The organism is Microbulbifer sp. TYP-18, assembly GCF_040932045.1.
In the GTDB taxonomy this organism is placed as follows: domain Bacteria; phylum Pseudomonadota; class Gammaproteobacteria; order Pseudomonadales; family Cellvibrionaceae; genus Microbulbifer.
Map to the genome: position 1 here is coordinate 1 of NZ_JBFRBC010000027.1, position 42,847 is coordinate 42,847.

At 52.3% G+C, this 42,847-nt stretch carries 30 protein-coding genes, 1 tRNA gene and 3 pseudogenes; 28 read left to right on the forward strand and 6 right to left on the reverse strand.

Annotated elements, in window-relative coordinates; genetic code table 11:
* The 7 genes from ABVT36_RS16610 to ABVT36_RS16640 all read left to right on the forward strand — a co-directional run.
* Positions 1-3,063, forward strand: a 3,063-nt coding sequence (locus ABVT36_RS16610) for a right-handed parallel beta-helix repeat-containing protein (protein ID WP_368457546.1), incomplete at its 5' end; no start/stop codon positions are given.
* Between the two features lie 110 nt (positions 3,064-3,173).
* Complete coding sequence (locus tag ABVT36_RS16615) at positions 3,174-9,542, forward strand: FlgD immunoglobulin-like domain containing protein (protein ID WP_368457547.1); 6,369 nt, start codon at positions 3,174-3,176, stop codon at positions 9,540-9,542.
* A 31-nt stretch (positions 9,543-9,573) separates the two neighbouring features.
* Complete coding sequence (locus ABVT36_RS16620) at positions 9,574-10,458, forward strand: TolB family protein (protein WP_368457548.1); 885 nt, start codon at positions 9,574-9,576, stop codon at positions 10,456-10,458.
* On the forward strand, positions 10,455-11,546 hold the full coding sequence (locus ABVT36_RS16625) for a hypothetical protein (RefSeq protein WP_368457549.1): 1,092 nt from the start codon (positions 10,455-10,457) through the stop codon (positions 11,544-11,546). The genes ABVT36_RS16620 and ABVT36_RS16625 overlap by 4 nt, the downstream gene beginning before the upstream one ends.
* A 250-nt stretch (positions 11,547-11,796) precedes the next feature.
* On the forward strand, positions 11,797-12,231 hold the full coding sequence (locus tag ABVT36_RS16630; RefSeq protein WP_368457550.1) for a tetratricopeptide repeat protein: 435 nt from the start codon (positions 11,797-11,799) through the stop codon (positions 12,229-12,231).
* Between the two features lie 87 nt (positions 12,232-12,318).
* A complete protein-coding gene (locus tag ABVT36_RS16635) occupies positions 12,319-16,626 on the forward strand; it encodes an RHS repeat-associated core domain-containing protein (RefSeq protein ID WP_368457551.1) in 4,308 nt (1,435 codons plus the stop codon).
* A gap of 19 nt (positions 16,627-16,645) precedes the next feature.
* A complete protein-coding gene (locus tag ABVT36_RS16640) occupies positions 16,646-16,999 on the forward strand; it encodes a hypothetical protein (RefSeq protein WP_368457552.1) in 354 nt (117 codons plus the stop codon).
* A 94-nt stretch (positions 17,000-17,093) separates the two neighbouring features.
* Here the strand turns inward: ABVT36_RS16640 and ABVT36_RS16645 are convergent.
* Positions 17,094-17,482, reverse strand: a pseudogene (locus ABVT36_RS16645) (transposase); the annotation flags it as partial.
* Between the two features lie 136 nt (positions 17,483-17,618).
* On the opposite strand from ABVT36_RS16645, the gene ABVT36_RS16650 reads away from it, so the two are divergent.
* Complete coding sequence (locus ABVT36_RS16650; protein WP_368457553.1) at positions 17,619-18,095, forward strand: hypothetical protein; 477 nt, start codon at positions 17,619-17,621, stop codon at positions 18,093-18,095.
* A 43-nt stretch (positions 18,096-18,138) separates the two neighbouring features.
* On the opposite strand, the pseudogene ABVT36_RS16655 reads toward ABVT36_RS16650, so the two are convergent.
* Positions 18,139-18,314, reverse strand: a pseudogene (locus ABVT36_RS16655) (IS256 family transposase); the annotation flags it as partial.
* Positions 18,315-18,376: 62 nt separating this feature from the next.
* Between ABVT36_RS16655 and ABVT36_RS16660 the strand changes: the two are divergent.
* The 7 genes from ABVT36_RS16660 to ABVT36_RS16690 all read left to right on the forward strand — a co-directional run bounded on the left by ABVT36_RS16660 (position 18,377) and on the right by ABVT36_RS16690 (position 24,359).
* Complete coding sequence (locus ABVT36_RS16660; RefSeq protein WP_368457554.1) at positions 18,377-18,676, forward strand: hypothetical protein; 300 nt, start codon at positions 18,377-18,379, stop codon at positions 18,674-18,676.
* Positions 18,673-19,281 carry a hypothetical protein gene (locus tag ABVT36_RS16665; RefSeq protein ID WP_368457555.1) on the forward strand — a complete coding sequence of 203 codons (609 nt, stop codon included), beginning with the start codon at positions 18,673-18,675 and terminating at the stop codon, positions 19,279-19,281. Before ABVT36_RS16660 ends, ABVT36_RS16665 begins: the two co-directional genes overlap by 4 nt.
* Before the next feature lie 416 nt (positions 19,282-19,697).
* A complete protein-coding gene (locus tag ABVT36_RS16670; RefSeq protein ID WP_368457556.1) occupies positions 19,698-20,150 on the forward strand; it encodes a hypothetical protein in 453 nt (150 codons plus the stop codon).
* Between the two features lie 12 nt (positions 20,151-20,162).
* Positions 20,163-20,420 carry a hypothetical protein gene (locus ABVT36_RS16675; protein ID WP_368457557.1) on the forward strand — a complete coding sequence of 86 codons (258 nt, stop codon included), beginning with the start codon at positions 20,163-20,165 and terminating at the stop codon, positions 20,418-20,420.
* 296 nt (positions 20,421-20,716) lie between these two features.
* A complete protein-coding gene (locus ABVT36_RS16680; protein ID WP_368457558.1) occupies positions 20,717-21,043 on the forward strand; it encodes a hypothetical protein in 327 nt (108 codons plus the stop codon).
* A gap of 139 nt (positions 21,044-21,182) precedes the next feature.
* A complete protein-coding gene (locus tag ABVT36_RS16685; protein ID WP_368457559.1) occupies positions 21,183-23,834 on the forward strand; it encodes a polymorphic toxin type 43 domain-containing protein in 2,652 nt (883 codons plus the stop codon).
* Between the two features lie 12 nt (positions 23,835-23,846).
* Complete coding sequence (locus ABVT36_RS16690; protein ID WP_368457560.1) at positions 23,847-24,359, forward strand: hypothetical protein; 513 nt, start codon at positions 23,847-23,849, stop codon at positions 24,357-24,359.
* Between the two features lie 96 nt (positions 24,360-24,455).
* On the opposite strand, the gene ABVT36_RS16695 is transcribed toward ABVT36_RS16690, so the two are convergent.
* The 3 genes from ABVT36_RS16695 to rne all read right to left on the reverse strand — a co-directional run bounded on the left by ABVT36_RS16695 (position 24,456) and on the right by rne (position 28,212).
* On the reverse strand, positions 24,456-24,632 hold the full coding sequence (locus tag ABVT36_RS16695) for a SymE family type I addiction module toxin (protein WP_368457561.1): 177 nt from the start codon (positions 24,630-24,632) through the stop codon (positions 24,456-24,458).
* A gap of 450 nt (positions 24,633-25,082) precedes the next feature.
* Positions 25,083-25,170 (reverse strand) — tRNA-Ser (locus ABVT36_RS16700).
* Between the two features lie 126 nt (positions 25,171-25,296).
* Positions 25,297-28,212: a ribonuclease E gene (gene rne, locus ABVT36_RS16705; protein WP_368457562.1), complete on the reverse strand. Its 2,916-nt coding sequence runs from the start codon at positions 28,210-28,212 to the stop codon at positions 25,297-25,299.
* Between the two features lie 846 nt (positions 28,213-29,058).
* On the opposite strand from rne, the gene rluC reads away from it, so the two are divergent.
* Both rluC and ABVT36_RS16715 read left to right on the forward strand, forming a co-directional pair.
* Positions 29,059-29,982 (forward strand): 23S rRNA pseudouridine(955/2504/2580) synthase RluC, encoded by a 924-nt coding sequence (gene rluC, locus ABVT36_RS16710; RefSeq protein WP_368457573.1) that lies wholly within the window; start codon positions 29,059-29,061, stop codon positions 29,980-29,982.
* Positions 29,983-30,111: 129 nt separating this feature from the next.
* A complete protein-coding gene (locus ABVT36_RS16715) occupies positions 30,112-30,756 on the forward strand; it encodes an HAD-IA family hydrolase (RefSeq protein ID WP_368457563.1) in 645 nt (214 codons plus the stop codon).
* On the opposite strand, the gene ABVT36_RS16720 is transcribed toward ABVT36_RS16715, so the two are convergent.
* The gene (locus ABVT36_RS16720) at positions 30,707-31,351 is read right to left on the reverse strand and encodes a nucleoside triphosphate pyrophosphatase (RefSeq protein ID WP_368457564.1); all 645 of its coding nucleotides are present in this window, start codon (positions 31,349-31,351) and stop codon (positions 30,707-30,709) included. The genes ABVT36_RS16715 and ABVT36_RS16720 overlap by 50 nt on opposite strands.
* A gap of 106 nt (positions 31,352-31,457) precedes the next feature.
* On the opposite strand from ABVT36_RS16720, the gene ABVT36_RS16725 reads away from it, so the two are divergent.
* The 11 genes and pseudogenes from ABVT36_RS16725 to ABVT36_RS16775 all read left to right on the forward strand — a co-directional run.
* Complete coding sequence (locus ABVT36_RS16725) at positions 31,458-32,003, forward strand: YceD family protein (protein ID WP_368457565.1); 546 nt, start codon at positions 31,458-31,460, stop codon at positions 32,001-32,003.
* 76 nt (positions 32,004-32,079) lie between these two features.
* Entirely contained in the window at positions 32,080-32,271 is a 192-nt protein-coding gene (gene rpmF / locus ABVT36_RS16730; protein WP_367151904.1) for a 50S ribosomal protein L32, read from the forward strand.
* 4 nt (positions 32,272-32,275) lie between these two features.
* Positions 32,276-33,292, forward strand: a complete 1,017-nt coding sequence (gene plsX / locus ABVT36_RS16735) for a phosphate acyltransferase PlsX (protein WP_368457566.1) — start codon at positions 32,276-32,278, stop codon at positions 33,290-33,292.
* A gap of 45 nt (positions 33,293-33,337) precedes the next feature.
* Positions 33,338-34,282 carry an ACP S-malonyltransferase gene (fabD, locus tag ABVT36_RS16740; protein WP_368457567.1) on the forward strand — a complete coding sequence of 315 codons (945 nt, stop codon included), beginning with the start codon at positions 33,338-33,340 and terminating at the stop codon, positions 34,280-34,282.
* A gap of 30 nt (positions 34,283-34,312) precedes the next feature.
* Positions 34,313-35,068, forward strand: coding sequence for a 3-oxoacyl-ACP reductase FabG (gene fabG / locus ABVT36_RS16745; protein WP_368457568.1), 756 nt, complete (start codon positions 34,313-34,315; stop codon positions 35,066-35,068).
* Between the two features lie 225 nt (positions 35,069-35,293).
* Positions 35,294-35,530 (forward strand): acyl carrier protein, encoded by a 237-nt coding sequence (acpP, locus tag ABVT36_RS16750; protein ID WP_367151900.1) that lies wholly within the window; start codon positions 35,294-35,296, stop codon positions 35,528-35,530.
* A gap of 188 nt (positions 35,531-35,718) precedes the next feature.
* Positions 35,719-36,960, forward strand: a complete 1,242-nt coding sequence (fabF, locus tag ABVT36_RS16755; RefSeq protein WP_368457569.1) for a beta-ketoacyl-ACP synthase II — start codon at positions 35,719-35,721, stop codon at positions 36,958-36,960.
* An 818-nt stretch (positions 36,961-37,778) separates the two neighbouring features.
* Positions 37,779-38,735, forward strand: a complete 957-nt coding sequence (locus tag ABVT36_RS16760; protein ID WP_368457570.1) for an NAD-dependent epimerase/dehydratase family protein — start codon at positions 37,779-37,781, stop codon at positions 38,733-38,735.
* Positions 38,736-38,850: 115 nt separating this feature from the next.
* Positions 38,851-39,876, forward strand: a complete 1,026-nt coding sequence (locus ABVT36_RS16765; RefSeq protein WP_368457571.1) for a glycosyltransferase family 4 protein — start codon at positions 38,851-38,853, stop codon at positions 39,874-39,876.
* 378 nt (positions 39,877-40,254) lie between these two features.
* Positions 40,255-42,258: a polysaccharide biosynthesis protein gene (locus ABVT36_RS16770; RefSeq protein ID WP_368457572.1), complete on the forward strand. Its 2,004-nt coding sequence runs from the start codon at positions 40,255-40,257 to the stop codon at positions 42,256-42,258.
* Between the two features lie 220 nt (positions 42,259-42,478).
* Positions 42,479-42,679 (forward strand): annotated as a pseudogene (locus ABVT36_RS16775) (IS5/IS1182 family transposase); the annotation flags it as partial.
* Positions 42,680-42,847: the final 168 nt, after the last annotated feature.

Below are 42,847 nucleotides of genomic sequence, written 5' to 3' on the forward strand. Positions count from 1 at the left end.
AACAGCATTTACGATTGGCACGATATAGGCTCTTCCTACTCAGCGCCAGTGGTCGATTACAATGGCTATTTGGACAGCGAGGGGGGAACACCGGTACACACCGGTGGGGCCCTGAATGGTCCGATTCAGGAGAACCTGACCCTGGGCGCCGGCGCGTACCAGATACAGGGCGATGTTACCGTGCAAACGGGCAGTACATTGTCTATAGGTGCGGGTGCCCAGTTCGATATTATCCCCGGTGCCAAGTTGTTGGTAGAGGGCAACTTGATCATAGTGGGTACAGCAGCGTCTCCCGTACTCCTGCATTCCGCAGGATCGGTTTGCCAGAATACCACTGGAAGTGCCTATGACTGGATGGGTATAGAAGTCGCGGCCGGTGCCACGGTTACAATTGAGCATGCCGATATCCGTTGTGCCGACAAGGGTATTCATTTTAATGGCGGAGAGGGCTCAGTAACCGACAGTACCTTACGCAATAATGTGTACGGTATTTATGTTAATAACCACGGCACGCCGCAGATTAACGGCAGCAGTCTCTACGATAACCGCCAATATAATTATTACGTAGATCGATCTGGCAATTCGAATACAATTCGCTTAGACGCGACCGGAAACTGGTGGGGGACCACAGATCGCAATGAAATTGCCAACAGCATTTACGATTGGCACGATATAGGCTCTTCCTACTCAGCGCCAGTGGTCGATTACAATGGCTATTTGGACAGCGAGGGGGGAACACCGGTACACACCGGTGGGGCCTTGAACGGTCCGATTCACGAGGACCTGACCCTGGGTGCAGGGGCACAGCAGATACAGGGCGATGTTACCGTGCAAACGGGCAGTACATTGTCTATAGGTGCGGGTGCCCAGTTCGATATTATCCCCGGTGCCAAATTGTTGGTAGAGGGCAACTTGATCATAGTGGGTACAGCAGCGTCTCCTGTACTCCTGCATTCCGCAGGATCGGTTTGCCAGAATACCACTGGAAGTGCCTATGACTGGATGGGTATAGAAGTTGCGGCCGGTGCCACGGTTACAATTGAGCATGCCGATATTCGTTGTGCCGACAAGGGTATCCATTTTAATGGCGGGGATGGTTTGGTAAGCAACAGTACCCTGCGCAATAATAAGTACGGTATTTATGTAAGTCGAAATGGTACGCCTCAAGTTACCGGCAGCAACCTCTATAACAATAGAAACTACAATTATTATACGGAGTACTTTTCGGATCCGGACACGATTATCTTGAGCGCTACCAACAACTGGTGGGGTACTGCGGATATAAGCGAGATTACTGCTTCTATTTACGACCGGAATGATAATCCGAACTCCTCACCCTTGGTCAATTATGGTAGCTATCTTGATGGGATAAACGGCCAACCCAGCTATGATGGTCTAACTTTGCTAGGCTCGATCACAGAGGATATCGTTTTGCCGGCCGGAACTCATCAGATGTTAAACGATGTAATAGTGGAGTCGGCAGTAACTCTGACTCTGGAGGCCGGCGCCATTTTACAATCAATAGGTGATTTTAAATTGAAGGTTGCGGGGGATGTTGTAGCGCAAGGTACTTCTGGTAGCAGAGTTGTATTTTCTTCATCTGCGGCAACCCCCCAGGCCGGAGACTGGACAGGTATTGAGGTGATCGTCGGGGGTAGCGTTGATCTGGATTATGCCCGGGTGGAAGGCGCAACCTACGGTCTGGATTTTAATGGTGGTCAGGGCACCGTGCGGAATTCCCTGTTCCGTTTTAATACCTATGGTATTTATATAAGAGCAGGCAGTAACCCGCTGATTACTGGTGGCAATGAGATTACCTTGAATGACTATGGCATCTATGTAGTTGGAGATGGTACTGCTGCCAATAATCCGGCGCCAGTGGTTACAGGTAACAGTCTCTATGGCAATAGCCAGTATGATTACTATGCGAAGGATTTTGGCGATCCCGCTAACACCAGTCTGGATATTACCGGCAACTGGTGGGGCACCGCAGATGCCGCCATTATTGCAACTCAAATCTATGCGGGTGCGGCCACTTCCCCCCAGGTGGACTTTAGTGGTTATCTGCCGGCGATTATAGGCCAGCCGGCGGTGTCAATAAGCAATGTCAGCTTACAAAATGCGAAATTAAACCCATTCGCGGGAGAGCAGTTGGGCGGCACTTTCGGTCTAAATCGGGGTGCCAGCGTTACTTTGGAAATTCGACGAGAGGAAGATAATGCTCTGGTGTACCAGACAACCCAGAGTTATGCACTGGCCGGCGACTATCCGATCCAGTGGGATGGCCGTGACAACCAGGGTACGGTTCAGGCTCAAGGCCTGTATCGTGCCGTGCTGCGTGCAGACGATGGCCTAGATGGTTTTACCTACGATGAAGCCCCGCCGAGTGGTGTAGGCGGCGTGTATGGTTCTGTACCTAACCGCTACGATATCTACGCTAACGAGTTCTATAAGATCCCGGTCAATATGAGTGTGCCTGCTCTGGTAACTATGCAGGTCACGCCAAGCGGTGAGTCTGCTTTCAATGCTTTTGAAGATGTCTACTATGAATCGGGACAGCACTGGTTTTACTGGGATGGGCGGGACCCCAACGGCGAAATTATCGATTCGACGGTTTCCATTTTTTACCCGGCGCCCAAGCTTCTGCGTGGTACCGGTATTGTAATAGATGGCACCGCACCGCGTATTAGCGGCGCCGGGGTGGCACCGGCGATCGAGGTCAAAGCAGACCCCTATAGAGTCAGCCACAGCTACGGACAGCAGACCCGGATGGCTTATCAGTTGAGTAATGATGCCATAGTGACCTTTAGCCTGCTGCCCCCCGGTATTGTCGATCCACAGCATCCCTCGGCCATTGTGCTGGTGGATCAGGAATTGGTCAGCGCGCAGGATGCCACCGGCAATGCACTGTTACATGAGGTGGAGTGGCGCGGTTATAGCGAGGCCGATCCCAACGCCATCGTTGTTGGGGACGAGGGGGTGTATACCTTTGCGATCCAAGCACAGTCGCCGGAAACCGGGGAGAGTAGTTTGTATCGGGGTGTAGTAAATCTTTATCGCTAAAGTAACAAGAGCGGAATGAGACTGCCGAACCCTATATAGCAAATAGATAGCCGGATTAATAATAGTGAACTGCTAGGAATCGGGTTTAAGGGAATAGGGGATAATAAATTATGACAAGCCGGAAATGGTATATAAATGCGTATGTACTATTTGTTTTCTCTTTATCCCTCATAGGGCTTTCAGCCAATGTTGTGGCGGAAGTGCTACTGTATCCGCTGGCGGACCGGGTTTATGATGCCAGTTTGTATGTTGCAGGACACTCTGACCAACCCAACGATACGGTAGATATCGAACTGAATGGTTCGACCATCGTACAAACCCAAAGCAATGCGACGGGAGAATTTGCGGTGGTGGTTGCCTTGCCGTTGGGCGACAACCAGATCCGGGTGCTGAATGTTGGCTTGGCCGAAGCTTCAAGCATACAGACAGTACGCTATATCGAAACAGCCGCCACGGGCCCGGCAGAAATGCAACTGCCGGTGAGCGCGTCCATTGCGGCTCCGCTGCTAGACCCATTGAGTGTCACCAGTAATGGCAATCCCGTAACCATAACCGGTACCGCCGAGCCGGGTTCCACGGTCAGCTTTTTTGTCAACGGCAGAGTAACCCGAAGTATCGCTATTGATGCCAGTGGTGTCTTTTCTACTTGGGTTCCCCTGGAGGATGGCGACAACGCCATTTATGCAGTGTCCGAAACAGCCGCCGGCCAAAGCTTGGTTTCCAACACCGTTTCCACCAGCTATACCAATACCTTGGCACGGACCTGGTCCGGTAGTGTGTCAAATACCCTTGTATGGACAAAAGGCGATGGCACACCCTATACCCTCAATGGTAATTTAACAATTCCCAGTGGGGTGACCCTATGGATCCAATCGGGAGTAGAAGTCATTGCTGATGGAAACTACAGAATGACTGTTTCCGGTCATTTGGAAGTGGCTGGGGCCGCTTTTGACCCGGTAGGTTTCAGGCCCTTAACCCCTGCCTGTGATGGCGTTAGCACAAAGAGACAAGACTGGCTGGGTATCGAAGTTCTTGCGGGAGCCACTGCGACCATTGACTATGCCGAAATGCAATGTGCCAGCAAGGGTGTCTACTTTAATGGTGGCGAGGGTTCAATAAATAATTCCATGCTGTTGAATAATTACTCCGGTATCTATACACAGGCCAGTTCGGCAGCGACAGATATCGCCCCACATATATTTGGTAACACAATTCAAGGCAGTGAAAAAGGGCTCTATGTAGATCGCAACAGTGCTCCGCTATTTAGTGGTGGCAATGTAGTCACTGGAAATAGCTATGGTATTTATGTCCATGGACACAACGGTGACGCAGACCAAAACCCAATTCCAGTAGTGACTGGCAATAGCGTTTACAGTAATGGTTACAATTATTATGCGCGGTATTTTGCTAGTGCAGCTTCGACCATTCTCGATGCCACTGGCAATTGGTGGGGAACTATCAATCCAGGTGAAATCACACAAACGATCTCTGACTGGACAGATTATCCAGATGATCGTCGTCCAATTGTTGACTATAGAAACTTTCTGGATGCCCCTAACGGTAATCCCGTCTACACTGGAGCGACCTTGTTTGGCCCTATCTCCGAGGATGTTACACTAGCCGGAGGCAGTTATTTAGTGCTTGGCCGAATAGAAGTTGCTACAGGAACAACCTTGAATATAGGGCCTGGGGTAGGATTAGTGTTTGCAGGTAGGCACCCACTCAGCGTCAAAGGCACGTTGATAGTGCAGGGTACAGATATCTCCCCCGCTGTTTTTAAGCCAACTACAGAGTCTTGTGAGAGCATACATTGGCTGGGTATTGAAGTTGTTATTGGGGCTATCGCAACTATTGAGTATGCCGAAGTGCACTGTGCCAATAGGGGCATTGACTTTGATGGTGGGGAGGGTTTGGTACGAAATTCAAAACTGTTGAACAATGCTACGGGTATTAGAACTTCTGCAGACTCTCCGGCAACAGCAAATGCACCGGAAATTTCTGGCAATAGAATTTATAATAACAATAATGGCATTGTAGTTTCCCACAACAGCGCCCCGCTGATTAGCGGTGGCAATGAGATTAAGTGGAATAATAAAGGGATTTATGTTAACGGAAACAGTTTTTATCCAGTGCAAAATCCGAATCCCGTAGTAATCGGAAATAGTATCTACGATAACGTTGATTATAATTATTATACTTCTTATTTTTCTGATTCGGCTTCAGTAACTCTTGATGCTACCGGCAATTGGTGGGGCACGGATGAACTTCCGTTAAGTTCTGGAATTTATGATTGGACAGATTACCCAAGTCGATTGCCAATTGTTGATTACAGTGGCTATTTGGATGGTCCAAATGGTCAGGCGGCCTATACTGGTAAAACAATTTTTGGTTATATTACGAATGATACTACATTGTCGGATGACAATTATCTGGCACTGGGTCGGATAGAGGTTGCACCAGGATCGACGTTGACTATAGAGGCGGGGACCAGGGTCAATCTTCCTTCACATTATCCGCTAGTGGTTAAAGGAAATTTGGTCGTGGAAGGGAACCAGGCTAATCCAGTTGTTTTAAAACCATTGACGACAGCCTGTGATGGGGTCAGTAGTAAGAGGAAAGACTGGCAAGGCATTGAGATTGCTGCAGGTGGATCAGCGAATATTGACTATGCAGAAATCCATTGTGCTGATAAAGGTGTCTATTTTAATGGTGGCGATGGCTCGTTAAGAAATTCTCAGATTTTGAATAACTACATCGGTATTGATATGGAGGGTGGTTCTGTAGCAGCGGTGATCGCACCACAACTATCCGGTAATACTATTCTCGGTAGCGCGCAAGGGATCTTTATCTATCGCAACAGCGATCCGCTGGTAAGTGGTGGCAATATAATCACTGGAAATGGAACCGCTATATACGTTCGTGGGTACAGGCAGGATGCAGCTCAAAACCCTCGGCCGGTCGTTACTGGAAACAGTATCTACGATAATAGCACTAATTACTATACTCAATATTATCCTAATGGGGCTTCGACGATTCTGGATGCCACCAATAATTGGTGGGGAACTGTCGATCCTGCTCAAATCACGCTGAAGATTTACGACTGGACGGATTCTCAGGGTCAGCATCCGGTAGTGGATTATCGCAACTTTTTGGATGGTCCAGGCGGTAATCCTGCGTACACCGGGAAGACATTGTTCGGCCCTATCTTGGAAGATTTAAATTTATCCGCTGGTAGCTATCTGGTGCTTGGTCGGGTTGAAGTTGCTATGGGAACAACTTTGAGCTTCGCACCCGGTTCAGAGTTTCAGTTTGCAGGTGACTTTCCGTTAAGTGTTAAAGGTACATTAGCTATACAGGGTACGGAAATATCACCCGTTGTATTCGAGCCAACTACAGATGCGTGTGATGGTGCCAGTACTGAACGAGCAGACTGGTCAGGTATTGAGGTTGTGGCCGGGGCCATGGCGACCATTGATTATGCTGAAATACATTGTGCCAATATCGGTATTCACTTTAACGGCGGTGATGGCGCGGTTAGTAATTCGCAGCTTCTGAATAACTATTATGGTATTTATATGCAAGCCAGCTCGACTGCTGAGACTATTGCACCACAGGTTTCAGGCAATACCATCCGTGGTGGAAAGCGTGGAGTTTCTATTGCTCATAACAGCACTCCGTTGATAAACGGTGGTAATGAGATAACTGGAAACGAGCGCGGAATTCATGTCTACGGCAATAGTAGTGATCCAGCGAAAAGCCCAGTTCCCGTAGTCACTGACAATAGTATCTACGATAATAGTGAGTATAACTATTATGCTTACAGCTTTGCCGATGCCAAATTTATGATTCTGAATGTCAGCAGAAACTGGTGGGGAACTACAGATCCCATGCAGATTGCAGAGAAGATCTACGATTGGACGGATGCCAACAGTACTTCTCCAGTAGTGGACTATCGAAATTTTCTGGATGGTCCCGAAGGTAATCAAGTGCATCCAGGGGAATCGCTTACTGGCTATATCAGTGAAGATGTCACCTTAACCGGTGGCAGTTATCTGGTGCTTGGACGGATAGAGGTTGCATCCGGCGTAACTCTGACGATAGATCCAGGGACCGAACTCAACTTTTCCGCTAATTATCCACTACAGGTCAAAGGTGACCTCGTTGTCACTGGTAGTCAAGTCTCTCCAGTTATTTTCAAGCCGACAGCGGAGGGTTGTGATGGTGTTAATACCGAACGTTCAGACTGGCCGGGTATTGAAGTTATTGAAGGTGCTACGGCGACCGTCAACTATGCCGAAGTTCATTGCGCCAATATAGGCGTCCACTTTAATGGCGGCGATGGTACGGTAAGCAATTCGCAGCTGCAGGATAATTATTATGGAATTTATATGCAGGCGAACTCGGCGCTTGAGGCTATTGCACCAGAGGTTTTTGGCAATACCATCCGTGGTAGTAAACGCGGAATCTCTATTGCGCATAACAGCGCCCCGTTGATTAGTGGTGGCAATACCATCACTGGAAATGAGCGCGGTATTCATGTCTACGGGAATAACAGTGACGCGGCGCAAAGCCCTAGTCCCATTGTGACTGGTAACCGTCTCTACGGCAATAGTGAGTATAACTATTATGCTTACAGCTTTATCAATGCGAGTTTGCTCACTCTAGATGCAACTGGCAACTGGTGGGGCGCTGTGGACGTTGGGGCGATCACCGCCTCTATTTATGATAATAATGATAATCCGAGTTCTTCGCCCTTGATCAATTTCGGTAGCTACCTCGAGGGGATAGAGGGTCAGCCCGGCTATAATGGTGTCACTTTGTCGGGCGCAATTTCGGAAGATATAGTCTTGCCTGCCGGTGAGCATTTAATTTTGCAAAACGTGACGGTAGAGCCTGGGGTTACCCTGACTCTGGAAGCTGGTGCCAGTCTGAAAGCCGTCCCCGATCAGAAATTACAAGTGGCCGGAACGCTGATTGCTCAAGGAACCCCAGCGGCCCGAGTGACCTTTACCCCGCCCTGGGCAGGGCTCACTTCAGGGCAATGGTATGGCATTGAAGTGATTTCGGGCGGCAGCGTTAATCTCGACTACGTCCGTGTGGAAGGCGCAACCTACGGGCTGGACTTTAACGGTGGTCAGGGCACCGTGCGGCATTCCCTTTTCCGTTTTAATACCTATGGTATTTATATAAGAGCAGGCAGCGACCCGCTGATTACCGATGGCAATGAGATTACCTTAAATGACTATGGTATCTATGTCATAAGTGATGGCACTGCTGCCAATAATCCGGCGCCAGTGATTACAGGTAACAGTCTTTATGGCAATAGCCAGTATGATTACTATGCGAAGGATTTTGGCGATTCCGCAAACACCATCCTGGATATTACCGGTAATTGGTGGGGCACCGCAGATGCCGCCACTATTGCAACTCAAATCTATACGGCTGCGGCTACTTCCCCCCAAGTTGACTTTAGTGGCTATCTGCCGGCGATTATAGGCCAGCCGGCGGTGTCGATCGGCGAAGTGAGCTTACAAAACGCGAAATTACATCCGTTGGCGGGCGAGCAGGTGGATGTCACTTTCGGCCTAAACCGGGGTGCCAGTGTCACTTTGGAAATCCGCCGTGAGGAAGATAATGCTCTGGTTTACCAGACAACCCAGAGTTATGCCCAGGCCGGCGACTATCCGATCCAGTGGGATGGCCGTGACAATCAGGGTGCGGTTCAGGCTCAAGGCCTGTATCGCGCCGTGCTGCGCGCAGACGATGGCCTAGATGGTTTTACCTTCGATGAAGCCCCACCGAGTGGTGTAGGCGGTGTGTATGGTTCTGTACCCAACCGCTACGATATCTACGCTAACGAGTTCTATAAGATCCCGGTCAATATGAGTGTGTCTGCCCTGGTGACTATGCAGGTCACGCCAAGCGGTGAATCTGCCTTCAATGCTTTTGAGGATGTCTACTATGAATCGGGACAACACTGGTTCTACTGGGATGGGCGGGACCCCAGCGGCGAAATTATCGATTCATCAGTTTCCATTTTTTACCCGGCACCCAAACTGGTGCGCTCCACGGCTATTTACATCACAGATACTGCACCGCGTATTAGCGGCGCCGGGGCCGCACCGGCGATCGAAGTCAAGGCGGACCCCTATAGAGTCAGCCACAGCTACGGACAGCAGACACGGATGGCTTATCAGGTGAGCAACGATGCCATAGTGACCTTTAGTCTGCTGCCCCCCGGCATTGTCGATCCACAGCATCCCTCTGCCATAGTGCTGGTGGATCAGGAACTGGTCAGCGCGCAGGATGCCACGGGCGAAGCTCTCTTGCATGAAGTGGAATGGCGTGGCTACAACGATACAGATTCCAACGCCATCGTGGTTGGGGATGAAGGGGTGTATACCTTTGCGATCCAGGCCCAGTCGCCGGAAACTGGGGAGAGCAGCCTGTATCGAGGTGTGGTGAACCTGTATCGCTAACGATTTTAAAAACAACGAGATAAAAGAAACAATGAAGTGGTATCAGTTTATAAAGTGGGCGACTGCGCTGTTCTTTAGTGGGGCGTCGTCCCTGGGCCTGGCGAATACGATTGCCTATCTGGGCGTGGCCGACGGCTACTGGGAAGTCTGGCGCACCGATACAAAAGGCACTACAACTGAGCAGTTGACCCGGCTGGGTGCGGATGTCTCGCGTATCTCCTGGTTTCCCGATGGCAAAACGCTGCTGGTGAATCTGCACGATGGCAGGCTTTTCCAGCTCGACGTGGGAACCGAGGAGTTAACCCAGATCCCGGCCCCCCTGCCCAATATTCTGGATGCGGTGGTCAGCCCCAAAGGGGACAGTTTTGCGTTTTCCTTAAGCACTTCCTCCAGCATCGACGATAACGATATCTATGTGTACCACTTGGCCAGTAAAAAACTGGACAAGCTGACGGCCATGCCGCGGTTGCAACACGAACCCAGCTGGTCGCCGGACGGTAAGTCCATCTATTTTCTCTCCGGGGATGGCGGTCAGCAGCATGATATCTGGAAGGTCGGTGTCACCACGCGCAGTACTGAACAGTTGACCGTCAGTGCGCTGTACCACTTTGATCTGGCGGTGCGCCACGACGGGGTGATCGCCTATTCGGGTAACCAGTCGGGGAATTATGAGCTGTGGCTGCGACAGCCCAATGGCCAGACCCAACAGTTAACACAAGATCCGGCACTGGATGCCCGGCCCAATTGGTCTCCGGGGGGCGATCAACTGGTTTTCCACTCCAGCCGCGATGGCAACCTGGACCTCTGGCTGTACGACTTGGCAACTGAGAAGACCCGGGCGTTAACCCAAACCGCCGAGGGGGCACGACAGGCCGTCTGGGCGCCGGCCGGAGAAAACAGAGGGCGTAACCGATGAGCAGGTCAATCTGGTTGCTTCTTTTTCTGCTTCCCAGTGCCTTCTCCCAGGCGCTGGAAATTACACAGGTGCGGGCGCAGCAGCAGGCCTTTGATCCAGCGCGGGGGGAAAGCGCCAGAATCCATTTTGTTATTGATGCCCCCGCCAGTGTCGCTCTGACCATCTACGATGGTCGCGATCGCCTGGTCAACGCAATAAAAACCAGCAAAAAGGGGAAAGACGTGCAGCTGTCCCCCGGTGAACATACCCTGCGCTGGGATGGCACAGACCTAAAGGGCCGGCCTGTGCCGGCGGAGGCCTACCGCTATGTGCTGAATGCCGTCGGCGATGGGGGCAGGGTTACCCATGATCTGAGTGATCTGAGCGGTGGCGAATTATTGGCGGTCAGCGATGTGCGCTGGGACAAGGCGACCGGTCTGATCCGCTATCACCTGGACCAGCCGGCCCGGGTCAGTATCCGGCTCGGCCTCAAGGAAGGCGGCCCCCTGCTGCGCACCTTAGTGGATTGGGTGCCGCGCAGTGGCGGCGCCCAGGCCGAACCCTGGGATGGGTGGGATGGCTCCCAGGCGCTCAATATAGCGGCCCATCCCAAGCTCAACCTGGCGGTAACCGCCTATGCGCTCAGTGCCAACACCCTGCTTGTGGGGGGCAGGGCGGAGCGGGTCGCCTTTGCCGATTTGAGCGAGCAGGGGGCCCGGGTGAAAACCCAGGTTCGCAAAGGGGGCAAGCGCATGTATCACCATGCGGACCAGCCGTTGGAAAGTCGCAGCGATTTTGCCACCACGCTGACGCTGGGTGTACCGGCAGAACAGGATGCCGAGGGGCGCTGGGTGGTGTCCGGTACCGTACCGATACGATTGGATGTTGCTCCAAAAGACAGAGCGCGGCTGTTGGCGCGACGGTTCGAGCCGGTGTTTTACGTGGACGGCACCTTTGCGTTTGAAAACGAAGTGGGCTTTTTGCCCATGACCTGGCAGTGGGACACCCGCAATGTCAATCCAGGTGAGCACTACGTCACCGTCAATATACGGGGTTACGAAGGTAACTTTGGTACGGCGACGTTAAAGCTTTGGGTAAAGGGTCAGTAACCGGGCAACTCAATAAGTTGCCCGGTTACTTGTGGTACAGGATGTGCCACTGCCGGGCGGGAGCCGGTGCAAGCCCTGCCAGCTGTTCAGGGGCGACAATCCAGCCGATGAGGGATCATCCATTGGGTTGCCGGATGCATAGCCACCCGAACAGTGATTGACGGGCAGCAGCAGGTGCGGCCGTCAGACCTGCGCCCAATGGGCGCGGCTAAAAAATAATGGAGACTCACGGGTTGAGGGGATTTTTTCAATGAAAACACTGGCAATAATTCTTGGGGTTCTGTGTTCTTTTTCTATCGTCCTTGACGCCACTGCTGCAGACAAAGGGCACCATGCCCGCCTAAAAGCGCTGGAACGGGTGCATTCCAGCGAGCGCACCGCCGCCCAACAACTGGAACTGGCACAGCACTACTATCGTGGTAGAAAGCTGGAGCAGTCCTACCAGCAGCTGGACCTGTTTCTGCAGCGCCAGCCCAGCCACACCGAGGGCTGGCTGCTGATGGGGGATATCTGGAAAGAGTGGGGGCAATGGCAGCAGGCACTGGAGGCCTATTCCCAGGCGGCCGCCCTGAGCCCGGACCGGGCGGATATCCACCTGCGCCGCGGACAGGCGTTTGAAAACCTGGGCAAACAGGAAGAGGCCGACCAGGCCTATGCCCAATATACCGCGCTGATGAAGCAGTAATCTTTCAGCGCCTGAACGAATTTACGATTGAATAAAAAGCCGCTGTCTCACCCTGTGCAGGCAGGATGCAAAAAGAAGGAAATCGACATGGCCAGTTGGGGAAAATTAAGCACCGCTATGGCGGGACTCTGTGCGAGCCTGTTGTGGATACACAGCGCCAGTGCCCATGATTTTGGTGGCAGCTCCGCCGGTGATCCCCCGCCGGGGCCACCGCCGGCCCCACACTGTGAGCGCAGTGCCGGCCAGTGCTGTAACAGCGGCGGCGGTAGCGGCAATGGCGACAGTGGTGCCGGCGGCAGTACCAATGGCTCTGTGGGCGATCCTATCCACGCCCTGGACGGCGGTTTGTACCTGACCGATACCGACCTGACGGTGGGTGCTAATTATCCCATCCGCCTGGTGCGCCGGTTTGACAGCCGCTCCGAATTCGATACCGCCATTGGCTACGGCTGGGCCTTCGATCACAACCGCCGCCTGTTTGAATACCCCGACGGTTCCGTCCTGCTGCGTTCCGGCTGCGGTCGCCGCCATACCTTTGTGTTTACCGGCGGCGCCTATGTCACCCCCCGCGACGCCCCCCAGGGGACACTCACAGAGCACGGCGACGGCAGTTACACCTTCACCTATGTGGACGGTAGCCGCGACGAGTTCGATACCGACGGCCGCCTGGTGGCCATGGTCAATAACCTGGGCCAGAGCCATCAGCTGAGCTACGATGCGCAGGGCCAATTGCCCCTGATCGGTACCTCCCCCAACAGTATCGACCCCGACAACCCCCTGGTGGTGGCATACCACCCGCGCCTGACCCGTATCGAGGAAAAAGGAGCCGATGGTACCCTCACCGGTGCCGCGGTGGATTTTTACTACGACGAAACCACCGGCCGCCTCACCCATGTAATCGCCAGCGACGGCCGCCGGATCGACTACACCCACGACCAATGGAACGGCGCCACCCGCGGCAACCTGGTGCAGGTGAGCGGCCTCGACAATTATCAGCAGAATTTCAAATACGAAGACGCTGCCGATGCCCACCGTATCACCGGCCTGCAGCGGGGTGCCAATGCCGCCTGGGTGACCAACACCTACGACAGCGACGGCCGCGTAACCCGACAGGTGCAGGGCCAGAATACGATCGATCTGGCCTATGTGGAAACCGGTACCACCCAGATCACCGAAACCGTCAAAAGTGCCAGCGGCGCAGTACTCGATACCCGCGCCAGCACCTTTGTGTTCGACGAAGCCGGCTACCTCACCAAACGCATCGATCCCCTGGGTAATGAATACCGCCAGGTGTACAACGCCAGCAAGGACCGTATCCGCACCGAGTACTGGGAAAAGGAGGGCGCGGACCTCACCCTGCTCACCGCCACCGACTACACCTACAACGGCCAGGCGCAGAGAACCAGCGCCAGCACCACCCTGGCCACCGGCGAAGTCATTACCAAAAGCTGGACCTACGACAATGGCTGGATGGCCAGCGAAGAGCAGGTCTCCAGCTTAAACCCCACCCAGGTATTCCGCACCGAATACACCTTTGTGCGCGACGCCCAGAACCGGCCTGTCAATATCGCCACCATCAAAAGACCCCAGGACAGCAACACCGATGCCATCACCACGTTTAGCTACTGCAACGGCGAAACGGATTGCCCGGACAGCGCCCTGGTCCGCCAGATCGATGGCCCCCGCACCGATGTGCAGGACATTACCATCTATGGCTATTACGCCACCACCGACCACAGTGGCTGTGCCAGTGGCGGCAATTGCTACCGCCGGGGGGAAGTGGAGCAGATCACCAATGCCCTGGGCCAGACGCTGGAATTTCTCGCCTACGACGCCGCCGGCCGGTTGGCCAAGACCCGCGACGCCAATGGCCTGGTCACAAGCTACAGCTACCACCCCCGCGGTTGGCTGCAGGAGCAGATACAATTTGGTGCCGACGACAACAGCAGTGACGACGATATTGTCACGGGCTACGAATACGACGACCGCGGCAATCTCACCAAGATCACCCAGTCCGACGGCAACAATCTGCTGTTTGGCTACGACGACCGCAACCGCCTGACGCAAATAGAAGATGCCGAAGGCAGCAAGATCCAATACACCCTTGATTCCCAGGGCAACATCCGCAAGGAAGAGGTCAAGGACGGCGCCGACAATCTAAAGCGTACCCTGAGCCGCACCTTCGATGCGCTCAACCGTCTGCAAGAGACCCTCGGCGCACAGTCCCAGAGCACCCAGTATGCCTATGATGGTATGGGGCGCCTGACCCAGACCACCGACGCCCTCAACCGCAACACCCGTTACCAGTACGACGGCCTCAGCCGCCTGGTCCAGAGTATCGAGGATGCCGACAGCCTCGCCGCCAGCACCCAATTGAGTTATGACGCTGCGGGCCGCGTCACCCAGGTGGTAGACCCCCGCGGTAACAGCACCCAGTACACCTACGACCTCACCGGCAATCTCACCGGGCTGGTAAGCCCGGACACCGGCACCAGCAGTGCGGTCTACGATACCGCCGGCAACCGCACCTCCAGCACCGACGCCCGCGGTATCACCGCCAACTACAGTTACGATGCCCTCAACAGACTCACCGGCATCAGCTATCCCGGCAGCCCCGGCGAAAACGCCACCTATACCTACGACAGCACCGGCGGTGGCAACAAAGGGGTAGGGCGCCTGACCGGCTACAGCAACGACGCCGGCAGCACCGCACTCAGCTACGACACCCTGGGCCGGATTACTCAGCAGGACGACACCATCACCGGCAGGAGTTTTAATACCCACTACAGCTACGACAGCGAAGGGCGGATCACCGGGATCACCTATCCCTCCGGTCGTATTATTAGCTACAGCCGCGATGCACTCGGGCGCATCAGCGCCATTACCAGCCAGGACAATGCCCAGGCCAGCGCCCAGACCCTGGTCAGCAATATCCAGTACAACGCCTTTATCGGGCTCTCTGCCATGGATTATGGCAACGGTATTACCCAGAGCTACAGCTACGACCAGGACGGCCGTGTGCAGGGGATCAGCGCCACTGCTATCGGCGCCATAGTGTCGCAAACCTACAGTTACGACCCCACCGACAATATCACCGGCATTACCGATAGCCTGGACAGCAGCAAAACCCGCACCTTTAGCTACGACAATCTCGATCGCCTTAGCGATGAAAGCTATGCGGCCGGGCAAAACAGCTTTCAGTACGACCTGGTGGGCAACCGCACCCAGAGGGACGCTACCAACACCGGTGGTACCCTGAGCACCACCAGCTACAGCCACGAGACCACCTCCAACCGCCTGACCCAAAGGGACAACCAAGCCTGGGTGACCGACGCCGCCGGCAACACCACCAGCGTTGACGGTGGGCTGCAGCAGTACAGCCACAATCACGCCAACCGGCTCAAAACCTACACCGAAAACGGCATACTTCAGGGCACCTATTATTACAACGCCGTCGGCCAGCGGGTGCGCACCGACAAGGCCGAAGATACACTGTTGCACTACGACCTGAGCGGCCAGTATCTCGGTGAAACCCATATCGCCGCCAATGGCACCGACATCCAGCGCCAGATTGACTATATCTACCTGGACAACATGCCGGTCGCGCAGATCGAGACCAGTTACAGCGGAGGCACGGTACAGAGCACAACCCTCACCTACCTGCACACGGATCATCTCAACACACCGCGCATTGGTACCAATGGTGGCGAAACGATAGTCTGGCGCTGGGACAGCGATGCCTTCGGGGAGTTGACACCGAACACCGACCCGGACAACGATACCAATCCGACCACGGTCAATCTGCGTTTTCCGGGGCAGATCAAGGGAGAGGAGGCGCCGCACTACTACAACTACTTCAGGGACTATGACCCCAGTACTGGGCGTTACCTCACTAGTGATCCTATCGGGTTAGCGGGGGGCATAAATACTTACGTTTATGTCGGCGGGAATCCATTAATTTATACCGATTCTTACGGACTATGGGCAAATATCGCTGTTGGTGTTGGCATTCGCGTTATTGGCGGACGTGCTGCTGGTGCTGCGGTATCGCGCGGGCTGCAAAGTACCGTTGGGCGCCGTACTGGCCGTGTTCTTTCGTGCATACTGATCGGTTATTGTTCTGAAGCTGCTGATGACGCTGGTGAAGGTTCCAGTGAAGAAGGTGGTCAGTGCCCAGCTGATGGCGAATCCAATCAGCGCGGAATCCCTTTCAATGGAGAGCCAGGGACTTGGGCAGAACATCCGCATGGTAAACAAGATCGGTTATATGGTAATGATGGAACGCCAGCAGTTGATATTGATTATGGACATGACCATGGACAAGGCTCTCCGCATTCACATAACTGGAATGAAAGTGGTCGCGGTCTCGGTGTTCCAGTATCAGTCATAAAATAGTGCTTATTAAGGACTGTACATGAAATTAACAGAGTTACATGACTGGGAAATAAGGCGTATTGAAGTTGAACACGAATCCAAGTCGGCAAAATTACTCTTGCACTATCCTGTTACAAACCAAAATGCGATTGTAAACATTGATGGTATAAAACGATTTTTTGCTTCAGGAATGATGTTGCAAAATGTCATTCTTGATGTATTAATATTTGAATCTTATTCTTCATCGGATTACCTTGAGCATTGCAAGAAGCTGTTGAACTTAAATACTGCTACGTTCGATAAGGGCACGGTTGTTTTTTACATCGAACCTTCTGTCGGTGTTGAAGTAGCTTGTTTATGCCACCATGTCGATCTAACAGAACTGTATAGCTAATTTGTCCACCTGCAGGTTAAGACGAAATATCGTTGATCAGAATGAGCGGGACTTAGGGGGAGGGTGTTCAAAATTCTGTGTCAGCCAAATAGCCTCATAGGCTGATGTATTTCTCCAGGCGATCCGGGAAGTGGATCGCCAGCTGAGACAGCGTCAGGTTCCAGTTCTGGATCGGATGCGTCCAGCGCTCGGAGGCCTTCAGTATACCGGCGTATAACAGCTTGAGTAAGCTGTTTTCGTTGGCAAGGCCACCCTTGGTTTTGGTCAGTTTGCGGAACTGCCGATGGGCGGTTTCGACAGCATTGGTGGTGTAAATCGTTTGCGCACGTATTCCGGATACTTGAAGTAGGTCGACAGGGCCGGCCACTTGCTGCGCCAGGCCTGGATCACCATCGGGTCCTTGTCGCCCCATTTGGTCTCCAACTCGTCCAGAGCGCTCTCGGCGGCATTGAGCGTTGCCGCCTTGAGATCGGCCATAGTCGAATCGGGAAGAGAGTCCAGACTCACTTAAAAACCACCCTTGGAACTTAAAATCCATACCGACTCGGGTGCATCAAAGTGTTCACAGGTATGGGCAATTCCTTACAATACTGTTGGTCGATGGTGGTGAATTGACGCAATGAGAGAGCAAGGTAAATATCTGAAATGGGTGAATACGTTTGCACTTTTGCTAATATTTGTACCTTTTATTCTTGTCATTGTGCGTAATAATGAGCGAGTATCGAGGCTGAAGAGTGAAATTATAAATACAGCTCCTCCAGAGCAAGTTGAATTGTGTCCTTATTCTGGATACTACATCAGCCCAAACTGTGTAGAGTTGACCGCTGGAAAAGGAAAATTTTATTACAACCTCCTTAAGGAGGCAAAGCCCTCTACTATTCCAAGTAAAGCTCAAAAGAGTTTTAACAAGATATTAAAATTCAAAAATTTTATAAATGGGGATGAGTTTGTAAGTTGTATTAATATTTTTCAATATAAAGATATTGAGCATGTATATTATTTTTCCCCCATTGTTACCAATAGTGAGTGCACCAAAATAAATAATAGGCTTGGTGGGCACTTAAGGAGTGAGTGTAGTGAACCGAATTGCCATTAGGTCAGGAAACCTTGGTCAGAGTGAAAGTTTGATATTCTTTTCCCTATAATCTGATGCACTTCTCGAGGCAGTTAGGGACGTGGATCATCAGTTGCGACAGTGTTCGATTGAGGCTCTGAGTTGGATGCATCCAACGTTCGAAGGCTTTCGGTCTGTTGACGTGGAGCAGCTTGAGTAAGCGTTCTCGTTAGCGATGCCACCTTCGCTCTCGTTAAGCTTGTGGACTGATAGTTGACGGATTTGGCACCGTTGGGCGGAGTATTGGACACGCCCTATCGTGCTTGCTGATCGGTTATTGTTCTGAGTCCACGGAAAAGTCTACTGAAGAGGGGGTGAGAGAGGAAAGTTCAGAAGGTTCCGGTCAATGTCCTTCCGAGCCTGAAGGGGCACTAAAAAAACCTACCGATAAATGGTTGAAGGTGAAGGTAGTGGACCCGCACGAGCTAAAAGACGGGATTGGAGATTCAAGACTAGAGACATATATTGACAAAATGGCAATATTTGGACTCTTCCAAAAGATGGAAGAGGAGTTCCACCTGAATGGCAAGGTCATCTCGACCAATTTAAGGGCTAAAAGATGAAAGAAATTATTTGGGAGAAAGGAATTTCAGGTGGCAAAGTATTTTTGAAAGAAAATAAACGGCGGGAACTAACTCCTGCCAAGCTAAAAATAATTGATGAGAAAAAAATGACTGATATTTCGGTTATTTCTGCAACATTCTCTGGAGAAACTATAACTTTTGAGACGCTGCTTTGGTGCTTAAGAGAATTTGATGATTTTATTACTTTTTTGGGATTCTATCGCCCATCTTTTTCTGGGGAGAGTGGTGTGTATGGTTTTCGCTTGGCAAATTGGTGTAAAAAAAAGAAGTGTTTTAGCCAAGGCGGTGTCCGAGTAGGTTTCATGTCTCTTATCATGTCTGACTCTATTCTTTCAAACATCCATCAATTGGTTTCATCGGTAGATAAAGGAGTAGTGCTGTCTGAGTGTGATAAATTTGGAAATAAGAGTGAAAAATCTATTAGATTTTTTATTCGTGGAAGTCTAACAGAGCTTGAGTTGGAATATCCTTCTGAAAAAATTGAAAATATTTTTTTGAAAATAAAATTAGTTCTATACAGAAAGAAATCGAAGAGTGTGAAATTGGTGGGGATAAGATTGTCGAGGAGAAGGATATATTTATAAGTTATAAGTATACTGCTGGCTCTGCATGAAGATTTTTATTGGAGGTTCTCATAGTTGGGAATTTGTAGGCAGAGTGAAAGCTTGATACGCTTTCCTGATAGTCGGATGTATTTCTCCCAGCATTGGGGGGATTGAATCCTCAGTATTGAGCGCGACTGGCTTAAACCCCCACTTGCACACCGATCATGTCAACACCCTGAACGTCGGCACCAATGGTAGCGAAACCATAGGCGCTGGGACAGCGATGCCTTCGGGGAGTTGACACCAAACACCGACCCGGACAACGATAGCAACCCTACCGTGGTCAACTTGCGTTTTCCAGGACAGATCAAAGGGGAAGAAGCTCCGCACTATTACAACTACTATCGAGATTATGATCCGCGACAGGGAGATACATTCAGAGTGATCCGATTGGATTGGAAGGTGGGCTAAATACCTACGGGTACGTTTTCCAGAGCCCGGTTATGAAAACTGACCCAACCGGGTTAGTCTGTGGAACAGGCGCATGCGTTGGCATTGCAATAGACATTGGACGTGGTGTTAAAATTGGTTATCGAGGATACCGTTCTTATCAAGCCGCAAGAGCGCTACAGGGAATTGTTAGTGGTCTAAATGACTGCACTGAAGAAGACGGAGTTACCTTTCCTTGGCCTCCTAAGATGCCTGGGAAGTATACATGCATATGTCGCGCACAGGATTTAAATGGGAAAGAGGGGTGCTTTCCAAAATTTGGTTGTGGGTTTGGTGTTGCTAATGACGCACGAACTGCAAGGAATATGGCAGAGAATATGGCTAGGGCCAAGGTTGGTGGTTCCGATCATCATCACACTCAATGCGAGTGCACGGGGCCAAAAGGCGATCATTTATAGCAAGGTATAAATATGTCCGTTGATGTTAATGGGAAAAAAATTTTAGTGGGTTCAAAGGTTAAAATTATTCATATAAACCCAAGAATCACAGAGTTCTTGCCTGTAGAAGAAGTTCGAGACATTAATTCTATGTTGCACGATATCTTGGAAGTGTATGAAGTAAGTGAAGAATATGTGCGTGTAGAAAAAATTTTTAATCGTGGTGAGGGAAGAACAGAAAGTCACAGGCTAACTCTTCTATCTGATGAATTCGAATTAATAGATAATTGATAGACAACTAAACAAACATAGGAAATACTCCAGCTACATCATTAAAAACGAATGGATCGTATGGAAATCCAATTACATACGGTACTTGGGCGAATAATCCAAATGGCCAAGGGAATGGGCTTCATTCTGAAATGGCTGGCAAGGGTATTTCTCCAGTAACTACGTATCATGAAGGGGACTTTGATACTATGCAGAAATCGGTTACTGATTTTGCGAATGACCCGAATCGCGGTGGTTACGGTGCCGGAAATAACTGTATTACGTTTGCTGGTCGAACGGCAATTGGGGGCTGATAAATGAAAGTTGTCATTGGGATACTGTTATTTGTCGCGATTCTTGCGGGAATATATCTTTTGCTGGTTAATGTGGCTTCTACTGAATACGAACTAAGTAGCATTGAAAGCATTGAAAGCATTGAATTACACAAGAAGGCGACAACATTGGTTGATAGCCTTGATTGTCCTGCTACTGGAATTACAGAAGAATTTATTACTCGCTTGCAATCAGAAAACCCTGATAAATTGATTGCGAGAAAAGGTAATGATCTTCTTGTTGATGGATTTTTATTTAGATGTGAAAAAGATGAAGCGGGTCTTTCCCGCTTTATTGAAATCAAAGGTTAGAAAGCTATAATATCGTGACGGGCGTCAACATACGTCAAAGGGTTACCAGACACGTATGCAAAGGTATTGACGCCCCCTTTCAGCCCTATGGGGTGAGGGTGTTCAAAGTTCTGTGTCAGCCAAATAGCCTCATAGGCTGATGTATTTCTCCAGGCGGCCCGGGAAGTGGATCGCCAGCTGTGACAGCGTCAATATCACCTACACCCACGAACAGGGTACGGGCTTTACCACCGATATACAGGTCAATGGCCGCACCATGAGCCGTACCTACAACGGCCTGCAACAGCTCACCGAAACCGTCGACGCCCTGGGTGGCAGTACCCGGTACGCCTACGACGGCGCCGGCAACCCCATAGTGCTGCAGGATGCCGACACCAACCGTATCACCGCCAAGTACAATGCCCTGGGCCAGAAAGACTGGGTGGACGACCCCAATATGGGGCTGAAATCCTTTACCTATACCGGCTTTGGGGAAGTGGAAACCGAAACCGACGGTAACCTGGATGTGACCAGCTTTGTCTACGACCGCTTGGGCCGGATCGACAGCCGCAGCGTCAACGGCGTGGAGGAGGCCAGCTGGAGCTATGACAGCGCCACCAACGGCATAGGCCTGCCCGCCAGTGAAAGCCGCAGTGACGCCAGCTATAGCCGCAGCTACCAGTACGACGCCCTCAGCCGGCCCTACCAGGTCACCACCGCCATCGACGGCGAGGACTTTGTGACTGTAAGCCACTTCGACAGCCAATACGGCCGTCTCAAAGGGCTCAGCTATCCCTCCGGTCTCACCCTGCGTTACGGCTACAACGACGCCGGCTATCAGTTCAGCACCAGCAATGCCGCCAGCGGCTATCGCTACCGCAAAATCACCCAGATGGATGCCTGGGGTAACTGGGACTTCGCCAATGTTGGCGACGGTAACTATCAGATCGGGCGCGGATTTCATGCTGAAACAGGCCAAATGTCCGGCACCGCCTTTGACAGTCTGGTGCATAACCACCAGGCCATCGCCTACAGCTACGACGCCTTTGGCAACCTCAGCGACAAAACTGTCGGCATCCCCAGCCAGAGTCCCGCCGTCAACAGCGAGACCTACCTGTACGACGCCCTTAACCGGCTCGACTACAGCAGTCGTACCGATGGCCCCGATATCGACTACGACTATGATGCCATCGGCAACCTGCTGAAAAAAGATGACTTTGCCAGCAGCTACAGCTATAGCGGCGGTACCAGTGGTGGTCCCAGCGCCGTCAAGAGCGTCAGCCTGGTGGGCGGTGGCAGTAAGACCTATGGCTATGATGGCAACGGCAACCGCACCCACGAAAACGGCGCCCAGCGTATCTGGTACAACGCCTTTAACAAACCCACCCGTATCCAGAAGGGCAGCACTGACCTCTATTTTTCCTATGGCGCCGACCAGATGCGCTACAAGCAGGTCAACCAGGGCAGTGGCAAAACCACCCTCTATATCGACAAGCTGTTCGAAAAGATCACCACCGGAAGCGAAACCCAATACCGGCACTTTATCGACGATATCGCCGTGGTCACCACCACCGAAACTAGTGCCGGCACCAGCCACCAGATCGGCTTTAGCCACAGGGACCGGCTGGGCTCCACCACAGCCGTGGGGGACCATCAGGGTAACCTGATGGAAACCCACAGTTTCGATCCGTTCGGTAAGCCGCGGCTGGGCAATGTCCTCGACAAAACCCCCGCCATCCTCGACAGCGCCTTCACCACCCGGGGCTTTACCGACCACGAGCACCTGGACGATGTAGAGCTGATCCATATGAATGGTCGCACCTACGACTATCATCTGGGCCGGTTCCTGTCGGTGGACCCGATTATCCAGGCGCCGGGCAACTCCCAGTCCTTGAATCCCTATAGCTATATCATGAATAATCCCCTGGCGGGGACCGACCCAAGTGGGTATTCGGCGCAGATGGAGAAAGTAACTGGCAGCCATATCAAGAAGGACGTATCTCAGGCGAAAAATGTCAATGGAGCAATCACCGTTGGTGGTTCAAAGCTTGTAACTTCGCTTGGGGTGAGCAGTAATGGCGCTTCAAATCCAGGTTCAGGCGCAGCTTCCCAGCAAGCTGCACCTCAAGATACAAATAACCAGGGTTCTCGCCAGCAGATTCAGAGTGGTGGAGATGCAGTTGATGATGGCCAGAGTAATGGAAGTTCCGATTATTCCTTTTTCGATTTTCTAGGTGATGCTTGGTCGATGCGAAATCAAATTGCATCGGATGCACTACGAAAAACTGGAGATTTTTTAGATCCACTTACTGGTGGTAATGGCGATGCGGTCGTTGGATTGACAGGCGCAGCGGGAGCAATAGAATCGGCAATATCTGCAAGTAACGGTGAATATGGTGAGGCAGCTGTTGGTCTAGCATTAAGTAGAATCCCTGGTGGGAACACGACTAGAGCAGTTAGGGGAAGTGGGCCTGCGAAAGGATTTTTGGAGGTAAGTTCAAATTTCAAATCCTCAAAAGCAGTTCAGAACCTTACCAACTCTAAACCGATCGATTTTATTTTCGATCCTAAAAGTCAGCGTTTCATAATGGGGAGAAACTCTCTCGGCCATGACGGGATTAGAATGGCGGGGAAAATTGGCCATAAGAATATTGTAGGTGGATCGATATGGAGGCAAAACGGTAAATTGATGACAGATCAATCAAGTGGTCACTATGGGACAAATTGGACCGCTAGTATTCGAGAGCAATTTACCAAATCTATGAGGCAAAATGGTGTTGATGTTAGCCATTCTGCAACTTACAGGAAATAGAGGGTTTAGTGTGTGAGTCAAAAATTATTGTCCAACGTATCTTCCTGGAAAGAAAGCCCTGTTGAGGGTGATGAAGGTAGGTCTATTAGATGGATTGAAGTGGTGGCTTTGGAGGCTCTCGGTCTATTCTTAGGATTGTCGTATAATGGTAACTGGATCAGAATAGGAAAAGAGTCTGTATATGAATTCTATGCAGGTCAATCCTACATGCCACTTTATCCTATTCTCGAAGCTGTTCTTCCAGATGTTAAAAAGGCTTTAAAAGATGGGCTTAAGTCTGCTCAACTCCCTGTTGAATTGTTAGAAAGCTTTCCCTTCCAGAAAGTGGCACTTTCTGGACTGAATTCGGGTTCAGAATATTGGTGTAATTTGTCTTTAAAGTACGTTGAGCAATTACGGTATGATGAGGAGCTTGTTGATGCCCTTAATGCATGTTCTAAGAGTGCTCCGACACAAAAACTGCGGCATCAAGCTAAAAAATTGAAATCAACCGTAGTCCGAGACTTAAAATTAGAGTCGGAGTAAAATATTGACACAGTACTCAGCTTCCCATTCTTACTTCGCACCATAAATTCAAACTCTCCCGACAGACCCCTCTGTCGGGCTTTGTTTTTAGCAGGGCTATTCAACAGTCAGCACCAGACACCCCGCCATCACCCTGACCTTGACCGGCGTATTGATCTCAAATCCCGCTTGGCGCAACCAGTGGCCTTTCATCTGAATCCACGGCACTGAGCGGCGGTTACCGGAGTAGGGGGACTGCGCCTTGAGGTGGTATTCATAGTAGGTCTCACTCACCTTGATGTGGCGCTCTTCGCAGGGTTTGCTTTTACGCAGGCGTACGTCTGTTTTACCATTGCAAACCCCGCCAGTCGTGGGCTGTAGCGATTTTCAGGATTTCACAAATTGAAGAAAAATGAAGAGATTTGAAAAGATTTTTCACAGCCAAAAATAGCCGAACGCCAGTAACCACGGGCTTTTCCAATCAGTGCCCAGTTTTGAATCAAAATTGAAAGGCGGGGTAGGGGGAGGTCAAATTTTAGTTGAAATAACCGCCAGCGAACGGGGCAGAGATGAGACTTTCCGATTGGATCAATAGCGCCGCTTTAGCTGCCAGTTTGGGGAGTTCTAATTTCGCGTTGAGACTTGGTTGAGACCTTGCGGAAATTAGTACAAAAAAAGCGCAATCGGGGAAAATCGATTGCGCTTTGTATACTGCATAAATCGTTGATTTTACAGCTTTTTTTATGGCGGTGGGGCAGGGATTCGAACCCTGGGACCTGTTACAGTCAACGGTTTTCAAGACCGCCGCTTTCGACCACTCAGCCACCCCACCGGTTTGTGGGGCGCATTATACCGGCAGTGACTGCCGGTACAAGCCCACCCACGTTTTTTTTAGCGGTTTCAAGGAGTTAGCCGTATTTTTGTGCAACTCTCGAACCGTAAAAACAAAGTGCCAGTATCAGCTCGCCTCCGCAGAACCATCGGCATCTACAGCTGCTGTGTAGTTGCTGTGGCGTTGGCCCCGAGGGTCGTTAGCCGGGCGTTGCAGGTCCCGCGGGCTGTGCTCGATTGCGGCTGGATTTGCGGTGTCGAGCGGATGCGCCAAGCCGATGTTCGGATGGGAAGTTACAATCGCCAACTGCTGTAACGGCTGGGGGTTGATCCGGGGATCATTGCCAGCGCGGCCACGGGCTTGGGGCTCGCCTGTCGCTTTCGGAGCCAGCGCGATCGCTTCCTCAACGTCTGTCTGCGTAGCGATTGCATTTGGCTGGGGTGCAGATTCAGCAGGTTCGGTTGGGGTAGCCGAAACACTGGCCTCCACCTGTGTTGTTTCATCCAGCTCAGTCTCTCGCAATTCCTGCGCCGCTGGCAGTTCAATAATTTCTTCGACGATTTCGTTGCTGACGACTGTGCTCTCGGCCGATTCCAGCTCCACAGGGGCGCTGTCCTCTTCTGTTTCCGGCGAGCTGGCCTGGAGAGTCCCAGTCTCGGGCAACGTTGGGCTAACCGTTTCCGGGACGGGTTCGGTTTGCGCCTCGACAGGTGTGTCCACAAGGTTGGTTGTCTCTTGTGGTGCCTCTGTGTTGGCAGGGGCCTTAGTTTTGGGCGCCACTTCAGTATCGGTTGCTAGGGGCTTTTGCGCAGATTTGGTCGCTTCACCCTCCGCTTCGTCGATTGCTTCGTTGACTTCCCGGTTCAGCTCTTCCTGATCCCTGGCGACGGTTGCCGCAGCCGGGTTGTCACCGCGGCGGCCGCGACGCCTGGGTTGTGGCCGGCCCCGTACATTGCTGGGGCGGCGCGCCGGACGCTCCTGGTCCGCGGGCGCTGCATCCTGCTCACTCGCCGCCGGTGCAGGTGTTTTGGCCGCGGGGGTTTCGGTTGCGGCGGTTTGGACCTTTTCCTGACGACGCTTGCCCTCGCCACCGCGACGTCGGCGACGGCGTTGGCCTTCGCCCCGAGATCGCTCACTGCCAGCCTCGATATTGTCCTCGCGCTTGGTTTCCTGTGATTCCCCTTTGGCGGTCCGCTCGCTGCGATTGGAGTGTTGCTCTTTATTTCGCTCTGTGCGACCGCCGCGGGTGCCCCGCTTGCCGCGATTGCGCTGGCTCTGGTAATTCTTGCCCCGACCTTTGGTTTTCTTGTGCTTTTGTTTGCTGTCGGCTTCATCCCCGAACAGCGCGGCAATGGCCTGGAGCAATCGGGCGATCAGGCCGGGCTTCTCGCCACCGCGTCGGGTGGCTTTGGCCCTGGTTTTGGGGCGCTCGGTGGGCGTTGGTGCGGGGGCAGTATGAGAGAGCTGTTGCACCGCGGGCTGGGCCACCGGGCGGACCGGTTCTTCGCCTCTGGTAGTTTCCTCTGCTGAGCCGGAAATTTTGTAAGAGGTCTCGAGGGTGGTGGCATCGTCATCACGCAGGCGCTGAACCTCGAAGTGCGGCGTTTCGAGGTCGGTATTGGGCACCACTACGACACGGGTGCTGTTGCGGGATTCGATTTGGCTGATGGCACTACGCTTTTCATTTAGGAGGTAGGTCGCGACATTCACTGGGGTAATGGCGCGAATTTCCGCGCTGCGCTCTTTTTTCGCCTCTTCTTCCACCAGGCGCAGAATCGACAAAGCGAGGGACTTGGTGCCGCGGATGGTCCCCTGACCGCTGCAGCGGGGGCAGACCCGGAAGGTGGTTTCACCGAGCGAAGGGCGCAGGCGCTGGCGGGACATTTCCAGCAGACCAAAGCGTGAAATACGCCCGACCTGCACGCGAGCGCGGTCCATGCCCAGGGCCTTCTCCATGCGCTTTTCCACTTCGCGCTGGTTCGACTTGCTCTGCATATCGATAAAGTCGATTACTATTAGGCCGCCCATATCCCTGAGTCGCAATTGACGGGCAATCTCATCTGCAGCTTCCAGATTGATCGAGCGGGCCGTTTCCTCGATATCTCCACCTTTGGTGGCGCGTGATGAGTTGATATCGATGGACACCAATGCCTCGGTCACATCGATCACTATGGAACCGCCGGAGGGGAGTTTTACCTCGCGCTCGAAAGCGGTCTCTATCTGGCTTTCGATCTGGTAGCGGCTGAACAGGGGAATGGCGTCCTGGTAGTTTTTCACCTTGCCGGCGTAGTGGGGCATGACCTGCCGCGCGAACTCGGCGGCCAACTCGTAGGCACCGGCATCGTCGACAATGACTTCACCAATTTCATCCCGCATATAGTCTCGAATGGCGCGGATGATTACGTTGCTCTCCTGGAAGAGGAAGTGCGGCGCCTTAGAGGTATCGGCCTCTTTTTTGACGGCGTCCCACAGTTGCAGCAAATAGTTGAGATCCCACTGCAGTTCCTCTCCACTGCGGCCAACCCCAGCTGTACGGACGATGATGCCCATGCCGGTGGGAACTTCCACATTGGAGAGCGCTTCGCGCAGGTCTGAGCGCTCATCCCCTTCGATTCGGCGCGAAATGCCGCCGGCGCGGGGATTGTTCGGCATCAGAACCAGGTATCGCCCCGCGAGGCTGATAAATGTGGTGAGTGCTGCACCTTTATTGCCGCGCTCTTCCTTGTCCACCTGAACGATGACGTCCATGCCTTCCTTGACCACATCCTTGATCTTGATGCGGCCTTCGATGTCTTTGGGCTGCTTGGTGAAGTATTCGCGGGAGATTTCTTTTAGAGGAAGGAATCCGTGGCGCTCCTCGCCATAATCAACAAAAGCCGCTTCCAGGGAGGGTTCCACGCGGGTGATCCTGCCCTTGTAGATGTTGGCCTTTTTTTGTTGGCGGGTCCGGTTTTCAATATCCAAGTCGTATAGCCACTGGCCGTCGACCAGGGCTACCCGCAACTCTTCCGGCTGAGTTGCATTGATCAGCATTCTCTTCATGTGTGTCTTTTATCCTCGCATTGCGCGCGGGTCAGACACTGAAGCTTGCAGGCTTGTCGAATGGCCGTCCTGTATCCAGGAAACTTAGGCCAAGCACGGATAGATAGGCGGGCGGAGCGCGGCCAAAATGACTGGCCCGACAACTCTCTCCCCGATCATCACAGTGCTACAACTCGGAATACGCGCAGTCGGCGCGGTATTCGTATCAACAGTACCATTTGTCGTCTGGTACCGCACAGCTCGCGGCAACAATTACTGCCCGCTCGCTGACCGCCCCCGTCCTGCTTGCGGCGAGTGGCGGTGTCATCTTCTTTCGGGTAACTCTGCCCTGGCCGGCTTATGGCCGTACCATGTTGGGTCTGTAAGTTGTACCGCTGGATCCTCCAGTGGGAGGGTATCCGCGTTACCAGTTCGGTCGCTGGTTGTATCTACTGCAGAGTTACACGTCAGTGTTTGAGCCTTTCGTTCAAGCGCTGCGGGCTCCAGCCCGTCTTACCCTCGCGATATTTCCCGCGGTGACGCGGGTGTCAGTGCCGGCGAGGTGCCCGAAGCCTTTGGGTGGGGCGCAACCTCGCAGGCGAAGTTTTGTTGACAATGCGGCAGCCTGCCGCGACCCGTTTATTGGCGGTATTTTCTTTTGAACGATGTCCGAGGTTCACCTCAGGGGAATCCGCATCGCCGAAAACCAGCCCAATTTGGGAGGCGGCAATATAGCACGGAGCCGATGAAGCTTCAATTGTGGCCCTGGGGCGGCTATGATCCGCGCCTATGCGTAATCATCTGCCTTCTCACCCGGCTTCCCGGACTGAGACTTCGACCTCCCCAGACTCTTCCCCCTCCACTGGGGTGCAGTACTTAACGGTCCCCGCTGAGCTGGCGGGTCAAAGGATCGACAATTTTCTACAGGCTCGACTGAAAGGGGTACCTCGTTCACGCATTTACCGCATTTTGCGCAAAGGGGAAGTGCGGGTAAACCGGGGCCGGGTCAGGGCGGAGTACAAATTGCGTACGGGGGACCTGGTTCGTGTACCCCCGGTTCGCACCGATGAGCGTAAGCCAGCCCCTCAGGCCGGAAGGCAATTGCGGCAGCTGATCGAAAAATCCGTGCTTTATGACGAACAGGGGCTGCTGGTTATCGACAAGCCTGCCGGTCTCGCTGTCCATGGTGGCAGTGGTGTAAGGCTGGGATTGATTGAGGTTTTGCGGCAGATGTATCCCGAGCAGCCGTTTATGGAACTGGTGCACCGGCTGGACCGGGATACCAGTGGCGCCATAATGGTGGCGCGTAAGAGATCGGTACTGCAGCACCTCCAGGCGGAGCTGAGAGCGGGCAGGGTGGGCAAGGCCTATTTGGCGCTGGCCTGCGGCAAATGGCCCCGCGGGCATCGCGTAATTGAGATGCCACTCAAGAAGAACACGCTCAAGAGCGGTGAGCGGATGGTTGTTGTGAGCCCGGAGGGCAAACCGTCGGAAACCCGCTTTCGGGTTCTGGAGCGGTACCCGCTCGCTACGCTGGTGCGGGCTGAGCCGGTGACCGGCCGTACACACCAGATTCGCGTTCACGCACAGTCGGTGGGGTGTCCGCTGGCGGGGGACGCAAAGTATGCCCAGGAGGGCGAGAACGAGAAGTTTCGCACGCTGGGGCTAAAGCGCCTGTTTCTCCATTCCGCATCCCTGGACTGTGATCTGCCCGATGGTGGCAGGATTTGCGTTGAAGCGCCTTTGCCTGCAGAGCTTGAAAGGGTGCTGGATAGGCTGCGCGCCGGTTGAGTCACTGGACTCGTGATCAATTCAAAGGGTGGCAACCCGATTGATCAGGGATGACCTGTTGAATTGTCGGTTTAATAGTAAAGGCTCGGCGGTTGTCGGCACGTCAATTTAGTAATGTGGGGGGCGGACATGCTGGTGATCCTGGATTGGGACGGAACTGTGTGTAATTCCCAGTCGCGCATTGTGTCCTGTATGCAGAGGGCGGCTGACCGGACAGGACTCTCGGTGCCAAGTGCCGAAGCAGTGGAGAATATCATCGGGCTCGGCCTGCCGGAAGCGGCAAGCGTCCTCTTTCCTGTGGCAACCGCCGCGCAGCGCCGCCAATTGCGGGACCTGTATTCCCAGGAGTGGTTGGCGGCCAGGGGGGAGCCGTTGCCGTTATTTGACGGCGTGCGTGCCACGCTGAGCAGGCTCCTTGGCGCCGGACATCGACTGGCGGTCGCTACCGGCAAGAGCCGGCGCGGACTGAACCGGGAGTTCGAGGAGCACGGAATTGGCGGCATCTTCACTGCCAGCCGCTGTGCGGACGAAACGGCGTCCAAGCCCGACCCCAGAATGCTGAAAGAGCTTCTACAGGAGACCGGTTGCCCGGTCGGGGAGGCAGTGATGGTGGGGGATACAGTCTACGATCTCGAGATGGCGGCCTCCATGGAGATGGCGGCAGTCGGCGTCAGTTACGGTGCACACCACCCGGACAAGCTGAAGGAATGTCAGCCCAATGCCGTCATCGATCATTTTTCCGAGCTTCTGGAGTGGCCTCCACTGGTTCCCTGAGGGTTGAATTCCCGGTCAGCGGATCAATTCCGAATTGCTGCAATAGTTTAACTAATCGAATTAATGGGAGGCCCATCAAGGAGTTTACATCAGAGCCTTCCATTTTTTCGAATAATGCGATGCCCAACCCTTCGACTTTAAATGATCCTGCACAATTGTATGGTTTTTCCCTTTCAACATAGGACCGGATTTGTCCTTCGCTCAGTGAGCGAAAGTAGACGTCAAAAGTTTCCACTTCAGTGACCTGATTTGCCGAACTGGTATCCAGCAGGCTGAGGCCGGTGTGGAACCTGACCTTTTTGCCGCTGCACATTTGAAGCTGGCGGAGGGCCTTCTCCCGGCCACCGGGCTTGCCCAAAACCAGTCCTTCACAGCAGGCCACCTGATCCGAGCCGATGATGAGGCTATGGGGATGCAGGGCCGCCAGTGCGAGTGCTTTTTCCCGCGCCAGCCGGGTGGCGCTTTGCGCCGGGGTTTCCCCGGCAAGTGGCGCCTCATCGATGTCGGGGGATGTCGAAATAAAGGGCAGGCCGAGCCGCTGGAGAAGCGACCGCCGATAGGGAGAGCTGCTGGCTAAAACGAGTTTGCGGGACATGGATTACCTCGCCTGGATTGAGGCCAAATTCACCACCGGGGGCGCGATATTGCGGTGATTGATTTGTTTTGACAAGGGTTTGGAGAGTCCATAGAATTGCGCGCTTATGTCGATCGACCCCTCTGTAAACAGGCTCCCAAGAAGTGTCAACGCACGGAAGCTGGTGCAATGCGAGCAGCGGCTCGAAGGTGTTGTAGCCGCTGCTGAATTGGAGCGCCTGGGGCAGGCGGTCGAGTCTATCGACGGGGATATCAACGCCAAGCTCAACTTTGAGCGTGGTCCCCTCGGTCACCTGATGGTCAGTGGTAGCGCTGACTGTCGGGTAAAAATACTGTGTCAACGCTGTCTGCAGCCAATATTGAAAGAGGTTGAGACGCAGTTACACTGGGGCATAGTGTGGTCTGAAGAGCAGGGGCAGGCACTGCCCAGGGATTTGGACCCGATCATACAGGATGGCGATGAGCTGAATCTGTATGACGTATTGGAAGATGAGCTTTTACTCAGTCTGCCGATGGTTGCGTACCATGAGGACCAGTGTGTCGCCCCCGACCGCTTCCTCTCCAGTGACGCGGATGACTCGGCGGAAGGAGAGCAGCGCAAAAACCCCTTTCAAGTGCTGGAACGGCTGAAGGGTTCGTCAGGCAAGTCTTAATGGTTTGGCCGACGGGTTTGGGCTCGCCGGTAGGCGCCCCGATTCCAGTGTAATTTAGTTATATTAGGAGCAAGCCATGGCTGTTCAGCAAAACAAGAAAACTCGTTCCCGTCGCGGTATGCGCCGGTCCCACGATGCTCTGGGCGCAGGTGCGACCCTGTCCGTGGACCCCACCACGGGTGAGAAGCACCGCCGTCACCATGTAACCCAGGACGGCTTTTACCGGGGTCGCAAAGTGATTGAAACCGGCGACTCTGAAGAAGAGTAGGTTTTTGCCCAGCCAATTGCGATTGGCGGTGGACGCGATGGGCGGGGACTTGGGTCCCCGCTCTGTCGTTCCGGCCTGCGCCAGATTTCTTCAGCGATTCCCCCCTGCGGAGCTACAGCTCTACGGCCCCCTAACAAAGTTACGACCCCTCATGGGCGCCTATGCCCCCGAGTTGACCAGGCGTCTGCAGCTGGTGCACTGCGAACAGGTTGTCACCCAGCATTGCAGCCCTGTACAGGCCCTGAGACGTGGGCGGGAGTCCTCTATGGCGGAAGCGCTGCGCGCGGTCGGCAGTGGCGAGGCGGATGCCATGGTCACCTCGGGCAATACCGGAGCGCTGCTCGCCCTGAGTAGAAATATCCTGGGGACACTGGACGGCATCCGTCGTCCGGCGCTGGGCAAGTCAGTGCCCAGCCAGAATGGTTCCTGCTTTTTACTGGATCTGGGCGCCAACATCGATTGCAGCGCTGAGGATCTGCAGAACTTTGCCCGTATGGGCATAGAGGCCCAGCGGGCGCACACGGGGCAGCAACAGCTGCGGGTGGCGCTGCTGAATATTGGGGCCGAAGCCGGCAAGGGTCCCAGTGAAATACGCCGCGCGGGTGAGTTGCTGGAGGCGGACCCCCACATAAACTACGCAGGGTTCGTGGAGGGGCACGATATATTTACCGGCGATGTGGATGTGGTGGTTTGCGATGGCCTGATGGGCAATGTGGCCATCAAGGCGGCGGAGGGAGTTATTCGACTAATCGGTCAAAAACCCTTTACCATGGAGGCAACCGGTCCGGTTAAGCGCTTTTTTGGCCAATTAGCCATAAATCTGTTGCGAAAATGGCGCACAAACGTAGAACCCTCTCGCTATAATGGCGCCAGCTTTTTGGGGGTAAAAGGCAATGTGGTCAAAAGCCACGGTGGTGCCAGTAGTGAGGCATTCTACCGGGCCATGATTACCGCCAAAGAATGTGCGGAAGCGAATTTGGCCGACCGACTGGTTTCCGCAATGGTGAGAGCGCGGGACTGACTGCGGACTCTCTACCGAATCGCCACACAGGTTTAAGGATGTTCCATGACTAATGCCAGGCTCGCATTTGTCTTTCCCGGCCAGGGTTCACAGAAGATCGGAATGCTGGCTGACGCCGCCACCGAATTTTCCGAAGTCGAGGCCACCTTTAACGAGGCCTCTGAAGTACTCGAATACAATCTCTGGGACCTCTGTCAAAATGGCCAGCCGGCCGACATAAATCTCACCGAACGCACTCAGCCTCTGCTGCTTACCGCAAGTGTCGCACTCTATCGCGTCTGGCGCGCCCAGGGTGGAGCGGAGCCCGCACAAATGGCGGGACACAGTTTGGGGGAGTGGTCTGCACTGGTCTGTGCAGGTGTGGTTTCATTTCGGGACGCCGTGCGTCTCGTCAGGGAGCGGGGCCGCTTGATGCAGGAAGCGGTGCCGGCGGGACAGGGGGCCATGGCGGCGATTATCGGCCTGGAAGACAAAGTCGTAGAGGACGCCTGCGCCGAGTCGGCGCAGGGTCAGATCCTGGCAGCGGTCAATTACAACTCCCCGGGGCAGCTTGTCATAGCGGGTAGTGTCGCGGCAGTGGATCGGGCGGTGGAAGCCTGCAAAACGGCGGGAGCCAAACGGGCCAAACCGCTGCCGGTCAGTGCACCCTTTCACACCGAATTGATGCGCCCGGCCGCACAAGCTCTGGCTGCACAAATCGAACAGACAGAATTTCGAGTGCCGGACGTTCCCGTAGTCCACAACGTAAACGCCAGTACAGAAGTGAACCCGATATCCATCAAGCGGTTGATGGTAGAGCAAATTTACAGCCCGGTGCGCTGGACCTCCTGTGTCCGGAGTATGGCTGCGGCAGGGGCTGAGATATTGCTGGAGTGCGGACCCGGCAAGGTCCTGGCGGGACTCACAAAGCGTATTGATCGCAACCTGACAAGTTTGACGGTAGAGGCGCCGGAGCAGCTGAAGGCAGCCTTGGCGACTGCGGCCGAGTAAATCCCATTGCGGGGTATTAAGGGAGTAACAATGACACTGAAAACCTCACTGAAAGACAAGGTAGCACTGGTTACAGGTGCCAGTCGTGGAATTGGCGCCGCTATTGCGGATATGCTTGGGGCTCAGGGTGCTACCGTTATCGGTACTGCCACCAGCGAAGCCGGCGCTGAAAAAATAACCGCGCGGTTCCGGGAGCAGGGCATGGAGGGTAGCGGCATGGTATTGGATGTAACCAGTGCCGATAGCCTGTCCGCATTGCTGAATACCGTGAAGGAAAAGTTTGGTGCCCCGACCATCGTTGTCAACAATGCCGGTATCACCAAGGATAATCTGCTGATGCGGATGAAGGATGAGGACTGGAACGAGGTTATCGCCACCAACCTGTCGGCAGTTTATCGCATCAGCAAGGCGTGTCTGCGGGATATGGCCAAGTCGCGCTGGGGCCGCATTATCAACATCAGTTCCGTAGTGGGCAGTATGGGCAATGCCGGCCAGTCCAACTATGCTGCGAGCAAGGCGGGAGTAGCCGGTTTCGCACGCTCGCTGGCGGCCGAGGTTGGCTCCCGGGGGATTACCGTCAATACGATTGCCCCGGGCTTTATCGATACGGATATGACAAAGGTGTTGCCGGAAGCGCAGCGTGAGACATTGCTGGGTAAGATTCCTCTCGGCCGCCTCGGGCAGCCGGAGGAAATTGCATCGGTTGTCGCTTTTTTAGCCAGTGACGCAGGGGGCTACGTGACTGGTGAAACCATTCACGTCAACGGCGGCATGTACATGGCCTGACCAATACATTAAAAATCCTTTATAACCTACTGATAGGTAAAGGATTTTTGGTCTAATTTTTACCTGAGAGTAGGGGTGCATTACATCCCGGATAATTCGGGGTACAATGCCGCCTCGAATTAACCAGAAGCTGTGTGACCCGGTCGTTATGTATGCTCATTGTGAGCGGTAAAACAACAATGACGGCTACAACAGATTTTTATCCACTAGGAGTTAAATTGAATCATGAGCAGCATTGAAGAGCGCGTTAAGAAGATCGTCGCTGAGCAACTGGGCGTTAAAGAAGAAGACGTGAAGCCGGAAGCCTCTTTTGTCGAAGATCTGGGCGCTGACTCCCTCGACACAGTTGAGTTAGTGATGGCTCTGGAGGAGGAATTTGAAACTGAAATTCCCGACGAAGAAGCTGAGAAGATTACTACTGTTCAGTTGGCCATTGATTACATCAAGGACAACTTGGCGTAACCCCCGCTGGGCAAGTTAGCGCTGGGGCAGTTTTAGCTGCCCTAAGCCATCGATCTGAGAGCCGTTCTATGTCACATAGCGCGGCTCTCACTTTTTAGTCGAATGGAAATGTGGCCGCTGTGGATCAAAAGTCCCTGGGGGCGGCGCGGATATTTCCAGGTATCAAACACATTTGCGAGGGTACAAGCGTGTCGCGTAGAAGAGTAGTTGTTACCGGAATGGGCATGGTCACTCCGCTGGGCAACACCCTGGACGAAACATGGGCGGCGATTCTTGCGGGAACCAGCGGTGCCGCGCCGATTGAGTCCTTCGATGTCTCGGCCTTTTCCACCCGCTTTGCCGCCACAGTAAAGGATTTTTCGCCCGCGCCCTGGCTGGCGGAAAAAGAAGCGCGCAAGATGGACATGTTTCTGCGCTACGGATTGGTTGCCGCAGTTCAGGCTATGGAGGACAGTGGCCTGGAGGTGACCGACAACAATGCCCATCGCGTGGGCGCATGTATCGGTTCCGGTATGGGGGGTATCGCAGCCATCGAGCAGAATGCGCTGCTGATCAGGGATAAGGGGCCGAGGAGGGTATCTCCATTTTTTGTCCCCGGTGCCATTATCAACATGGTGGCGGGAAACCTGTCGATCAGATACGGCATGAAAGGGCCGAACCTCTCCACCACCACCGCCTGTACAACCGGTACCCACGCGGTGGGATTGGGACTCCGTGCAATTCAGTACGGAGATGCCGATGTGATGGTTTGCGGCGGAGCGGAAATGGCCACCACGCCGGCTGGTCTGGGGGGCTTTTGTGCCGCTCGCGCCCTGTCGACCCGAAACGATCAGCCGCAAGCGGCCAGCCGTCCCTGGGACAGGGACCGCGATGGTTTTGTCCTCGGCGAGGGCGCCGGTATTCTGGTGCTGGAGGAGTATGAAACCGCCCGGGCCCGCGGCGCCAAGATTTATGCGGAGTTGAGTGGCCTGGGCATGAGTGGCGATGCCCACCATATGACTTCGCCACCGGAAAACGGGGAGGGTGCCGCTTTATCCATGCGCAATGCGCTGCAGGATGCGCGCCTGGACCCGGCAGACATCAGTTATATCAACGCCCATGGCACTTCCACTCCGCTGGGGGATAGGGCAGAGGTTAGTGCGGTGCAATCCGTATTTGCCAACCGCGCGGAGCAATTGGCGGTTAGTTCCACTAAATCCATGACCGGGCACCTGCTCGGAGCGGCGGGTGCCGTCGAGGCGATTTTTGCAACATTGGCGATTCGGGACCAGGTGGCTCCCCCGACAATCAATCTCGATCACCCGGATGAGTTCTGCGAAGGTATCAACCTGGTGCCATACCAGCCTCAGGAAATGAAAGTGGATGCGGTGCTATCCAACTCCTTTGGTTTTGGCGGTACCAATGGATCTTTGATTTTCCAGAGGGCCTGATTAGTTAGGCTGGTTCGCATATTTGCGACAGTGGTGACTAACAAAATAAACGGAGCTACTTGGTTTCCCGTTACTTAAGCCAATTTTGGCAACATTTCCCGAAGCTGGATGGATCGGAAAGTGGGAAAGGCTTCACGATGCTGGTGGATCCGTCGCTCTATCTATTTGTGGGCAAAAGTAAGCTTGATTTGAATGAAAAATAACCACTTAAGTCTTTGTAGGGTCAAGTAGTGTGTTTACCAGATATGTCGATTCACGGATGTTTCTGATGGATAATTGAGCGCCACTGCGGCGGAAAAATTAAACTTCGGTCCATTTTTGATTAAATTGTCTATTTATCATTCTGCTCGATGATGAGAAATACTATTAACAGTTGAAGCAATCATTGAAGGAATCGCACACTGGTAGATAGATTTTGATCTATATAGCGATGGAGAAGTAGTACACACTGAGGAACGTAGTTGGCTCGACATCTTATGCGACTTGTTTGGAGAGTCATTGTACATGCAGTTTTTGGTATTTCTATTTGTAGTGGCTCAATTATAGTGGAGAGATTTGATGAGTTTAGTGTTGCAAACTTTCAAGGCGTTGCAAACTCCTACAGCAATTGCGCTGGGCCACTAATGAGGATTTCACATTGATTTAAAGTGTAAAAGAATAGACTTGTTGTTATCGAACTCCTATTTAGAGTTGATTTGCCATGCTGTGGCCTTCCTACTGTATGTCAAGGTTGCTGGAATCTAAACTTTGCTTCTCCTGTTATGACTACTCGCTGCTATTGGGCTCGGACCAATGACAAAATTACTTGAGAGGGCTATATGCGCAAGGTATTAGTTACCGGTGCCAATGGGTTCATAGGTAGGGCATTGTGTCGTTATCTAGCAGCTAACTACTTTGATGTACAAGGGCTTGTGCGCCTAGCACGTGAACGCGAGCAAGGCATTGATTACGTGGAGCTGGATCTTGAAAAAGCAGGTGATTTGAACGTGGCGTGCCACGGAGTAGATTGTATCGTACACTTGGCTGGCCGTGCTCATGTTGTAAGCGAAAATGATCAGTATCCTCTAAAAGCTCTTCGCAAGGCAAACTGTATGGCTAGTTTGCGTTTAGCTCGACAGGCTGTAAGGTCAGGTGTGCGCCGTTTTATTTTCATTAGCTCTGTGGGTGTGAATGGGCCGGAAACTTCTTTCCGTCCTTTTGACGAAAAAGAAGAGGAAAAGCCTCTTGCGGATTATGCGATTTCCAAGTTTGAAGCAGAGATGGGGCTGAAAAAGTTCTTTACCGATACGGATACAGAATTAGTTATAATTCGCCCGCCACTCGTTTATGGTGTTGATGCCCCGGGAAATTTTGCACGATTACTCAGCCTTATAGCCACAGAATTACCTTTGCCTTTTGGCCGCATTAATAATCGCCGTAGCATCGTTTCAGTTGACAATTTAGTGAGTCTAATAGTTCAGTGTATAGAACACCCAGCGGCGGCTGGTCAACTCTTTCTTGTGTCGGATGGTGAAGACATTTCTACTGTGGAAATAGTACAAGCGCTTGCGCGCGGGATGGACAAAAAGTCACTGATAATCTCTGTTCCCGACGTATTATTAAAGTTTGGAGCGAAATTGCTTAAAAAGGAGTCCCTATATGTACAGCTTTGTCGCTCTCTACAGATAGATTCTTCTAAAGCTCAAAATTTACTCGACTGGAAGCCGATGCGAACTACAACTGAAATGCTAGAAGAGGTTGGCCGACTCTATGCATGCCGGAAATTTGAGACTTGACTATACTAGACAGAGTTTAGATTTAGTGAAATTAAGGAAAATAGCGAACTACTGTGTCAGCAGCAAGAAAAAAGTTATGATCTATCAACACTGTCATCTTTGGGTAGTCTGACAAATGAGCCTTTGGTTATTACTGCCGATTATGATCGGTACTTCGTTTTTTATAACCGGCGCTTTACGTCGTTATGCCTTAACTGGGCGTTTAATGGATATACCAAATTCTCGCAGTTCACATTCGACCCCAATGCCACGCGGTGGTGGGGTGGCTATCGTACTTACTTTCTTGTCAGTTTTACCGTTTTTGGCATTGAATCATATGCTGTCTTGGAGCTTGATGTTGGCTCTACTAGGCTCAGGTTCTGCGGTAGCCATAATTGGTTTTTTGGATGATCACAGTCATATTCCTGTGAGCTGGAGGCTGTTGGGACATTTTGGTGCAGCTATTTGGGCATTGTTTTGGTTGGGAGGGCTGCCGCCGTTTAATCTATTCGGCATGTACTTCGATCTGGGGTGGGTTGGTTATACATTGGCTGTGGTCTATCTCGTATGGTTGTTAAACCTCTATAATTTCATGGATGGGATAGATGGCATCGCGAGTGTGGAAGCAATATGTGTGTGCATGGGTGGAATGCTATTGTACACAACGTTGGACTTCCCAGGCTCTCAACAAGCTATGGCTTGGATTATGCCGATGCTATTGACGGCTGCAGTGGCGGGCTTTTTGTTTTGGAACTTTCCGCCGGCGCGGATCTTTATGGGTGATGCCGGCAGCGGGTTTCTGGGTATAACTTTGGGCATACTATCTCTACAAGCCGCTTGGGTGGCGCCGCAGTTCTTATGGTGCTGGTTAATTCTGCTTGGAGTTTTCATAATAGATGCTTCTTGGACTTTGATTCGCCGATTTCTCCGTGGAAAGAAAGTGTATGAGGCACATCGAAGCCATGCTTATCAGTACGCTTCGCGTCATTTTGGCAGGCACTTGCCGGTAACTTTGGGAGTAGTGGGGATCAATTTATTTTGGTTATTGCCGATTGCGCTTTGGGTAGGCTTGGGAAAAATCGATGGTTTAACTGGGCTGCTGATTGCCTACTTTCCGTTGGTGATGCTGGCGGTAAAGTTTAAGGCAGGGAAAGCGGAATAAAGTGGGTCTTGTTAGAGCGGCACCGTTTGTAGATAACTGTTGATCAGAGTTGAACGGACTTTATAGCATTTGTGAAATGCCAATACAGAGATTAGTACGCTTACGCCTGTGAGTGCGCAATTGTGAGTAGAGATACAGCGTTATGGTGAAAAATACGGCGATCACACTGTCCACAGCTCAAATCAGCGAAAGCTACCTTAGTAATACTGAGGTGGCTAAAACTTATGGTGTGTACTCGAGTAATTTTTGTGTCTTAGTGTTGGGCCATATAAGATTTTTGCGTTGTGTATAGGGTATTGCCAGTAAGAGATAGTCAATGGCACCTGAAATGTTGTGGATTGAAAGATGACTTTTGGAATTGGGGTGGGAGAGTGAACCATGCACAAGTTGCGCAGCTCACTGTTGGGTTTGTCGCGTCGAAATAAGCGTATCTTACAAGTCGCGACCGATGTACTGTTGATATGGCTGGCTCTTTGGCTAGCGTTTGCAATTCGATTAGGGTTAGAAAAACCTGTTAACCCTCTTGCCGGATATGTATGGTTGTTTATCACTGCGCCATTGATTGCGGTACCGATTTTTATAAAATTTGGCATGTACCGAGCGGTGATGCGCTATTTTGGAAAAGATGCGCTGATCACTATATTTAAAGCAGTAACACTCTCAGCTTTGGTGCTGGCCTTGGTGGTCTATTGGTATCGAGAATCTCCAGTTATAGTTCCGCGCTCCCTAGTCTTCATCTATTGGTGGTTGAGTCTGATAATGATTGGTGGCCTTCGTTTAGCGATACGTCAGTACTTTACTGGCAGTTGGTATGAGGCAGCAACACAGGTTCCATTTATCAAGCACGGTTGTCATTTGCCTAAGGTAGCGATCTATGGTGCCGGCTCAGCAGGTAATCAATTGGTAGCGGCTTTACGAATGGGGGAGGTCATGCGGCCCGTGGCCTTCATAGATGATGACCTTGGTATTGCCAATCGTAAAATTGCAGGCTTAAAAGTTTTTAAACCCAAGCACATTAAAACAATGATTGCACAGACCGGTGCGCAAGAAATTCTCTTGGCGATTCCATCTGCTTCCCGTGCGCGCCGCCGAGAGATACTTGAGTTGCTGGAGCGCTTTCCTTTACATGTACGCAGCGTACCGGGATTTATGGACTTGGCGAGTGGTCGTGTCAAAGTCGAGGATATACAGGAAGTTGATGTTGCAGACTTGCTTGGTCGCGATCCCATACCGCCACAAAAAGAACTGTTTGAACGCTGTATTCGTGGACATGTGGTGATGGTAACTGGCGCCGGGGGCTCAATTGGCTCGGAACTTTGTCGGCAAATTGTGATGACGGGTCCAAGCACACTGCTGTTATTTGAGCAGTGTGAATTTAATCTTTATAGCATCCACACCGAGCTAGAGCAGCGGATTCGTCGCGAGTCACTGCGGGTGCGACTGATGCCAATCTTAGGCTCCATTCGCAATCCAGACCGCTTACTGGATTTAATGCGCTCATGGAAAGTAAGCACTGTATATCATGCTGCGGCATACAAACACGTACCGATGGTTGAGCATAACATCGCAGAAGGTGTGATGAATAATGTGTTCGGTTCCCTATATACTGCGCAGGCTGCGGTAAAGGCAGGAGTCGAGCATTTTGTGTTGATCTCGACTGACAAGGCGGTGCGTCCGACCAATGTAATGGGTAGCACGAAACGTCTTGCGGAAATGGTGCTGCAGGCTTTGAGTAAAGAGTCTGCTCCTACGCTATTCAATGATGGAGAAGTAGTAAATCAGGTAAATAAAACTCGCTTTACCATGGTCCGATTTGGCAATGTGCTAGGTTCATCGGGTTCGGTAATTCCACGTTTTCGGGATCAGATTAAGCGTGGTGGCCCGGTAACGGTAACGCATCCCAATATCACTCGATACTTCATGACTATTCCTGAGGCCGCTCAGCTGGTCATTCAAGCCGGAGCCATGGGACTAGGGGGCGACGTATTTGTCCTCGATATGGGAAGGCCTGTAAAGATTGCCGAGTTGGCAGAGAAGATGATTCACCTTAGTGGTTGCACAGTACAATCCGAACAGGACCCGCACGGCGATATTGCGATCGAGTTTACTGGTTTGCGCCCTGGCGAAAAACTCTATGAAGAATTATTGATCAATGACGATGTCAGTCCAACCGATCATCCAATGATCATGCGTGCTACTGAAGATCATTTATCTTGGGGGGTATTTAAGGAAATCATGGCCCAGTTACTTAATGCAGTAAAACAGGATGACTACGAATGTGTACACCAGCTATTACGGGAAACAGTAATTGGTTATACTCCAGATTCTGAAATAGTTGACTGGATTCACCAAAAACAGTCCACAAAACCTGAGTTGGTATAAAATTTCTTTTCAAACTTGTGCCAGGAAGACATTTAAACCTGCGTATGCAGGGAACAGGTCAAACTTATTGATGATCAGATTGAGGCTGAGTTGGATTAGTTCAGACGGGCTGTTGAAAAAGTCCTGAATTCCTTGCTTTAGCGTGTTCGGTCTCGGATAATATTTCTGGGGCCGACTTAAGGGGAAAGCCATGCAGGGACGCACTTAGTTTCAGCCAGAGTTGTTTCACACGGTCAACCTCGACGATTTCGTACCGCAGAACCACCTTCTCCGTAAGATCGACGCCGTATTGGATCTTGAATTTATCTATGATCTGACGTCACCATTGTACTGCCCCGACAATGGTCGAGCTTCAATCGATCCGGCACTGTTCTTTCGGATGCAGATTATTGGCTATCTGTACGGAATCAAATCTGCGCGGTTTCGGATAATAATATTGGGAAAAAAGTGTCAACAGAGGGTGTGTAATAACGCTACTTTTTTCTAGGGCCTGTTAACACTAATTAGCCGGTCAGCGATCAATGAAAAGTTGATGAAGAACTTAAAAACGACATCCAACTTATCAAATCGACTAAATATTCTTCGGAAA

Coding starts and splice junctions, on each gene's coding strand:
- ABVT36_RS16615 (WP_368457547.1), top strand. CDS start 3,174: ATGACAAGCCGGAAATGGTATATAAATGCGTATGTACTATTTGTTTTC.
- ABVT36_RS16620 (WP_368457548.1), top strand. CDS start 9,574: ATGAAGTGGTATCAGTTTATAAAGTGGGCGACTGCGCTGTTCTTTAGT.
- ABVT36_RS16625 (WP_368457549.1), top strand. CDS start 10,455: ATGAGCAGGTCAATCTGGTTGCTTCTTTTTCTGCTTCCCAGTGCCTTC.
- ABVT36_RS16630 (WP_368457550.1), top strand. CDS start 11,797: ATGAAAACACTGGCAATAATTCTTGGGGTTCTGTGTTCTTTTTCTATC.
- ABVT36_RS16635 (WP_368457551.1), top strand. CDS start 12,319: ATGGCCAGTTGGGGAAAATTAAGCACCGCTATGGCGGGACTCTGTGCG.
- ABVT36_RS16640 (WP_368457552.1), top strand. CDS start 16,646: ATGAAATTAACAGAGTTACATGACTGGGAAATAAGGCGTATTGAAGTT.
- ABVT36_RS16650 (WP_368457553.1), top strand. CDS start 17,619: ATGAGAGAGCAAGGTAAATATCTGAAATGGGTGAATACGTTTGCACTT.
- ABVT36_RS16665 (WP_368457555.1), top strand. CDS start 18,673: ATGAAAGAAATTATTTGGGAGAAAGGAATTTCAGGTGGCAAAGTATTT.
- ABVT36_RS16675 (WP_368457557.1), top strand. CDS start 20,163: ATGTCCGTTGATGTTAATGGGAAAAAAATTTTAGTGGGTTCAAAGGTT.
- ABVT36_RS16680 (WP_368457558.1), top strand. CDS start 20,717: ATGAAAGTTGTCATTGGGATACTGTTATTTGTCGCGATTCTTGCGGGA.
- ABVT36_RS16685 (WP_368457559.1), top strand. CDS start 21,183: ATGTATTTCTCCAGGCGGCCCGGGAAGTGGATCGCCAGCTGTGACAGC.
- rne (WP_368457562.1), bottom strand. CDS start 28,212: ATGAAGAGAATGCTGATCAATGCAACTCAGCCGGAAGAGTTGCGGGTA.
- ABVT36_RS16715 (WP_368457563.1), top strand. CDS start 30,112: ATGCTGGTGATCCTGGATTGGGACGGAACTGTGTGTAATTCCCAGTCG.
- ABVT36_RS16720 (WP_368457564.1), bottom strand. CDS start 31,351: ATGTCCCGCAAACTCGTTTTAGCCAGCAGCTCTCCCTATCGGCGGTCG.
- ABVT36_RS16725 (WP_368457565.1), top strand. CDS start 31,458: ATGTCGATCGACCCCTCTGTAAACAGGCTCCCAAGAAGTGTCAACGCA.
- rpmF (WP_367151904.1), top strand. CDS start 32,080: ATGGCTGTTCAGCAAAACAAGAAAACTCGTTCCCGTCGCGGTATGCGC.
- fabD (WP_368457567.1), top strand. CDS start 33,338: ATGACTAATGCCAGGCTCGCATTTGTCTTTCCCGGCCAGGGTTCACAG.
- fabG (WP_368457568.1), top strand. CDS start 34,313: ATGACACTGAAAACCTCACTGAAAGACAAGGTAGCACTGGTTACAGGT.
- acpP (WP_367151900.1), top strand. CDS start 35,294: ATGAGCAGCATTGAAGAGCGCGTTAAGAAGATCGTCGCTGAGCAACTG.
- ABVT36_RS16760 (WP_368457570.1), top strand. CDS start 37,779: ATGCGCAAGGTATTAGTTACCGGTGCCAATGGGTTCATAGGTAGGGCA.
- ABVT36_RS16765 (WP_368457571.1), top strand. CDS start 38,851: ATGAGCCTTTGGTTATTACTGCCGATTATGATCGGTACTTCGTTTTTT.
- ABVT36_RS16770 (WP_368457572.1), top strand. CDS start 40,255: ATGCACAAGTTGCGCAGCTCACTGTTGGGTTTGTCGCGTCGAAATAAG.